The 57,671-nt window shown below is 40.3% G+C and carries 45 protein-coding genes and 1 pseudogene (1 of these 46 running past the window's edge); 40 read left to right on the top strand and 6 right to left on the bottom strand.

Going from position 1 to position 57,671, the window contains the following annotated elements:
* Positions 1–986: pseudogene (locus H5S41_RS04730) on the top strand (IS1182 family transposase) (it extends 669 nt beyond the left edge of the window).
* Here H5S41_RS04730 and H5S41_RS04725 read toward each other — a convergent pair.
* The gene (locus tag H5S41_RS04725; RefSeq protein WP_182602516.1) at positions 971–1,918 is read right to left on the bottom strand and encodes a DNA-methyltransferase; all 948 of its coding nucleotides are present in this window, start codon (positions 1,916–1,918) and stop codon (positions 971–973) included. The pseudogene H5S41_RS04730 and the gene H5S41_RS04725 overlap by 16 nt on opposite strands.
* A gap of 279 nt (positions 1,919–2,197) precedes the next feature.
* On the opposite strand from H5S41_RS04725, the gene trpS reads away from it, so the two are divergent.
* The 5 genes from trpS (at position 2,198) to H5S41_RS04700 (ending at position 7,204) form a co-directional block, all read left to right on the top strand.
* Positions 2,198–3,220, top strand: a complete 1,023-nt coding sequence (gene trpS, locus H5S41_RS04720; protein WP_182602515.1) for a tryptophan--tRNA ligase — start codon at positions 2,198–2,200, stop codon at positions 3,218–3,220.
* Positions 3,221–3,351: 131 nt separating this feature from the next.
* The gene (locus tag H5S41_RS04715; RefSeq protein WP_182602514.1) at positions 3,352–4,293 is read left to right on the top strand and encodes a Ppx/GppA family phosphatase; all 942 of its coding nucleotides are present in this window, start codon (positions 3,352–3,354) and stop codon (positions 4,291–4,293) included.
* Positions 4,286–5,548, top strand: a complete 1,263-nt coding sequence (locus tag H5S41_RS04710) for a hydroxymethylglutaryl-CoA reductase, degradative (RefSeq protein ID WP_182602513.1) — start codon at positions 4,286–4,288, stop codon at positions 5,546–5,548. The genes H5S41_RS04715 and H5S41_RS04710 overlap by 8 nt, the downstream gene beginning before the upstream one ends.
* The gene (locus H5S41_RS04705; RefSeq protein ID WP_182602512.1) at positions 5,541–6,500 is read left to right on the top strand and encodes an HELLH-NELLK family protein; all 960 of its coding nucleotides are present in this window, start codon (positions 5,541–5,543) and stop codon (positions 6,498–6,500) included. Before H5S41_RS04710 ends, H5S41_RS04705 begins: the two co-directional genes overlap by 8 nt.
* A gap of 5 nt (positions 6,501–6,505) precedes the next feature.
* Positions 6,506–7,204, top strand: coding sequence for an NAD-dependent protein deacylase (locus H5S41_RS04700; protein ID WP_182602511.1), 699 nt, complete (start codon positions 6,506–6,508; stop codon positions 7,202–7,204).
* A gap of 54 nt (positions 7,205–7,258) precedes the next feature.
* Here the strand turns inward: H5S41_RS04700 and H5S41_RS11935 are convergent, their stop codons facing one another.
* On the bottom strand, positions 7,259–7,384 hold the full coding sequence (locus tag H5S41_RS11935; protein ID WP_259395076.1) for a hypothetical protein: 126 nt from the start codon (positions 7,382–7,384) through the stop codon (positions 7,259–7,261).
* A gap of 266 nt (positions 7,385–7,650) precedes the next feature.
* Here H5S41_RS11935 and H5S41_RS04695 point away from each other — a divergent pair, with 266 nt between their 5' ends.
* The 15 genes from H5S41_RS04695 (at position 7,651) to H5S41_RS04625 (ending at position 22,507) form a co-directional block, all read left to right on the top strand.
* Positions 7,651–8,499: a DUF72 domain-containing protein gene (locus H5S41_RS04695; protein ID WP_182602510.1), complete on the top strand. Its 849-nt coding sequence runs from the start codon at positions 7,651–7,653 to the stop codon at positions 8,497–8,499.
* 77 nt (positions 8,500–8,576) lie between these two features.
* A complete protein-coding gene (metG, locus tag H5S41_RS04690) occupies positions 8,577–10,604 on the top strand; it encodes a methionine--tRNA ligase (RefSeq protein ID WP_182602509.1) in 2,028 nt (675 codons plus the stop codon).
* Positions 10,601–11,410 (top strand): TatD family hydrolase, encoded by an 810-nt coding sequence (locus tag H5S41_RS04685; protein WP_182602518.1) that lies wholly within the window; start codon positions 10,601–10,603, stop codon positions 11,408–11,410. The genes metG and H5S41_RS04685 overlap by 4 nt, the downstream gene beginning before the upstream one ends.
* Entirely contained in the window at positions 11,407–11,973 is a 567-nt protein-coding gene (rnmV, locus tag H5S41_RS04680; RefSeq protein WP_182602508.1) for a ribonuclease M5, read from the top strand. The genes H5S41_RS04685 and rnmV overlap by 4 nt, the downstream gene beginning before the upstream one ends.
* Complete coding sequence (rsmA, locus tag H5S41_RS04675; RefSeq protein ID WP_182602507.1) at positions 11,966–12,859, top strand: 16S rRNA (adenine(1518)-N(6)/adenine(1519)-N(6))-dimethyltransferase RsmA; 894 nt, start codon at positions 11,966–11,968, stop codon at positions 12,857–12,859. Before rnmV ends, rsmA begins: the two co-directional genes overlap by 8 nt.
* Positions 12,860–12,953: 94 nt before the next feature.
* The gene (locus tag H5S41_RS04670) at positions 12,954–13,199 is read left to right on the top strand and encodes a Veg family protein (protein ID WP_182598852.1); all 246 of its coding nucleotides are present in this window, start codon (positions 12,954–12,956) and stop codon (positions 13,197–13,199) included.
* Between the two features lie 155 nt (positions 13,200–13,354).
* Positions 13,355–14,206, top strand: coding sequence for a 4-(cytidine 5'-diphospho)-2-C-methyl-D-erythritol kinase (gene ispE, locus H5S41_RS04665; protein ID WP_153710496.1), 852 nt, complete (start codon positions 13,355–13,357; stop codon positions 14,204–14,206).
* 136 nt (positions 14,207–14,342) lie between these two features.
* On the top strand, positions 14,343–15,254 hold the full coding sequence (locus H5S41_RS04660; RefSeq protein ID WP_182602506.1) for a metal ABC transporter solute-binding protein, Zn/Mn family: 912 nt from the start codon (positions 14,343–14,345) through the stop codon (positions 15,252–15,254).
* Positions 15,255–15,259: 5 nt separating this feature from the next.
* Positions 15,260–15,931: an ATP-binding cassette domain-containing protein gene (locus H5S41_RS04655; protein ID WP_182602505.1), complete on the top strand. Its 672-nt coding sequence runs from the start codon at positions 15,260–15,262 to the stop codon at positions 15,929–15,931.
* Positions 15,931–16,728: a metal ABC transporter permease gene (locus H5S41_RS04650; RefSeq protein WP_182598856.1), complete on the top strand. Its 798-nt coding sequence runs from the start codon at positions 15,931–15,933 to the stop codon at positions 16,726–16,728. Before H5S41_RS04655 ends, H5S41_RS04650 begins: the two co-directional genes overlap by 1 nt.
* A gap of 172 nt (positions 16,729–16,900) precedes the next feature.
* Positions 16,901–17,746, top strand: coding sequence for a pur operon repressor (purR, locus tag H5S41_RS04645; RefSeq protein WP_182602504.1), 846 nt, complete (start codon positions 16,901–16,903; stop codon positions 17,744–17,746).
* 3 nt (positions 17,747–17,749) lie between these two features.
* Positions 17,750–19,117: a bifunctional UDP-N-acetylglucosamine diphosphorylase/glucosamine-1-phosphate N-acetyltransferase GlmU gene (gene glmU, locus H5S41_RS04640; RefSeq protein ID WP_182602503.1), complete on the top strand. Its 1,368-nt coding sequence runs from the start codon at positions 17,750–17,752 to the stop codon at positions 19,115–19,117.
* Between the two features lie 76 nt (positions 19,118–19,193).
* Positions 19,194–20,183: a ribose-phosphate diphosphokinase gene (locus H5S41_RS04635; protein WP_153710502.1), complete on the top strand. Its 990-nt coding sequence runs from the start codon at positions 19,194–19,196 to the stop codon at positions 20,181–20,183.
* Positions 20,184–20,350: 167 nt separating this feature from the next.
* Positions 20,351–21,094, top strand: a complete 744-nt coding sequence (locus tag H5S41_RS04630; protein WP_182602502.1) for an outer membrane protein assembly factor BamD — start codon at positions 20,351–20,353, stop codon at positions 21,092–21,094.
* Between the two features lie 87 nt (positions 21,095–21,181).
* Entirely contained in the window at positions 21,182–22,507 is a 1,326-nt protein-coding gene (locus H5S41_RS04625; RefSeq protein WP_182602501.1) for a replication-associated recombination protein A, read from the top strand.
* A gap of 46 nt (positions 22,508–22,553) precedes the next feature.
* On the opposite strand, the gene yidA is transcribed toward H5S41_RS04625, so the two are convergent.
* From yidA to H5S41_RS04610, 3 genes are read right to left on the bottom strand one after another with little or no spacing between them, the layout of a single operon-like run.
* Positions 22,554–23,375 carry a sugar-phosphatase gene (yidA, locus tag H5S41_RS04620; protein WP_182602500.1) on the bottom strand — a complete coding sequence of 274 codons (822 nt, stop codon included), beginning with the start codon at positions 23,373–23,375 and terminating at the stop codon, positions 22,554–22,556.
* A 5-nt stretch (positions 23,376–23,380) separates the two neighbouring features.
* The gene (locus H5S41_RS04615) at positions 23,381–24,742 is read right to left on the bottom strand and encodes an HD domain-containing protein (RefSeq protein ID WP_182602499.1); all 1,362 of its coding nucleotides are present in this window, start codon (positions 24,740–24,742) and stop codon (positions 23,381–23,383) included.
* Between the two features lies 1 nt (position 24,743).
* Entirely contained in the window at positions 24,744–25,568 is an 825-nt protein-coding gene (locus H5S41_RS04610; RefSeq protein WP_182602498.1) for a lipoate--protein ligase family protein, read from the bottom strand.
* Positions 25,569–25,713: 145 nt separating this feature from the next.
* Between H5S41_RS04610 and H5S41_RS04605 the strand changes: the two genes are divergently transcribed.
* From H5S41_RS04605 to H5S41_RS04545, 13 genes are all read left to right on the top strand, one after another.
* On the top strand, positions 25,714–26,127 hold the full coding sequence (locus tag H5S41_RS04605) for a YwiB family protein (protein ID WP_231833129.1): 414 nt from the start codon (positions 25,714–25,716) through the stop codon (positions 26,125–26,127).
* Positions 26,128–26,172: 45 nt separating this feature from the next.
* Positions 26,173–26,727 carry a DNA-directed RNA polymerase subunit delta gene (rpoE, locus tag H5S41_RS04600; protein WP_182598865.1) on the top strand — a complete coding sequence of 185 codons (555 nt, stop codon included), beginning with the start codon at positions 26,173–26,175 and terminating at the stop codon, positions 26,725–26,727.
* Positions 26,728–26,893: 166 nt separating this feature from the next.
* The gene (gene pyrG / locus H5S41_RS04595; RefSeq protein WP_153710510.1) at positions 26,894–28,498 is read left to right on the top strand and encodes a CTP synthase; all 1,605 of its coding nucleotides are present in this window, start codon (positions 26,894–26,896) and stop codon (positions 28,496–28,498) included.
* A gap of 268 nt (positions 28,499–28,766) precedes the next feature.
* Complete coding sequence (gene murA / locus H5S41_RS04590; protein ID WP_182598867.1) at positions 28,767–30,044, top strand: UDP-N-acetylglucosamine 1-carboxyvinyltransferase; 1,278 nt, start codon at positions 28,767–28,769, stop codon at positions 30,042–30,044.
* Positions 30,045–30,136: 92 nt separating this feature from the next.
* Positions 30,137–30,382, top strand: coding sequence for a type B 50S ribosomal protein L31 (locus tag H5S41_RS04585; RefSeq protein ID WP_003665599.1), 246 nt, complete (start codon positions 30,137–30,139; stop codon positions 30,380–30,382).
* A gap of 87 nt (positions 30,383–30,469) precedes the next feature.
* Positions 30,470–31,786 carry a PTS sugar transporter subunit IIC gene (locus H5S41_RS04580; protein ID WP_182602497.1) on the top strand — a complete coding sequence of 439 codons (1,317 nt, stop codon included), beginning with the start codon at positions 30,470–30,472 and terminating at the stop codon, positions 31,784–31,786.
* A complete protein-coding gene (locus H5S41_RS04575) occupies positions 31,770–32,660 on the top strand; it encodes an alpha/beta hydrolase (RefSeq protein WP_182602496.1) in 891 nt (296 codons plus the stop codon). The genes H5S41_RS04580 and H5S41_RS04575 overlap by 17 nt, the downstream gene beginning before the upstream one ends.
* Before the next feature lie 50 nt (positions 32,661–32,710).
* On the top strand, positions 32,711–33,415 hold the full coding sequence (locus H5S41_RS04570; protein WP_182602495.1) for a class A sortase: 705 nt from the start codon (positions 32,711–32,713) through the stop codon (positions 33,413–33,415).
* Positions 33,416–33,656: 241 nt separating this feature from the next.
* On the top strand, positions 33,657–36,038 hold the full coding sequence (gene ppsA / locus H5S41_RS04565) for a phosphoenolpyruvate synthase (protein WP_182602494.1): 2,382 nt from the start codon (positions 33,657–33,659) through the stop codon (positions 36,036–36,038).
* Between the two features lie 15 nt (positions 36,039–36,053).
* Complete coding sequence (locus tag H5S41_RS04560; RefSeq protein ID WP_182602493.1) at positions 36,054–37,841, top strand: right-handed parallel beta-helix repeat-containing protein; 1,788 nt, start codon at positions 36,054–36,056, stop codon at positions 37,839–37,841.
* 15 nt (positions 37,842–37,856) lie between these two features.
* Complete coding sequence (gene tpiA / locus H5S41_RS04555; RefSeq protein WP_182598873.1) at positions 37,857–38,636, top strand: triose-phosphate isomerase; 780 nt, start codon at positions 37,857–37,859, stop codon at positions 38,634–38,636.
* A 17-nt stretch (positions 38,637–38,653) separates the two neighbouring features.
* Positions 38,654–39,520 (top strand): class II fructose-1,6-bisphosphate aldolase, encoded by an 867-nt coding sequence (fba, locus tag H5S41_RS04550; protein ID WP_153710517.1) that lies wholly within the window; start codon positions 38,654–38,656, stop codon positions 39,518–39,520.
* A gap of 19 nt (positions 39,521–39,539) precedes the next feature.
* Complete coding sequence (locus tag H5S41_RS04545) at positions 39,540–40,196, top strand: histidine phosphatase family protein (RefSeq protein WP_182602492.1); 657 nt, start codon at positions 39,540–39,542, stop codon at positions 40,194–40,196.
* A gap of 111 nt (positions 40,197–40,307) precedes the next feature.
* On the opposite strand, the gene H5S41_RS04540 is transcribed toward H5S41_RS04545, so the two are convergent.
* Positions 40,308–40,772 carry a low molecular weight protein-tyrosine-phosphatase gene (locus H5S41_RS04540; RefSeq protein WP_182602491.1) on the bottom strand — a complete coding sequence of 155 codons (465 nt, stop codon included), beginning with the start codon at positions 40,770–40,772 and terminating at the stop codon, positions 40,308–40,310.
* 129 nt (positions 40,773–40,901) lie between these two features.
* Between H5S41_RS04540 and H5S41_RS04535 the strand changes: the two genes are divergently transcribed.
* The 6 genes from H5S41_RS04535 (at position 40,902) to glsA (ending at position 57,535) form a co-directional block, all read left to right on the top strand.
* Positions 40,902–41,471, top strand: coding sequence for a LemA family protein (locus tag H5S41_RS04535; protein WP_153710520.1), 570 nt, complete (start codon positions 40,902–40,904; stop codon positions 41,469–41,471).
* 2 nt (positions 41,472–41,473) lie between these two features.
* Positions 41,474–42,370: a zinc metalloprotease HtpX gene (gene htpX / locus H5S41_RS04530; protein WP_182602490.1), complete on the top strand. Its 897-nt coding sequence runs from the start codon at positions 41,474–41,476 to the stop codon at positions 42,368–42,370.
* 151 nt (positions 42,371–42,521) lie between these two features.
* Positions 42,522–43,901: a UDP-N-acetylmuramoyl-tripeptide--D-alanyl-D-alanine ligase gene (locus H5S41_RS04525; protein ID WP_182602489.1), complete on the top strand. Its 1,380-nt coding sequence runs from the start codon at positions 42,522–42,524 to the stop codon at positions 43,899–43,901.
* Between the two features lie 71 nt (positions 43,902–43,972).
* Positions 43,973–45,460, top strand: a complete 1,488-nt coding sequence (cshA, locus tag H5S41_RS04520; protein WP_153710523.1) for a degradosome RNA helicase CshA — start codon at positions 43,973–43,975, stop codon at positions 45,458–45,460.
* 316 nt (positions 45,461–45,776) lie between these two features.
* Entirely contained in the window at positions 45,777–56,324 is a 10,548-nt protein-coding gene (locus H5S41_RS04515) for a DUF1542 domain-containing protein (protein ID WP_182602488.1), read from the top strand.
* A 296-nt stretch (positions 56,325–56,620) separates the two neighbouring features.
* Complete coding sequence (gene glsA, locus H5S41_RS04510; protein ID WP_182602487.1) at positions 56,621–57,535, top strand: glutaminase A; 915 nt, start codon at positions 56,621–56,623, stop codon at positions 57,533–57,535.
* Positions 57,536–57,671 lie beyond the last annotated feature (136 nt).

The following is a 57,671-nucleotide window of genomic DNA, read 5'->3' as shown; positions in this document are numbered from 1 at the left end:
CGCCACGCCAAAAAATATCGCCGCGCTTTAGAACACTGTCGCCAAAAAAATTTAGAATATCGTACTCAAATGCAGATCGCTGGTTCACGGAATAGCTACTCTAAAACAGATCACGCAGCTACTTTTATGCGCGTTAAAGAAGATCCAATGCGTAATGGACAAACTAAGCCGGCATATAATCTTCAAATTATGACTAATTCGCAATTTACGCTTGGTTATGACTTAATGCAAAACCCCACTGATACGAGAACACTAATTCCATTTCTTAAGCAGCTCGCCCAGAACGAAGTTTTGGGACGAGAAATTGTAGCCGATGCTGGTTATGGGTCTGAACGTAATTATAAATATCTTGAAGATGAGTTGCCTGATTGCACCGCCCTAATTCCTTATAGCACGATGATTAAAGAGAATAGTCGCAAATGGCGCTCTGATGATCGAAAGGTTATGAATTGGGAATACCATGAAGACGATGATTACTATGTCAATCCAGCTGGAGTCCGCTTTAATTTTAAACGATACGCTTACCGAAACGATAAATATAAGTTCCATCGCGACTTTAAGGTATATCAAGCCGAAAAGTACGATGAAAATCACCAAGTTATTCCTCAGGCATTAACGCCACGTGGAAATACTAAGTATATTATGGTTAATCCACAATGGGAGTATTTTAAAGCTAAAGCACGTAAGTCGCTTTCAAAGTCCACTACGTATTCTCGTCGCAAGTACGATGTAGAAACTGTTTTTGGAAATTTGAAAGCTTATTTGGGTTTCAAGAGGTTCACGGTGCGTGGTCTCAAGAAAGCCAAAAGTCAGATTGGAATTGCCCTAATGGCACTGAATATGAAAAAGATCGCCGGGAGGCTGTCCATATTTAGTATTAATTTTAAGAAAAGGAAGAACCGCTCAGAATTTCAAATGAAATTCCGAACGGTTCTCTTAATTTAAAGGACTTATGTCACAGCCCCTCTTATCATTTATGTCTTTGAAATTTTCGTTGAGCAGCTAGGGTGTTTCGTTCCCAAAAAACACCATCAGTATAACCTTGGATAGTTTGATTGTCTTTGACCTGATTAAGCCGGTACTGCCCCCATACGCAATATAACATACTTTGTTCAATCCCTAAATAATGACGATTAAGCTTAGCGGCGGTTACAAGACTTGAACCAGAACCAGCAAAGGGGTCAAAGATAAAGTCGTTTGGATTAGAACTAGCAAGGATGATCTTAGCAAGAAGTTTTTCAGGCTTTTGCGTTGGATGACCAGTATTTTCAGGCATTGACCAATAAGGAATTGAAATATCATCCCAGAAATTAGAAGGCATTGTATCGCGAAAATTGCCATTTTTAGTCGATTGCCAATCTTTAGCCATCCCATCCTGCCGATATGGTGCGACTACTTGGCGGCGCTGTTTAACTTGATTAACGTTAAAAGTGTAGTTATTAGCATCGGTAGTTAAGAACCAAATATCTTCCATTCCGTTTTTCCAGTTTTTTTGTGAACCGCGCCCTTTTTCGCGTTGCCAGGTAATGCGGTTTTGAATGGTGAAATTTTGCTCTAATACGGGTGCAAGGGCGATACTGGTTGCCCAATCAGAAAAAACATAGATACTAGCATTGGCTTTTAGTAATGGTTTTAAAAGATCAATCCACTTCTGGGTATATGCTTGATACTGGCTTGTAGACATTTTCTTAAAATTTAAACCATCATATTGCTTATTGAGGTTGTAGGGAGGGTCAACTAAGGCAAGGTCAACTTGCTGTAGTGCTAGATTATTCATCACTTTAAAGGAATCGCCATTAATAATTTTATCTTGGACTGCATGAAGGTCAGAATTATTAGGCTGTAGAATTTGGTTAAGTAATTCCGGTGAAGCTTCCTTGAGTGAAAAATCAATTGTTTTATTTCTTTTTGAGCGCATACTAACCACTCCCGTTCGACGTTTAATATTATTATACTTGTCATATTCGGGATTGTCTTGCCTTTTTAGGGGTGATTGGATTAAAATTATATATATTAAGTAACATGAGTTTTAGCGAGAGACGGTTGGTGTAAAGGTCTCCAAAGTGTGAAATGGTTACAACAAAATAGATAAAGAGCGGCAAATGTTATTTGCAATTTAGGTGGCACCGCGCGCAAAGCGTCCTATTTTAGTAATTAGTTACTAAGATAGGACGCCTTATTTTTAGGAGGAATTAAAATGGCAGAAGAAAAACATGTTATTCTAACTGGTGATCGTCCAACAGGTAAGCTTCATATTGGACACTATGTTGGTTCGCTAAAAAACCGGGTTGAATTACAAAATACGGGTAAATATAACACTTATATTATGATTGCTGACCAGCAGGCTTTGACTGATAATGCACGGGATCCGGAAAAAATTCGTCGGAGTTTGCATGAAGTTGCGCTTGATTATTTAGCTGTTGGGATTGATCCTCATAAGTCAACGATCCTAGTGCAATCACAAATTCCAGCATTAAGCGAATTAACAATGCATTACCTTAATCTAGTAACAGTGGCTCGTCTGCGGCGTAACCCTACTGTTAAAACTGAAATTAAGCAAAAGAAGTTTGGGGAAAGTGTTCCTGCTGGGTTCCTCATTTATCCAGTCAGTCAAGCAGCTGATGTTACAGCATTTAAGGCGGATACAGTTCCTGTTGGCGATGACCAGGAGCCAATGCTTGAACAAACTCGTGAAATTGTTCGGACATTTAATCGAATTTATCAGCAAGATATTTTAGTTGAGCCCGAAGGAGTATTTCCGCCAAAAGGACAGGGACGGATTCCCGGATTAGATGGTAATGCTAAGATGAGCAAGTCGCTTGGCAACGCAATTTATCTTTCTGATGATGCTGACACGGTCCAAAAGAAAGTAATGTCGATGTACACCGATCCGACCCACATTAAAGTTAGTGATCCGGGACACGTTGAGGGGAACACGGTATTTACTTATCTTGATATTTTTGACCCTGATAAAGAACAAGTAGCAAAATTAAAAGAACAATATCAAGCGGGCGGACTTGGTGATGTTAAGATTAAGCGGTACTTAAATGAAGTACTGGAAGCTGAATTGGCACCAATTCGCAAGCGGCGGGAAGAATATGCTGCTAATATTGATTATGTTGATCAGGTTCTCGAAGAAGGATCTGCCCGTGCTAATGAAGTTGCTAACCAAACGCTTAAAGAAGTTCGCGATGCAATTGGCATTAATTATTTTGGATAAAATCAAATTGTTAAACGAGGTTGTGGATTTTTTTCGTGGCCCCGTTTTTTTTCGTGTCTCACATAGCAGAACATGGTAACATAAAAGAGATGTATTTATCCGAAAAATAATTAATTAAAGCGGAGGTGAAAATGGTGGAAAACCTCGCGATTGTAGACCTCGGCTCAAACTCGGCCCGAATGGCAATTACAGAAATCACTCCTGATGGGCGGTTTCGTGAGATTCGACGAGTAAAAGAGAATACTCGTTTATCTGAGGGAATGGGACGAGAAAAAATGTTACAAGAAAACGCAATTGAGCGAACGATTGCGGCTCTAAAACGATTTAAGAAAATCTACCAAGAGATTCCCAATATTAATGTGCGAGCTATTACAACTGCGGCAGTACGGCAGGCACGTAACCGACAAGAATTTTTGAAGCGGGTTCAACGTGAAGTCGGAATTCATTTGCAAGTCTTATCAGGGAAAAAAGAAGCATATTATGACTATTTGGGTGTTATTAGGACATTGCGGCTTAACCACTGTTTAATTTTAGATGTTGGTGGAGCAAGTTGTGAGTTGGTATTAGTTCAACAACGTAAAGCGCGCAATTTAATCTCAATTCCAGTAGGTGCTGTTAATTTGTCCGAACAGTATCGGCTAAATGGTTATGTCCGTGCTGCTGACCTTTTCCGTGCACAGGTTGCGATGAATGAGCGATTAACTAAGATTCCGTGGTTAAGATATGCAACACGGGTACCGATTGTTTTATTAGGCGGGGCTAACCGGACTTTAGCACGGATGACCCAGTCCTATCACCATCGCCATCATCGAAATGGTTCTATCCATGGTTACCAGCTTTCGTCCCGTGTAGTATTTGCCACTTATCGTGAATTGTTAAATCGTAATCTTGCCCAGCGAAAACGTATGGCGGGCTTAGAACCTGAAAGAGCAGATATAATTATCGGTGGGATGCTTCCGCTTGTAACCTTACTCCAGCGAAATAGCGATGGACGAGTTATATTTTCTGAGAGCGGCGTCCGCGAGGGAATTATTACGGAGTATGTTAATCAAAGGAAGCGACACCATGAATAATTGGCAACATGGATTTTACAAGCTTACGGCAGATGAACGTCGGCAACGCTTGGCACAGGCACGTCAACTCTCACCAGTTGAGAAAGAAGTATTAGCAAATACAAGTTCTGACTTAGGGGATGAGCTAGTTGAAAACTATATTACGGATTATTCTTTGCCAGAGGGGGTAGCGTTAAATATAACGGTAAACGACCAGCAATATACCGTCCCGATGGTTATTGAAGAACCGTCCGTAATTGCTGCGGCAAGCAATGGTGCTCAACGTGTCAGCAAGTCAGGGGGCTTTATAGCTCCTAAGCAGGCACGGCGATTAGTTGGTCAAGTTGTTTTAGACGAGATTGATGATGTAATGGCTGCTAAAACATGGCTGCTTGCTCACCAAGATATAATTCTAAAAATTGCTAATGAAGCCCACCCATCGATGCAAGCACGTGGTGGCGGTGCTGAAACAATGACGGTCCGGACTCCCGGTAACTTCATTAGCGTTGACTTAGGAATTAATGTTTGTCAGGCAATGGGCGCTAATAGTGTTAATACAATGGCCGAAGCAGTCGGTAAGTGGTTAACAGCCCAAGGTTTTCATGTTATAACAGCGATCTTAAGCAATCTTGCGACACAAAGTCTTCAAACCGCTACTTGTAAGATTGATTTCAGATATTTATCAACGAAGCAAATAGATGGTAAAACAGTTGCTAGACGTATTGCTCGTTTAAGCGATCTTGCACAGGTTGACCCTTATCGTGCAGCAACTCATAATAAAGGCATTATGAATGGTATTGATGCGGTAATGATTGCAAGCGGTAATGATTGGCGGGCAATTGAAAGCGGCGTCCATGCCTATGCAGCTCGTGATGGTCAATATCGCGGATTAAGCACGTGGCAGGTTGAAGATGATTATTTAGTTGGAAAGATTACTTTGCCGTTACCAGTGGGAGTAGTTGGCGGTTCAATCGGCCTAAATAAAATGACCAAAATAAATTACCGTATTAGCCAAATTAAGAGTGCCGAAGAATTAGCTGCGGTAACTGCTAGTGTAGGTCTCGCTCAAAATTTGGCAGCTTTACGGGCACTAACTACTACTGGGATTCAAGATGGGCATATGAAGTTGCAATATCGGTCATTGGCAGTTAGCGTGGGAGCAACTCCAGCTGAGGTTCCCGTGGTCGTTGCAAAGTTAAAGCAACATTCTCATGTCGACCAGGCTCTTGCTAAACAAGTACTCGCAAAGATTAGAAAGGATCGAAGCAATGACTGAAGAGATAATTAAATTAAATAAGGAAAATCAAGCGCTCCTAGACCAAGTTAACAGCCTTTATCCTGAAGGCAGCGTTTTTGTTCAGTTCCATGGTGATAAGTCAGGTTATGTTCGTCATGATCAAGCTACCCAACAAACTATTCCGGGAGCATTAGTTATTATTGTGACTGACCTTACAGCACCAAACTACACGGCATCTCATGAACTGCTTCATTTATTGATGCTTTTGAAAGGATTTCCGCAAATTTTCTTCCAACTGTCATTGGGAGATAAAGAACTCGATGAACAAATGATGATTATGTCAACCGACTTATACAATGTGGCAATGCACCGGGTAGTTGTTGCGGAACAGCGTAAGCATGGCTTTATTAATGATCAGATTGAAGAAGAATATCTGAAAGGAATCGAGCATACGCTGACTCCAGAAAAGGAAGAGGACGATGAACGGACGTTACGGCTATTAACACTGTTAGACGCGCTTGTCTTCTATGGTGATAATTTATCAAAATACGAAAAAGTCTTAGAAGAAAAATATCCGCTTGCCCTTGCTGCTGCTAAAAAGATTTATGCGGAGATTACTAGCAAACCAATTAAGTCGCCTTTTGATATGCGCCGATCAATCATCAAAATCTATTCACTATTTGACCAACAAATGCAGGATTGGGGTCTGCCAGCCTTGCATAACAATGAATATACGACGCTGTCTCCTGTTCTGAGTGAACGGCAGCTTCGGTTGGAAATGCGGCAGGTCTTTGAAATCTATCATTCCGATATGAAAGAACGGGGAACTGATAAGCGGGCTTATGTTGGTCTCCGTCGTAGCGATGGTCAAAATTCATTTACTCTTCCGACACCTGCTAATAATGCACCGGAAGAATTTAAGAAAATATATGATCAACCTGTAAAGGAGTTTCTTGAACAAAATAGTGTTCCGTATATTGTAAGGAAGTGAGTTAGATGGATGCAGCAATTCAGAAAACATTTGATGATGCAAAAAAGATAGTTTTCTTAACAGGAGCAGGCGTTTCAACGGCATCTGGGATTCCTGATTTTCGTTCTGCGAATGGTCTATATACTCAGAATAGAAATGCTGAATATTATTTAAGTCATCGTTACTTTGTTAGTGATCCAGACGGCTTCTATGAATTTTGTAAAAAGAACTTATATTTTCCTGACGCAAAGCCAAATATAATTCATCAAAAGCAAGCGGCATTAACGCAGCAAGACCGCGCAGTTGTTATTACCCAAAATATTGATAATTTATATGAAGAAGCAGGGACTAAACACCTGATCGACTTTCATGGTAATTTATTCCATGTTTACTGCGAAAAATGTCATGAGACGGTTCCGATTAGTGATTATTTAAAGAGCCGGTTGCATCAAAAGGATAATGGCCCGTTACGTCCGGATGTTGTCTTATATGATGAAGGAATAAAACAAGAAAATATTATTAATTCCGTTAATGCAATGCAGCAGGCTGATCTAGTAGTAATTGTGGGAACTTCAATGAAAGTTTACCCATTTGCAGGGCTGCTTGATTACCGTAATTCGGATGCAAAGGTAATTGCGATTAACCAGCAATTGTTACAGTTCCCGTTTGAATTTCAGATGGTCCAAGCTGATGCAACTAAATTCTTTGAAGAATTAAAAGTATAAAAAGAGAAGCTGCTATTGTCTGTTGCGACAATTAACAGCTTCTTTTTGCTGAATTTATTCAAAGAAAACGACCTTCCCATCAACTTTGAATGGGAGTGCTACTAAACCTGCTTCCTTCTTTTTAGTAGCATCCTTTTCTTGATAAAAAATGTGACGAATACCTTTATTCTTTAGTAGCATTTTTGATCGCTCCTTTCATATTGTTCAACTGTAAGATAGCATGTTTTAGGTCCTTTTCCTAGGAAATTTAACAAGTATGAGAAACGCTTTCATTTTAAAAGCGGTAAATAATGCATAATCTGTTCGTACTTTAGAGCGGAAATGAATAAAAGTGATAAAACTAGGATTTCGGCCGCCCGAGAATGTATATAAATTTATTTTTGAATGTATAAGAATTTGCTAAGTAATTCAATGAATATTTCTTAGTTTTGAAAAGAGGAATAGCAATGAAAATAACGATGGGGATGACGACTTGGACTGAACACCCGGTGCTCATTCATAATGAACAGCGTCCTGTGCGACTTGATGAATATGCCCAATACTTTCCGGTTGTTGAAGTTGATACTTTTTTCTATGCATTGCCTCAAGTATCAACAATTCAAAATTGGCTGGCCACAGTTCCGCCGCATTTTCAATTCATAATTAAAGCTAACCAAAGGATGACACTACACCAGCGTAACCAAGAACGTGGCGAATTAGAACAGGTATTTCAACAATATCGGCGAACGATTGCGCCTTTAGTAGCGACTGGTCAGTTAAAGACAATTTTATTTCAATTTCCGCCGTACTTTGATGCAACTGTCCGTGACTTTTCATATTTGCGGTTAATTCGGGAATGGCTAGGGAACTTACCAATTGCGGTTGAATTCCGTAATCAGACCTGGTATAAAAAGGAAATTTTACCTTCTGTTTTGGACTTTTGTCAGGAGCTTAACTTTACCTTAGTAGCAGCAGACGAGCCGCATAATACGCCAACGTCCGTACCATTTGTCCTTGCAACAACAAATCCCGATTTAGCGATGTTACGGCTTCACGGTCGTAATCGTAAAGGCTGGGAAAATCAGGGGAAAGAGTGGCGAAAGACGCGCACCCTGTACCGGTATTCTTCAGAAGAACTCGGCTTTTTTGAGCAGCAAATTAAATCCTTACAGCCGCAACCCAAAGAACTTTGTATTATTTTTAATAATAACTCAGCTAAAGATGCTGCACCGAATGCCCTGAGCCTTCAAAAAATGATGAATGTTAAATTTGAAGGACTAGCGCCAAAATCACCAGAACAGCTTGATTTGTTTTAGGATGGAGCAAGTCCTAATAAAATGCTATACTAAATGTTAAATCTTAATTAGTAATATCTTAGAAAGAGGGGCCTCATATGGCTGAACAAAAACCAACTTATTACATTACAACACCAATTTACTATCCATCTGGTAAGCTGCATATTGGTAATTCATATACCACAATTGCGTGTGATGCAGAAGCACGTTTTAAGCGGTTGATGGGTTATGATGTTTTCTACTTAACAGGAACCGACGAACACGGGCTTAAAATTGAACAAAAAGCTGAAAAACTCGGTATGAAGCCACAAGAATATGTTGACCAAATGGCGGCACAAATTAAGGAATTGTGGAAAAAACTTGAAATTACCAATGACAAGTTTATTCGGACGACTGACGATTACCATGAAAAAGCAGTTCAAAAGATTTTTCAACAGTTACTTGACCAAGGGGATATTTACAAGGGCAAGTACACTGGTTGGTATTCGGTTGACGATGAAGAGTACTTTACGGAAAGCCAATTAGCTGAAGTTTATCGTGACGACAACGGTAATGTAATTGGTGGGAAAGCTCCGTCAGGTCATGAAGTTCAATTAGTAGAAGAAGAATCATACTTCTTTAAGATGAGCAAGTATGCTGATTGGCTCATGGACTATTACAAAGAACATCCAGACTTTATTGAACCACAGTCACGGATGAATGAGATGATTAATAACTTCCTCAAGCCGGGACTTGAAGATCTTGCCGTTACTCGGACTTCGTTTAATTGGGGAGTTAAGGTTCCAAGTGATCCGAAGCACGTGGTGTACGTATGGATTGATGCATTATCAAACTATATTACTGCGCTTGGATATGGAAGCGATGATGATCGCCTCTTTAAGAAATACTGGCCTGCTGATGTTCATATGGTTGGTAAGGAGATTGTCCGTTTCCACACAATTTACTGGCCAATTATGCTTCATGCGCTCGGCCTACCGTTGCCAAAGCATGTTATTGGACACGGTTGGTTAACGATGCGTGATGGTAAGATGTCCAAGTCAAAGGGGAATGTTATTTACCCTGAGACATTGGTTGATCGCTATGGACTTGATGCTACTCGTTACTACTTATTGCGGGCAATGCCATTTGGTAATGATGGAGTCTTCAGCCCAGAAGATTTTGTTGATAAGGTAAATTATGACCTTGCCAATGACCTTGGTAACCTGCTTAATCGGACTGTCGCAATGATTAATAAATATCAAGACGGTAAATTAGTTGGTAACAATGCGGCAACTACTGATTTCGATGCTGATCTAGAACAAACTGCTAGTGATGTAATTGTCGAATACAAGGAATTAATGGATAAGACGCGTTTTGCGGAAGCATTAGCTGCTATCTGGAAGTTAGTAAGCCGTGCTAATAAGTACATTGATGAAACTGAACCGTGGGTACTGGCAAAAGATGATAGCAAAAAGGAAACGTTATCTGATGTAATGACGCATCTTGCCAAGAGTTTGCGTGTAATTGCTGCTTTAATTCAGCCAATTATGCCTAATGCACCGCACCAAATTACTCAACAGCTCGGCATTGAAGGTACTGACTTGTCATTAGTTGACCTTCAATTTAACGATTTCCCAGCAGAAGCCCAGGTTGTAGCAAAAGGAACACCGATTTTCCCACGTTTAGATGTAAAATCAGAAGTTGAATTTATTAAGGGTAAAATGACTGCAAACGAAAAGAAGAAAGGAAGAAAAGCAATGGCTGAAGCAAAAGAAAAGGCACAAGAAACTGCTCAAGAAGAGAAGACGGATGGAAAAAAGCAGATTCGCATTGATGTCTTTGATAAGGTTGAATTGAAGGTTGCGCAGATTACTGCTGCCGGTCATGTGGAAGGTGCTGATAAGCTTCTTAAATTCCAAATGGATGATGGAACAGAAGAGGGCCGCCAAATTCTTTCTGGAATTGCTAAATGGTATCCAGATCCTTCCGTTTTAGTTGGCAAGAAGGTTTTGATCGTTGCTAACTTAAAGCCACGGAAGATGCGGGGAGAATTAAGTCAAGGAATGCTCCTATCTGCTGAAAAGGATGGCAACGTTCAAGTGGTAACTGTTCCAGACAACTTAGTACCGGGAATGGGCGTTGAATAGTGAAAAAACAACACCAACAACAGGTTTATGATTCGCACACTCATTTAAATGACGATGTATTTTACGATGATGTTCCTGCTTTTATTAATCGGGCAGCTCATTACGGGGTTACCGAGATGAATATTGTTGGTTCAAATAAAGTTTTGAATGCCCGCGCCCTTAAATTGGGACATCAGTACTCCCAGCTTCACCCCATCATTGGCTGGCACCCAGAAGATATTGCTAGCTGGAATGATGAAACGAAGAAAGAATTGCAGCAGCAGTTGTTAGACCCGCTGGTTGTCGGTATTGGCGAAATCGGCTTAGATTATTATAATGATGAGTATTCTCCGCATCAGCGCCAACAAGAAATTTTTGCTGAGCAGCTTGAGTGGGCATGGAAACTTAAATTACCGGTTTCTATTCATTGCCGCGATGCGTTAGCCGATACCTATGAAATTCTACGTAATGCTCATGTTGACAAATTTGGCGGTGTTATGCATAGCTTTAATGGGTCCGCCGAATGGGCAGAGAAGTTTATGAACCTTGGAATGATGATTTCTTTTAGCGGGGTAGTAAGTTTTAAAAATGCGACAGAAGTACACGAAGCTGCCTTGGCGGTTCCATTAGAGAAAATGATGGTTGAAACGGATGCTCCCTATTTAACCCCGCTTCCATACCGTGGTAAGCAAAATGAACCTGGATTTACTAAATTTACTGTGGATGCGATTGCGCAGTTAAAGCAGCTTGATGCGGGGAAGGTAGCATACAAAACCTTTGAAAATGCTCGACAGTTATTTTTAGAAAATGAAGAAAGAGGCCTATGATTAGAATAAAAGAAGTTATTGTTGTCGAAGGTAAGGATGATACTAAACAAATCTTAAAAGCGGTTGATGCTGACACTTATGAGACAAACGGTTCAGCGATATCAGCAGCTGATATTGAGAAATTAAAGAAATTGCAGGATAGTCGAGGCTTAATTGTTTTTACTGACCCAGACTTCAACGGAGAACGGATTAGGAAAATTATTAGTGAAGCTATTCCAGGAGTTAAACACGCTTTTATTAAGCGTAAAGATGGTGTTCCGACTGAAGCTCATGGCAGCTTAGGGGTCGAACACGCAACACCAGCAGTTATCAAGGCATCATTAGAACATCTTTATACGCAAACAACAAATCCACAACAGCTTTTTAATCATTTGGATCTTCAAGAGGCTGGTTTAACCGGGCAGCCTGATTCGCGAAAACGTCGAGAAAAATTGGGCCAGCTGTTAGGAATCGGTTATGGAAACGGAAAACAGCTAGTTCATCGGCTGAATATGTTTCAAATTGACCGCTCAGCATTTGAACAAGCAATCCAACAAATAGATCAGGAGGAAGATCATGAGTAATTCACCAGAAATTGGCAGTCGAACACGAACTCGGGCAATAATGGAAAAGTACGGGGTTCGTACAAAAAAAAGCTTCGGCCAGAATTTCCTTACTGATTTAAATGTTTTGAAAAATATTGTTGAGGCTGCTGATATTACTTCTAATGATAATGTAATTGAAATCGGACCTGGAATTGGGGCGTTGACAGAACAGTTAGCCCAGTCTGCCGGAGAGGTTTTGGCATTAGAAATTGACCAAGACTTAATCCCCGTCTTAAAAGAAGTGCTGTCACCGTATGATAATGTAAAGGTAATTAATCAGGATGTTTTACAGGCAAACCTTCCTGAATTAATTAAGCAGGAATTCAAAGACCCAACCCGTCCGATTAAAGTGGTGGCAAACCTTCCATACTATATTACGAGTCCAATTTTAATGAACTTGCTAGCTAGTCCGGTTAACTGGGCTACGATTTGTGTAATGATGCAAAAAGAGGTTGCTCAACGGCTGACAGCCAAACCTGGCACTAAGCAATATGGGGCATTGACGTTAGCGATTGAATACCAGATGCAGGCTAAAATTGCGTTTGATGTTTCAAGAAAAGTCTTTGTTCCGTCACCAAATGTTGACTCGGCGATTGTTGTTTTAACACCACGGACCGATCCGCTTCCTGTCCAGCCTTTTGATAAGCAAAAATTATTTGGCTTTATTCGGGGCTGTTTTGCTCACCGTCGTAAAAGTTTATGGAATAACCTTCAAAGTGTAATTGGCAAGGAGCCAGTAGTAAAAGAGAAGATGCTAGGCGTCTTGAATAATCTGGAAATATCTCCTCAGATTCGTCCAGAAAAACTAACACTAGAACAGTTCGTGTTTCTTGCTAACGCCCTTCACCAACAGGATTTATTATAGAAAAAAGGTGGTTGACCTAAATAAATCAATGTGGTATAATTTTGCTTTTTATTGCAAATAAGTGTATACTGTTCTACAGTGAGGTGAAGGAGTCGTGCCTGATAGCATTGTAGAAATTAAGAAAAAGCTAGATGAGCGGATTGGCGAACATGTTTTAGTTAAAGCACAAGCTGGACGTAAACGTATTACCACCCATCACGGTATTCTAAGTAAAACTTACCCGGCAGTATTTGTTGTTCATTTAAATGATGACCAAGGGATGCTGGATCGGGTTTCATATAGTTACACAGATTTATTAACAAGAAATATTTCTATTGCATTCGATGAAGAAGCAGAATAAATTAAGCTTTTAGCTAATATTAAAAGATTGTTGAAAAGGCGAGGACTTTTCAGCAATCTTTTTGCTTTTTATAAGGGAGAATCAGTAGTTGCATGGATTATAGTTCCGTTAGTATAATTTACTTAATTAATTATTTCGATAAGGAGGGTTGCCGGATGATAGTTACGGAGAAAGCACCTGCAAAATTAAATTTAAGTTTAGACACACCGATGCGGTATTTTGATGGCTCTCCACAGTGGGATATGGTAATGGTTTCGGCAGACCTGGCGGATTATATAACTGTTGAGACTCACCGGCGACCTGCAACAATCAAGGTCTATACCAATAGCGGATTTTTGCCTAATGACCAGCGTAATTTAGCATATCAGGCAGCCCATATTCTTCGTAGTCGGTTTCACCGCAAAGATGGGGTAACGATTAGGATAAAAAAGCAGATCCCGGTTGCGGCCGGACTTGGAGGAGGATCATCTGATGCGGCAGCGGTTTTAAGAGCGTTAAACAATATTTGGCGCCTGGGACTGAGCTTAGCTGAATTGGCCCAAATCGCGCTAACCATTGATTCTGATGTTCCTTACTGTGTATATAATAAGCTAGCACGTGTAACAGGCCACGGTGAACAGATTGAGCTGTTACCGCCGCAACCACATTATTGGGCCGTTATTGCCAAACAAAAGATCAGTGTCTCTACACCGCAGATTTTACGCCAAATTAACTATGAAAAACTAGCACATCTAAATAATGATGCGTTAATAAAAAACTTAAAAGAACAAAATTGGCTTGAGGCTACTAAGTATATGGGGAATGTCTTAGAGCCATTGACGATGAAGTATTATCCGGAAATCGGGCGTTTAAAAAATAAGATGAAAGATTTGGGAGCAGATGTTGCCCAAATGAGCGGGACAGGACCAACAGTTTTTGCAATATGCCACACGGAGTCACGGGCGAAACGGATTCAAAATGGCATTCGCGGTTTTTGCCGTGATGTTCATGTTGTAAACTTACTTTAATTATGAAATGAGGACAAGGTTAGGAAGTGACATTCTTTCACGCCTTGTCTTTTTTACAGTTGCAATCTTATATAAAATTCGATATTATATTCATTGTTATAAATAGTAATCATTACGATTAAAGAAAGGGAAAATAATGAAAAAATATATTTTGGGTGTTAGTAGTATTGTTATCCTGCTGTTAGTTGTTCTAGGATTAGCCCTTGTTCCGTGGAAAACAATGGGAAAGAATCAAAAACCGATCAGGGTAGTGACAGGATTAAACTTTTATGGTGAGGTGGCCCAACAAGTCGCCGGTGACAATGGTAAGGTTACTTCATTTATCGATAATGCCTCAGTCGATCCGCATGATTATCAGCCTAGCACGAAGCAAGCCCAACAAGTTGCAAAAGCTAATGTCGTAATCGAAAATGGTCTGGGCTATGATAGTTGGGTAAATAAATTAGTAAAATCTAGTGATAATCATAATAAAATTAAGGTTATTAATGTTGCATCCTTAAACGGAAAAAAAGATGGCGATAATGAACATATTTGGTATGAACCATCAACAGTTAAGAAACTAGCGAACGATCTTGCAACCCAGTATGGTAAGATTGATCCGAAACACGCAAACGAGTATCGTACTAATGCTAAGAAATATTTGGCCTCCCTGAAACCGCTTGATCAGGAAATTGCAAAAGTTAAGCGCCAGGTAAATCCCAATAATAACCAGGTAGCAGTCAGTGAGCCAGTCTTTGATTATGCTCTTGAAAATGCTGGGTATCAGATTATGGACAAACATTTTGAAAAGGCGGTTGAAGATGGTAATGATCCTTCACCAAAGGACATTGATGAGATTCAACAAGCAATCATTAACCATCGGATTGCTTTCTTTGTTGATAATTCCCAGACAAGTGATAAGGTAGTTGATAATTTGGTTAAATTGGCGCATGAACATAACGTCCCAGTGTTAAAGGTCACGGAAACAAAACCAAATGGGGAAAACTACATGCAATGGATGCTAAAGCAGTATCGTGCATTAGCTGATATTCAGCAGAAGGAGAATTAAAAAGAATGGCAGTTGTATCAGTTGACGATTTAACAGTTGCATATGGTAGCCATACTGTGATTGATCACTTAAGTTTCACAATTAATGAGGGCGATTTTTTAGTCGTTGTTGGTGAAAATGGTGTTGGGAAAACAACGCTTGTCCGTTCAATGCTCGGCTTCTTAAAACCGAAAAGCGGGATGATTAACATTCCAGAAAGTACCAAGATCGGGTACGTTCCGCAATTTCGTAATATTGATGAGGAATACCCGCTCTCAATTCGTGATTTTATTGCATTAAATACTAAGCCACGACTTTTGCCATGGTTGACTAAAAAGGAACGTGATCGCGTTGAACGGATGGTCCGGGAAAATAACCTGGTAACGATTGCTGAACGTCCATTAGGTTTGGCGTCAGGAGGAGAAAAGCAGCGAGCTTATCTTGCACAAGCATTGTTACCTAATCCTAACTTATTAATTCTTGATGAATCGACCGCTAGTTTGGATAATGAAATGAAGTATGAATTATTAGACCTAGTGACTCGTTTCCAGCAAAACGGCTTAAGTGTAATGTTTATTACGCATGATTGGGACTTAGCAGAACAATACGGGACACGTTTTTTGTATATGACACCGGGTTCTTATTCAACTGGTCCAATCAATGAACTACCTAGCCCAGTAAAAGGGGGCATTAAATAATGTTAACATTAAGCTTTATGCGGCATGCTTTTGTCGCTAGTACTTTTATTGCTGTCATTAGTGGAATCATTGGTGTTTTTGTCGTTGCACGTAATCTATCATTTTTAACTCACACACTATCAGAAATCGGTTTTGCAGGGGGCGCGTTTGCTGTTTTTGCTGGTTGGTCGGCATTAAATGGAATGATCCTCTTCACGATGCTTAGCTCAGTCATTGTAGGTCAAATGAGCATTAAAGAATCACGCCGAGAAGCAGTAATTAGTGCCGTTTCTGCTCTTTTTATCGGAATGGGGATACTGTTCCTATCTTTAAGCAGTCAGTCGGCAAGTTCGGCAACAAGTATTTTGTTTGGTAGTGTTGTAGGCATTAGCCTTAATGAAGTATGGCAATTAGTTTACCTGTCAATCCTTGTTTTAATAGTATTGCTGTTAATGTATCGTCGGCTAAAGTTTGATTCGTTTGATGTGATTGGCGCACGAGTTAGCGGAATAAATGGGACGGTTATTTCAGTAATTTTCCTATTGCTTTTGGCACTAAGCGTTAGTGTTGCCGCGCAAATTGTTGGGTCTCTTTTAATATTTATTTTACTGACCTTACCAGCAGCGAGTGCAAAATATTTCACTCATGGTGTGGCTAAAATGATTGTTTTGGCGATTCTTTTTGCCTTGCTGGGCACTTGGCTTGGCTTATTCTTAGGATACTTAACAGATTGGCCGGTGAGCTTCTTTATTGCAGTGATTGAAGTTATTATTTATGTGACAGCGATAACTTATGGCAAATTTGTTGAAGCTAACTAGTAGATAGGCTGTGCTAAGACAATGAATTGTTAAATTAAAAACGATCTGTGATTAGCTTGTCTTTGGCTGATTACAGATTTTTTACTTTAAACTTAAATTTAATGCCTGAAAGCCGAACATTTTATGGTAAAATCGATGATAATTAATCCTTTTTGAAAGGCAGAGAAAAAAGATGAAAATTAGACGTAGCAATCGACTGGTTGATATGACGCGCTATCTCCTTGATCATCCACGATCATTGGTATCATTGAAGTTTTTTGGCGAACGTTATGACTCAGCTAAGTCATCAATCAGTGAAGATTTGGGAATTGTTAAGCATACCTTCCAAACATGGGGACAGGGACGCTTAGAGACAATTCCGGGAGCAAGCGGCGGTGCAATCTTAACCCCATTTTATTCAGAGGAAAATGCTAGTGTGGCAATCGATAGCCTTGTAGAAAGGGTTAATGATGATTCGCGGCTGCTTCCTGGTGGGTATGTCTACTTATCTGATTTAATTGGCCAACCAGAAGTGTTACGCCAGATTGGTAAATTAATCGCTACTCAATACGTTGATACTGATATTGATGTTATTATGACCGTTGAGACTAAAGGTATTCCAATTGCCCAGAGTGTTGCAATGTATATGAACAAGCCGTTTGTAATTGTCCGCAACAGTTCACATATCACTGAAGGACCGACAGTGAGCGTCAATTACGTTTCAGGATCTGTACAACGGATAAAGAAAATGGAATTATCACGGCGGACGCTATCAGCTGGGGCCAATGTCTTAGTTGTCGATGATTTCATGAAGGGCGGCGGTACGATTAACGGGATGAAGTCCTTAATCAAGGAGTTTGATGCTAATCTTGTTGGTATTACTGTCTTTGCAGAAGGGCGGCCGGTTAATGGTCAACGCCTTGTTGATGACTGTACATCATTAATCAAAGTAGAAACTAAAGACGGAGCTGATAAAAAAATTACAGCTCAGGCGGGAAGCTTCATGGAAAATGTATTTGGTAAGAAAGCGGAGAATTAAAAAATGACAAAAAGAAATGCAATTATTTTAGCTGCTGGTAAAGGGACACGGATGCGGTCAAAGCTCTACAAAGTTTTACATCAAGTATGCGGGAAAACAATGGTTGAACATGTTTTAACCCAATTGGAAAAGGCTAAAATCGATAACATTATTACGATTGTTGGTTATGGAGCCGAGACAGTTGAACAACAGTTAGGACACCGTACAAAATATGCCCTCCAAGAACAACAATTAGGAACTGGTCATGCAGTTATGCAGACTAAGGATTTGCTTGCTGATAAAGACGGCGAAACGATCATTGTTAGCGGAGATACCCCATTGTTTACGGCAGAAACATTTGAGAAGTTATTTGAATACCATGAACAACGTCATGCTGCTGTTACAATCTTGACTTCCGTTGCTCCTGATCCAACAGGCTATGGCCGCATTGTTCGGAATGATGTTGGAATTGTTGAACGGATTGTTGAACAAAAGGACGCAACAGTTCAAGAACAAGCAATTAAGGAAATTAACACTGGTGTTTATTGCTTTGACAATAAGAAACTATTTGCAGCCCTTAGCAAGATAAACAATGATAATGCGCAAGGCGAGTATTACCTGACCGATGTCATTGGCATTTTGAAACAAGAAAATGAGATTGTAACAGCATACAAAATGGCGGACTTTGACGAATCAATGGGTGTTAATGACCGGGTTGCCCTTGCCCGTGCTAATAAGGTGATGCGTAAACGGATTAATACTCACTGGATGCGTGAAGGGGTTTCAATGATTGATCCTGAAACAACTTATATTGATGCAGACGTTAAAATTGGCCGTGATACTGTTATCGAAGGCGGAGTTGTCATTAAGGGTCATACTGAAATTGGCGATGATTGCTATATTGGTGCCGGATCACGAATTATTGATTCTAAGATTCATGATGGGGTTAAGATTATTTCATCAACTCTTCAAGAAGCAGAAATGCATAATGGAAGTGATATTGGCCCTAATAGCCACTTGCGTCCTAAAGCAGAAATCGGTGAAAATGTTCATATCGGTAACTTCTGTGAGATTAAGAAGGCTTATATCGGTGAAGGTACTAAAGTTGGTCATTTAACTTATATCGGGGATGCAACGCTTGGTAAGAACATCAATGTTGGCTGCGGGGTTGTTTTTGTTAATTATGACGGAACAAACAAGCATCATACCAATGTCGGCGACCATGCTTTCATTGGCAGCAATAGTAATTTAGTTGCCCCCGTAAATATTGCTAAGGATTCATTCGTTGCTGCCGGATCAACAATTACGGATAGTACAGAACAGTACGACATGGCAATTGCCCGGGCACGGCAGGTTAATAAAGAAAATTATGCTAAGAAGCTACCGTGGTAACTTGCTTTTTGCCCCACTAATTTATATTATGTAAGTGGTAGGTAGTATAACTTTTATTAATCCAGCGGAGGACCTAATGACACAGCAATATTTTGATCAAAATTTAAAAATCTTTGCGTTAAATTCAAACCGTCCCTTAGCAGAAAAGATTGCTAAGCATGTCGGCGTGGATTTAGGAAAATTATCTGTTAGTCGTTTTAGTGATGGTGAAATTCAAATTAACATTGAAGAAAGTGTACGAGGAGATAATGTTTATGTTATCCAATCAACCTCTGCACCGGTTAATGATAACTTGATGGAATTGTTAATTATGGTTGATGCGCTTCGTCGTGCTAGTGCAAAAACGATTAACGTGGTTATGCCATACTATGGCTACGCTCGTCAAGACCGGAAAGCGCGGAGTCGTGAACCAATCACTGCTAAATTAGTTGCCAACATGTTGCAAAATTCTGGAGTTGACCGGATTATTGCACTTGACCTTCATGCGGCACAAATCCAAGGGTTCTTTGATATTCCTGTTGACCACTTAATGGGCGCACCGTTATTAGCCGAATACTTTATTAATCAGGGAGTTGCTGAAAATGCGGTTGTTATTTCACCAGACCATGGTGGAGTGACACGGGCACGGGCACTTGCTGAATTTTTGAAGTCACCAATCGCAATCATTGATAAGCGCCGTCCGCGTGCTAATGTTGCTCAAATCATGAACATTATTGGTAATGTTAAGGGCAAAAAATGTATCATGATTGATGATATGATTGATACGGCAGGTACGATTAGTCTTGGTTCCAAAGCGCTAATGGATGCCGGTGCTGAAGAAGTGTACGCATCATGTACTCACGCTGTTTTATCTGGTCCAGCAATCGAACGGTTAAAGGAATCACCGCTTAAAGAAGTTGTGGTTACCGACTCAATTCAATTACCAAAAGAAAAACAAATTGATAAGATCAAGCAGGTATCAGTGGCTCCGTTAATTGGAGATGCTATTAAGCGGATCAACGAAAATCGTCCGGTTAGTCCGCTCTTTAAGCAAGTATTTCAAAGTGCACAGTTAGAGAAGAATTAATAGTTTTTAAAAAGAAACATTCAAGCAGGCTTCAGTGTTCGGTAAGGTCGAGCTCTGAAGCCTCATTTGCATATTGTTGCATTATTAAAAGAAACTAAAGATTATTGAAAGCTAAACAGCAAATTGTAATTCATGTTATAATACGATGTGAAATAAGGAGGAGAAAAATGACAACAATTAAGTTTTTCAAAAAAGCAATGGTTGGAACAGCTGCAGTGGCTACTATCTTTGCCTTAGCTGGTTGTGGTAAGCAATCTGCTTCAAGTAGCGATACAAGCTCTTCCAGCGCATCGTCTGTCCGTTCTTCCGAAAGTAAAGCTTCAAAGGCTTATCGTACAGCTAATAAGCTTATCCAGAACCATGATTATGAAGGGGCATATGAACAGTTAAATAAGCTAAATGATCATAATGCACAAACGGAAGCACTTGCTGATGACTTACAAAGCTACATGGATGCTCAAAAAGCATATGAAAATGGTGATTATGACAGCGCCAAGAGTAATTTGAAGTCGCAAAAGTCAACCAGTACTGCAATGCGCAATGCTTATGCCGACTTACAAGATAAGGTAAGCTCTGCACAAGGTTCAAACAGTGCTAAGTCCCAATCTGCAACGACAGCTTCTGCTAAGTCAAATAGCAATGCTAATAGTTCAACAACTAAGAGTAACGGTCAACAATCTGCAGTGGCTAACCAAGCAGCGGCAGACGCTACAAGTTCTGACGTTGTTCAGCAGTTTGCTAACAAGATGGGCTTTAGCGGTTCGCAAGGTTACCAAATCATGCCTACTGGTAAGACTGGTAATGTTTACAAGTTTGAAGTTCGGCAAAATAATAGTGATAACACCGTTGCTAACTTAATTGGTATCTACCAATACAATAGCCAAACTGGTGCAGTTACTAAGATTGCATAAATCAAAATATAGGATATGAGAAATAAGAGATGTGGTTCAGTATGAGCCGATCTCTTGTTTTTTGGTTATAGGAAAGGGGGATTAGCCGTGTATCAAGAGTCATTATTTAATCAGGATGGTGATAAAAATACGCCCTTGGCTAATCGGGTGCGGCCGACTAATATTGATGAATTTGTTGGTCAACAGCATCTGCTCGGTAAAGATAAGATTTTACGCGAGATTATTACCAATGATCAATTATCATCGCTGATTTTCTGGGGACCGCCGGGAGTAGGGAAAACTACGCTTGCTGAAATTATTGCTAAGCAGACGAAATCGCACTTTATAACCTTTAGTGCCGTGACCAGCAGCATTAGGGATATTCGGAAGATCATGGAAGAAGCCGAGCAAAATCGGGAATATGGTGAGCGGACGGTTTGTTTTATTGATGAAATTCACCGTTTTAATAAAGCTCAACAAGATGCGTTCCTTCCGTTTGTGGAGCGTGGAAGTATCATCTTGATCGGGGCAACAACTGAAAATCCCTCCTTTGAGATTAACGCGGCTCTCCTTAGTCGTTGTCGGGTTTTCGTCCTCAAGGCTCTTACTACCGCTGACATTGAAAAGGTATTACAACGAGCACTAACTCACCCGCAAGGTTTTCCCGATTTAACGATTAAATGTGAAGATGGGGTGCTTAACCTCATTGCCCAATTTGCTAATGGGGACGCGCGAATTGCTCTTAATACCCTTGAAATGGCAGTCTTAAATGGTGAACGAGACGGTCATCATGTGGAATTAACAATGGCAATTCTCAAGCAGCTGATCAATACAAAATCGCTACGTTACGATAAGAAGGGTGAAGAACACTATAATATAATCTCAGCCCTCCATAAGTCGATGCGTAATAGTGATGTCGATGCCGCTGTTTATTGGTGCTCGCGAATGCTTGACGGGGGTGAAGATCCGTTGTACATTGCGCGGCGGCTGGTTCGTTTTGCCAGTGAGGATATCGGACTAGCAGATACTAACGCTCTCCAAGTAGCAATTAATGCCTTTGAAGCCTGTCAATTTCTGGGAATGCCTGAATGTGATGTCCACCTTACAGAATGTGTAATTTATTTGTCGCTTGCGCCAAAATCTAATGCAGCCTATGTTGCGCGGCAAAAAGCTCATCGTGCAATAAAGAAAACCGGAAATTTACCAGTGCCGTTGACGATTCGGAATGCACCCACTAAGTTAATGAAGGACTTAAATTACGGTAAAAATTACCAATATGCCCATGATACTAAGGACAAATTAACAACGATGAAAACAATGCCGCCAGAATTAGCTGGTCAAACATTCTATCACCCTAGTAATCAGGGGAGAGAACCACGATTTCAAGCGCGAATGGACCAGATAAACGAATGGCACCAAAAACATGATAAATAAAACGGTGATTGCCCTAGCTGTAAACTAGGTGCCAATCACCGTTATTTTAGTTTAATACATATTTTTCAATTGCGTTTCCAACCCCATCATGGTTATTATCGGTGGTTGTTACGTCAGCAATCTTTAATGTGCCTGGAATTGAATTACCCATTGCTACGCCTAGCCCAGCAAATTCGATCATTGAATCATCATTTTGTGCATTTCCTAATGCCATCACTTCTTCACGCTTGATTCCCAATTCTTTGCTGAGTAACTGAAGCGCATTTCCTTTACTAGCTTGCTTATTCATAAATTCCAGATAGAAATCTTCGCTCCGCACAATCGAAAAACGATCACTCATCGATGCTGGCAGGTCTTGCCAAGCCTTATCAATGTTCTCTTTTGTGTCGACCATCATTGCTTTGGCGATTACATACTGGTCTTGCATCCTAGCCAGTTCTTCAAAAGTACGGTAACGAATTGGCATACTAACAAGATCTGATTCGTAAACAGTATAGGGACTAAGATCACGATTGATTGTGTAAATATAATCACGAGTCTCAATCTGTGATTTAACGCCTTCTTTAAGACAATAGGTTTGCCAGTCAGCGTAATCGTCGAAGGACATTGTGTAATTTACCAGTACATTTTCACTGGTCGATTGTGCTAATGCCCCGTTAAAGCTAATGACAAATTCATCATCGGAGTCATTCAGCTCTAATTGATCAAGATAAGCTTTAACACCGGTCATTGGACGTCCTGTGCATAAGACAATCTTAACGCCTGCTGCACTTGCTTTCTTGATCGCGGTAACTGTTTTAGCAGTGATTTCACGTTGATCGTTAATTAATGTTCCATCGATGTCAATTGCAACTAATTTAATTCCCATTATGATTACTCCTTTGGTTTGATAATATGGTTATTTTTAATATAACTTTGAAATTCTTCATAGATTGGCTCAAAAATTTCGATATTGTCTCGGGATTCAAGCATCTCTTTCGGGAAAAAGAAGCGCTGGTCACCTGCTTCTCGGCCAGAAACGCTTGCTACAAGGGTACTAACCTGAGATAACTCGATAAAGTCACCGTTTGGCTGGAGAAGTTCAATTTGTGTTTGGGCATTTGAATCTTGGGGATGATAAGTGTCATAGGGCAGCTTAAAGCTATCGTTAACCGCGGTATAATATTGACTATTAAAACCAGCTGTTTGAATTAAATTGCGCAGGATCGGTAAAAGTTCTTGGGTATTTTTGTCATAAATTACTGACTTAAACGGTCGGCGATTAAGGAAACGGCTGGCTAGGTCACTTAAAATATCGTCTCGTGAATGGGTCCAATGAATGAAGTAAGTTGTTAGAACCCCATCATCTAAGGCTAAGTAATCATTAAGATTAAAATGATTGTTAAAGAACGGCATTAGCATATGAGGGGTAAAGTCCGGCTCAAAATCATTCGGATGCTGGTAAATGTATTTTGCCCGCATAAGCAGGTGATCCAATATTACTTCCATCGAACGGGAAACAGGATGAAAGTAGACTTGCAGGTACATCTGCAACCGGCTAATAATATAGTCTTCAACGGCATGCATTCCGGAAATTTCAAATGCAATCCCGCCCTTTACTGGCCGCATAACGTGAAGTACGCGGTCAAGGTCAAACTTACCGTAATTAGTGCCGGTGTAGTATGCGTCGCGCTGTAAATAATCCATCCGGTCGGCGTCAACTTGGCTTGAGATCATTTGAACGACTTGCGGGTTATGGTAAGTATGATCGATAACGCTGGCAACTTGGTGCGGGAAGTCAGGAGAAACACGCCGTAAAATCTTATTAATATTTGTACTACTATCTGTGATTAATTGCCGGGTAATTTGTTCGTGATTAGTATGGAAAATATGTTCAAAAGTATGCGAATACGGACCGTGTCCTAAATCGTGGAGAAGGGCGGCACATAGAGCAACAGGACGTTCTTCATCATTCCACAGACCATCTCCTGCAGATTTACTGGGGTAGTTGCGCTGAAAATAATTGCACATTTGTCTGGTAATTTCATAAACACCAAGGCAGTGCCCGAAGCGAGAATGCTCAGCACCATGGAAAGTAAAAGATGATGTCCCTAATTGCTTGATCCGGCGTAAGCGTTGAAATTCAGGGGTATTGATTAAATCCATGATTATCTGGTTGTCAACAATGATTTGTCCATGAATCGGGTCCCGAAAGACCTTTTCTCGGCGGAGTTTTTCGTCATAAAAATGGTTCATGTTAATCTTCTTTCTTTAGGCGTTCTTGTAGTTTGATCATGCTGGTAAGTTCTTTATCTAGGAGAGTTATGAAATCGGGTGACCACATAATGCTATTAAGACTAGTTGAGTCACTAATGTTAGCAGCTGCTTGAATTTTTTTAATTGCGTCGCTAACAGTTAAAGGAGTATCCGTGATTTTAGCGACTGTTGTCATCGCACCCGGCCAAACATCAGGAAAATGCCACTTATTTGATTCTTGCTGCAACCCCTCATCGTAAAAGTCACGAATAAGTATTCCGCGATCCTGTTGATTTCCACAAACGCTAAGGTAAAGCATTACGACAACGCCTAACTTATTACGGCGCTGCGAAATGCCCCCGATTTTTTGACCATTAACGCTAATATCAAAGCTGCCGGGACAATAAGAGTGGGTAATCTCGCCGGTAGCAACTGATAAAGTCGGAAAAGCTGCCTTAATAAGGTCGACCATGTTTTGGTATGCTTCGTCGATCGTCAATTCGTGATCCTCAAGATGCCACGGATAGAAAATAGACAGGTTCAAGATCCCATCGTCACTAACAACGGCCAATCCGCCAGAGTTACGCATGAAATAATGGTAACCGCGATGATTAAGCAGGCGAAGAGCCGAAGAAAGATGTGGTAACCGTTGATCTTTTAATCCGAGAATAACAGTATCTTGAAGCGTCCAAAAATGGAGCAGGGGATGTGCAAGCTGATTGGCTGATTGAAGCAACGCATTTGTATAGATGAAAGACGATAAATTATCAGCGGGTGGTAGTGGTTGGATAAATTGTTGAAAAGGTTGCTTGTTAAAATTCGACATAATACTTCTTCTTTTCTTTGGAATAATACATTAATATTATACAAGAACTAAGAAGAACATGGGCGTTTGACGGGGTATTTATCGATAAAAAGAGTATAATAATGACGATAAATAAAGATGAAGGGAGGAAATTACTATTAAGAAAGTGATTCCTGTCCATGTAAAGTTATCAACAACAATTAATCAAGGCGGCCAGCAAGAGGACTTTACCTTCACCGAGGAAGGCACGTTTGTTGAAATGAACGGTAAGTATTATTTACGTTACATTGAACACCAGGACGGACAAGAGACTCCTGTACAAGTTAAATTTGAAGATGAATTAATTCGGTTACGCAGACGGGGCAATGTTGAAACGAATTTGTTCTTGGATCCGCATCAAGAGACTATCATGCGATACCGGACAGAATATGGCATGATTAATATCGATGTGTTAACTGAAAGCTTAGAAAAAGCCGTTGATATTGATGCGCCTGCTGGTCATGCATCTGTGAAGTATCAGTTAAAGCAAGCAGGACAATTAATTGGAAGTTACCAACTAGAATTGCAATTTACGGCTTAATATTGTATGATGTAGTTTAGACTTTTTGAAGGGATGTGCACCAATTTGGATTTAAAGGTTTTTGACGGTCAGGACAAATCAGAACTTTCAATGATTGAGGTCGCACACGCTATTTTAGCTCACCATGGGGAAGCGATGGCGTTTGTTGACTTGACCAACGAGGTTCAGCAATATCTGGGTAAGAGCGATGAGGAAATTCGTGAGCGTCTTGCACAGTTCTATACTGACTTAAATGTTGATGGCAGTTTTATTTCCCTTGGTGACAACACCTGGGGTCTGCGTGCTTGGTACCCATTCGAATCTATCGATGAAGCCACTGTTGGTGAAAACGAAGAAGAAGAGGATGACCGTCCAAAGAAGAAGCGTCGTAAAGTTAATGCCTTCCTCGCAGACACCGATGATGATGACGATGTAATTGACTACGATAACGATGATCCTGAAGACGAGGATCTTGACGACGATGACGATAGCGATTCTGATGAAGATTATGATGATGACACTGATGATTTCAGTGACGATGATGATGATCTTGATGATGGTATCGAAGGCCAACTGTCAGAATTGCATGATGAGGAAGACGATGACGAGGATGATGAATAATTTTCAAGTTTATGCTTGACTATTGATCATTGACCCTGTATTATCTTTCTTGGGCGCCTGTAATGACAGGCCAATAAGTTCGTAGATAAGTAAGCTCCCTGTTTCATTTGAAATAGGGAGTTTTTTCTATTATCACACCCGCAAATTAAAAAAGGAGTAGACGACAATGACGAAATACATTTTTGTAACCGGTGGAGTTGTATCATCATTAGGAAAGGGAATCGTTGCTGCCTCTTTAGGTCGATTATTGAAAAATCGGGGCTTAAAGATTGCAATCCAAAAGTTTGACCCTTACATTAATGTTGATCCCGGTACGATGAGTCCATACCAGCACGGTGAAGTTTTTGTAACTGACGATGGTACTGAAACTGATTTGGACCTCGGTCACTATGAACGTTTTATCGATAATGATCTAAATAAGTATTCAAATGTTACAACGGGTAAAATCTACTCTGAAGTTCTTCGTAAAGAACGCCGTGGGGATTACCTCGGCGGAACAGTACAAGTTATTCCGCACATTACTAACGCAATTAAGGATAAGATCAAGCGCGCGGGAGAAAGTACTGATGCTGAAGTTGTGATTACTGAAATTGGTGGGACCGTTGGTGATATTGAATCACAGCCATTTATGGAAGCCATTCGCCAGATGAAAGAAGAAGTTGGTAGCGACAATGTTTTATATATCCATACAACATTAGTTCCGTACCTCCGTGCTGCTGGTGAAATGAAGACTAAGCCAACACAGCACAGTGTTCGTGAACTACGGGGATTGGGTATTCAGCCTAATATTTTGGTTGTACGGACAGAAAAGCCGATTACTGATGACATGCGGAAAAAGATTGCATTATTCTGTGACGTTGATCCTAAAGCAGTAGTTGAATCGATGGATGTTCATACTCTTTACGAGATTCCGCTGAACTTGCAAAAGCAGGGCATGGATCAATTAGTAGTAGACCATTTCGGCTTAGATGTGCCACAAGCTGATATGACAGAATGGACAGAAATGGTAAATCATATCGAACATGACTTAACTAAGACGGTTAAGATTGCGATGGTTGGTAAGTACACTGACTTACAAGATGCTTATATTTCTGTTAATGAATCATTACGACATGCCGGGTACCCTGTAAATGCGAAGGTTAAAATTGACCACTTTAATGCGGAAAATATCACCCCTGAAAATGTTGACGAAACCTTAAAAGACTACGATGGTATTCTTGTACCGGGTGGTTTTGGAAACCGGGGAGTAGAAGGAATGATCACTGCAATTAAGTATGCTCGGGAAAATGACGTTCCGTACCTTGGTATTTGTTTAGGGATGCAAACCGCATGTATCGAATTTGCTCGTGATGTATTAGGATACAAGGATGCTAACTCAACTGAATTTGATCCAAATACAAAGCATAATATTATTGACTTAATGGCTGATCAAGCAGATGTTGAAGATATGGGAGGAACTCAACGGCTTGGTGCTTATCCTTGCAAGCTTAAGGAAGGGACAGTCGCTGCTGCCGCTTATGGCAACCAGTCAATGATTAGTGAACGTCACCGCCACCGTTACGAATTTAACAATGATTACCGTCAAGAAATGGAAAATCATGGCTTGGTGATTTCTGGTGTTAACCCTGACCGTAATTTGGTTGAAGTAGTTGAAATTCCTGACAAGAAATTCTTTGTGGCTGCTCAATACCACCCAGAATTCAAGTCACGTCCTAACCACCCAGAAGGATTATTTGCTGCCTTTGTAAAAGCGGCTGCCGAGGACAAGTAAATTTAAAAATTGTATAATAGAATTAATACAAGAGATGGGGGCAAACTTGTCACTTCTCTTGTTTTTTATTAGTAATATTGTTAAATTTATAAGTTATAGAGGCTATTTTTAGCCGTTACTTTACGATTTTTTTTAAGATTGTTTATAAAAGGTTGTAATTCGTTTGATATTTCATTATCATTACAGTTGACTGTTTTGTAACTGAAATAATCATTAACTTAGCTTAAATGAAAAACAGACTAAAATTTTTAAGTGAGGAAACGCAGAAATGAAGAAAATGATCATTCAAGGAGGAAACCGTCTTTCTGGTGAAGTCACGATCGGTGGTGCAAAAAATAGTACAGTTGCATTAATTCCTGCTGCTATTCTTGCAGATACCCCGGTAGAGTTTGACACGGTTCCAGATATCTTGGATGTTCACAATCTGATGATTATTTTGGAGTCAATGAATGTAAAATCCGAGTTTAGTCACGGAGTTTTAGATATTGATCCAACACAAATCGTAGAAGCTGAACTTCCAAGCAAGGCAATCAAAAGTCTTCGAGCTTCCTATTATTTTATGGGTGCATTATTAGGTCGTTTCCATCGCGCGACATTAACATTTCCGGGGGGCGACAATATCGGTCCCCGACCAATTGACCAACACTTAAAAGCATTTAAAGCACTTGGAGCAACTGTTAGCGAAGAAAAAGGTACTGTTCATTTAGATGCACCGAATGGCTTACATGGGTCACGGATCTTTTTAGATATGGTATCAGTTGGTGCAACAATTAATGCTACTTTGGCAGCCGTTCGCGCTGAAGGAACGACGATTATTGAAAACGCAGCTCGTGAACCAGAAATTATTGATTTAGCGACATTCTTAAATAATATGGGTGCGAAAATTCGTGGAGCTGGAACAGATACTATTCGGATCACTGGGGTAAAGACCCTGCAGTCTATGAATACCCATACGATTATTGCAGATCGGATTGAAGCCGGAACTTACCTATCATTAGCCGCAGCGTTAGGTGATGGGATTATGATTCATAATGTTATTCCAGAACACTTAGAATCATTCACAAGTAAAATGATTGAGATGGGTGTTGATCTGCAAATCGATAGTGATAAGATTTTTGTACCTAAATCTGAGCACTTGCGCCCAGTTACTGTCAAAACGATGCCGTTCCCTGGTTTTGCTACCGACCTGCAACAACCATTAACTCCGCTGATGTCACTTGCGGAGGGTGATAGTACGATTGTTGATACTATTTATCCTAAGCGGGTAAAACACATTTCCCAATTACAAAAGATGGGAATGAAGATTGAGGCGCATGATGGGATGATTGTTGTTCAACATACGGAAAAACTCCATGGTGCAGAGGTTTCTGCAGGTGAGATTCGGGCAGGAGCCGCTTTAACGATTGCCGGATTAATGGCAGATGGACAGACAATAATTAATAATGCCGGAAATATTTTGCGGGGTTACGACCGGATTGTATGGAAGCTTAATCGGCTTCATGCTAATGTTTCAATTGAGGACGATTCTTCAGTAAAAATTAGTTAGAAGTTGCGTAGTTCTTTAAATCGTGGTATCCTGTTAAAGTTGATTATCTATGTTTCAGGCAATGATTCATGGCAAAAGGAGCGTAATAAATTATGAAACAAGGAATTCATCCAGATTATCATCCAGTAGTTTTTGAAGATTCATCTACTGGTTACAAGTTTCTCTCTGGCTCAACAGCCACTTCAAGTGAAACTGTTAAGTGGGAAGACGGTAATGAATACCCATTAATTCGGGTTGAAGTTACTTCTGACTCACACCCATTCTACACTGGTAAGCAAAAGTTTACTCAAGCCGACGGTGCTGTCGACAAGTTCAACAAGAAGTACGGTCTCAAGTAATCGAACTTCTTATATTCAAACCCGGGAAAAACGAAAGTTCTTCCCGGGTTTTTTGTTCAATGATGTATCCGAAAGTGGGGTCTACCTATGCATGAAAAAATAATCAATCGAATAATTGCCCTGCATCATTATTCTTTCGTTAGGATAACTCGTCAGACGCTAATTATGATTTTTCCAATTGTTTTTATCGGAACAATGGCGAAAATGATTTTAAAAACTGTTTTTAAACCAGATGGCTTTATCTATAATGTTGCTTTCCTTGATGTGATACCACAGAGCGTATTGCAAATTATTCAATTTGTATTAACAAGTATAGGTCAGCTAACTTTAGGTATTTTGGGAGTTTACACTGCTTACATGGCAGCCAAGTTTACAGCAAAATTATATCGACGTGATGGTAAATTTGCGGGAATCACGGCAATTTTAACGCTTTTACTGATGTCGTACCGGTATGGAAAGATGTCATCATCGTTTTCTCTTAATTTTTACCAACGTCTTCTTAGCGGTAATAGTCTATTATTAGTTTTACTACTTGGGTACGGAATTGGGCAGCTTTACCGCTTATTAACGCCGCCAAAGTATGGAGAAAATACTAATTCGCTCCCATTATTACAAGAACGAGCATTTAGTTCGATGGGACCAATAATAATTAGCGTTATATTTGGCGTAGCTGTCGCAATTTTCTTAAATTTCAATACAATTTATCATGCCTGGTCTACTAGCTATTCTTCGTTAGTTGGTGTTGCGCAAGAACACCGGCAGCTATGGTTAACACTGTTAGCATCACTTGGAATAACAACGATGGATTGGCTCGGACTAGGAGTTCCCTATAATTCGATGGCACTAATGTCAGGAGAGTCGTTTACCGCTAATTTAAATTATGCACTAGCGCATGGAACACCATGGAACGTTCCTTATAAATATTTAGGAAGTTCGCTTTATAATTCATTTGCTAATTTTGGTGGAGATGGACTGATTTTAGCACTCATTGTTGCAATTTTATTGACGTCGAATGGTTCTTATATGCATCGGGTTGCGCGCTGGACCGCTTTGCCAACACTATTTAACTTTAATTATGCGACAATGGTTGGGCTGCCGATTGTATTTAATCCCTTATTCTTTATCCCATTTACATTTTTGCCAATTGTGAATATCCTGCTTGCTAGTTTTGCGATTGCTATTCACTTAATTCCCTCAACTCCTTACCCGGTTCTTCAGGGAACACCAGGACCGTTGCTGGGCTTCATCGGCACAAATGGTAATTGGGGAACGCTTATTTTTGCATTGGTTTTGTTATTGCTAGATATCATTGCGTATATTCCTTTTGTGAAAATGGCATTGGCAGTTGAGCGTCGTTTAACATTAGAAGAACAGGAAGTGGCAGGTCATGAAAAAAATAGCTAGAACCACTCTCCACAGCCGGCTGGTATTAATTAGCTTGATGACTATTTTAATTCTTATGGCAATTCCAGCTTATATTTGGATGAAGGATAATAACAAATACTTAGCCGCCCAGCATAACTCAAGAATGTCACCGGTAATTATGGTTCCCGGTAGTTCGGCCACGCAAAATCGGTTTAACCCGTTGATTCAAAAGATTAATGCAGATAGTCCGAAGAAACATAGCGTGTTGCGGTTGGAAGTGAAAAATAACGGTAAGATTACTTCACAGGGATGGATCAATCGTGGAGATAACGAACCGATCATCGTTATTGGTTTTGAGAATAATCATGATGGTTATCAAAATATTAAAAAGCAGGCTAAAATGGTTAATCAAGTCTTTGAACGCCTAACGGAAGAATATAACTTCAACAACTTTAAGGCGTTTGGTCATTCTAACGGTGGATTGATATGGACTTATTGGCTAGAGCATTATTACTCTGAATATCAAGATACTATTACGATTAAAAGACTGATGACGTTAGGGACGCCATGTAACTTTGCAGAATCTTCTGTTAGCCACCCAACTCAAATGTTCTCTGATTTCGTAAAATACCGGGACCGAATTCCCAAAAATTTATTAGTTTATTCAGTTGCAGGCACGGAAACTTATACCTCGGATGGGTTGGTCCCAGAAGGAAGTGTGAATGCGGGTAAATATATTTACCAAAAACAGGTTGCGCACTATACAAGTATGACTGTTACTGGTAAAGATGCTCAGCACTCAAATTTGCCACAGAATAAACAGATTGTCCGTCTGATTGAAGAATACCTGCTTGATCCAAACGATAATGGGAATCCTAATCCGCAAAATAAGCGCGGGGCTACTCAAAATTAATTAAGCAGGTTATACTATGTTCATAATAAAAAGTGAAGGGGTTCAAAATCGTGAAAAAAAGTAAAAAGCGGTCATTTGAATGGTTGCGGTGGACAGCGGTTGTTGTCCTGCTTCTGGTCTCTATCGTTTTGATCTTTAACCAGCAAATTAAATATTACCTGGTGGGGAGCTATAAGCCAGAGATCACACGGCAAACTGTTCAAAATAACCAAAAGAAAAAGGCAACTTATGATTTTCAAAGTGTTGAGGACCTTAATTTGCAAACTGCTGCAAAGGCACGGGCAAGCAAGCAGTCGATTAATACGATTGGTGCAATTACGGTTCCAGCCATTAATATGACGATTCCAATTGCTAATGGGGTTGATAATACAACTCTTGCGTTAGCTGCGGGGACCCTTCGTCCAGACATGAAGATGGGAGAAGGCAACTATGCGTTAGCTGGTCATAATATGGCGCACGGAAGTAAGATCCTGTTTTCACCCTTGTATTATCATGCGAAAGTCGGTCAGATGATCTATATTACAAATATGGACCGGGTTTATGAGTACAAGATTTACCAGCGTGAATTTATTGCGGCTACGCGTGTTGACGTGGTAAATAATACTCCTGAGAAGATCATTACGTTGATTACTTGTGACGCTACGGGAGCTAACCGTTTGATGATCAGGGGAAAGTTTGTTAAATCCGAACCATTTAAACAAGCACCACAAAATGTTCAGAAGAATTTTAGTGAAAAATACACGACAGGTCGTTAAAAACGAGAGGCTGGAAAGAAATTTCCATGCTTCTTTTTTTGATAGATTTGTAATCCATTCCAAATTAAGAAAAGCACAATCGCCGCTAAAATGTTCAAATCTAAATAAATTTTAAGTAAAAAGATGAGCGAACGGACAAGAATGCCACCGTTTGCTCATTTTTTTAATGGACATAAATTCCTTGACTCTTTTTTGGGAACCGCCTAAGAAAGAGATACATTGAATTTAAGGAGATGCAGTAATGGAAAAACGCGAGCAGGAAAATGTTTTATGGTTTGATGAATTGCATCGTTCTGACGTTAATCTCGTTGGTGGAAAGTCTTCCTCATTAGGTGAAATGACTTCTTCAATGAAAATTCCAGTCCCATATGGATTTGCGACAACTACCCATGCTTATCGCCAATTCATGACTGAAACGGGATTAAACGATCAAATAAATAGTTTGTTAAATGAAATTAACGACTATGAAAATGCTGATGAGCTTCATCAAGTTTGTTCCCGAATCCGGCAGATGATTGTTGATGCCGCAATGCCTAGCGAATTGGCAGCATCAATTATGCAGGCTTACGCAGACTTATCCGAAAAAATGGGTGAGACCGAACCATTTGTGGCTATTCGTTCAAGTGCCACAGCGGAAGACTTGCCAAATGCCTCTTTTGCGGGACAGCAAGAATCATATTTAAATGTCCGTGGCGCAGAAATGGTATTAGCAAAAGTCCAAGAATGTTATGCTTCTTTATTTACTGATCGGGCTACGTATTATCGTCATAAGCAACATTTTCCTCATGAAAAGGTGGCATTATCTGCAGCAATTCAGATGATGGTTTTCTCGAAAGCATCTGGTGTAATGTTCTCCGTAAACGTGGCTAACGGGGATGATTCACAAATTGTTATCGATACAATCTGGGGTCTAGGTGAATATATTGTTCTTGGGAAAGTAACCCCTGATCATTTTGTGATTAATAAAGATGACCTTCACGTGTTAGAACGATCAGTTGTACCGAAAGCAATTGAGTTGCGGCAAACCCCTGGTGGTGGTGTTCATGAAGAACAAGTGCCAGCAGAGCGTGCTACCCGGCCTGCATTAACTGAAGATCAAATTCGTGAATTAGCTGGTTATGCTAAGGAAATTGAAAAACATTATGGCTGTTACATGGATATGGAATTTGCCCTGGATGCACGGACGGATCGCCTGTGGTTAGTACAAGCGCGGCCTGAAACAGTCTGGTCAAATAAAAATAGCGGACAAACAGTGAAGGAATCGGTGAAAACAATGAACGAAAGCCAAAAACCGTTAGTTAAGGGATTGCCAGCCAGCCCCGGTACCGCAACCGGAAAAGTTCATGTAATCGCTGACCCTCAAGATATTGATCAATTTGAAGAAGGAGAAGTTTTGGTAACCTTGATGACCTCTCCAGACTGGGTACCGGCAATGAAGAAAGCAGCAGCAATTATCACTGACAATGGTGGAATGACTTGTCATGCAGCGATTGTTTCACGTGAAATGCAGATTCCATGTATTGTGGGAACTAAGAGTTGCGGGGACGCTGTTACCGAAACGCTTCAAGATGGTGATCAGGTTACGGTTGATGCTAAAAATGGTGTTGTCTACCACGGAAATCTCCAAGCACAATTCAGTTCACAGGAAAAGTCAACGGAATGTGGTCAAGCTGAATACTATGCGCCAACCGCAACTGGCGTAATGATGAACCTAGGTGATCCGGAACTTGCCGAAAAATATGCTGAATTGCCTGCCGATGGAATTGGTCTAATGCGGGAGGAGTTTATTTGGACAACCTATATTCATGACCATCCCCTCTACCTAATTGAAACCGGTCAAGCAGAGAAAGTTGTCGATATGTTAGCCGATGGAATTGCTAAAGTTGCCCGTGCAATTGCTCCGCGGCCAATGGTTCTGCGTTTCTCCGACTTTAAATCAGGTGAGTACCGTAATTTAACCGGTGGTGATAAGTACGAGCCGCATGAACCAGCTGACTTACTCGGCTGGCGGGGAGCTTCACGGTACTATGATCCAAAATATATTGAAGCGTTCAAATTAGAACTGGCGACAATTAAAAAGGTCCGTGAAGAATTTCAACTGAAGAACCTTAATGTGATGATTCCATTTGTTCGGACAGTTGCAGAATTAGAAAAGGTCACGCGGCTAATGAAAGATGAAGGCCTATACCGCGGTCCAGACTTTAAGGTATACATGATGGCTGAGATTCCAAGCAATATCATCTTAGCTGATCAATTTAACAAGTACGTTGATGGCTACTCAATTGGCTCCAATGATCTAGCAATGCTTATCTTAGGCTGTGACCGTAATAATGACACGGTTGCGCACCTGTTTGATGAACGCAATCTTGCGGTTAAACGTGCAATTAGTCACCTCATTAAGACTGCCCATCAAGACAATAAGACGGTCTCAATATGTGGTCAAGCACCATCAGAATATCCTGAACTAGCTGCTTTCTTGATTCAGCAAGGGATCGATTATATTTCGGTTAATCCTGATATGGTCAAAGCAACAAAGCGGAATGTGGCAAGTGTTGAACAACGGATTATGCTTGACAGCGCAACTGGTAAGGGTCGTCAGAATGCTGAAACTTATGAATGGTAGAAAGGATTGAATAAGATGCAAATTTTTGTTGATATAAATGCTTCTGAAAATGGTAATGGTTCACAAGAGTTCCCCTTCAAACGGATTCAACAAGCTGCTGATATCGCGCGTCCCGGTGATTATGTTCAAGTAATGCCGGGTGAATACCATGAAGAAGTTCATCCGCAATATTCGGGAACTAACGATAAGCCAATCATTTATGCATCTGCGCGCCAAAATCGTGCAATTATTACTGGAGCAGATCGGGTTACCGGCTGGCAGCACATTAGCGGTGCGGTATGGCAATTGAAGCTCCCTAATACCGATTTTGGTAATTATAATCCTTATAATATTTTAGTTGACCAGACCTTTAATCATGCTGGTGAAATTTTCCTAAATAATAAGGCAATGTATGAAGTTGATCAGTTAGCCAAGGTTGAAAAGCCAGTCGAAAATGAGCTTTCACGAGATCGCAAGGCTACCCTCTATACTTGGTATACCGAACAGTTACCGGCAGAAAATGCAACGGTAATCTATGCTAACTTCCAAGATAAAGATCCAAATAATGAACAGGTTGAGCTAACATTCCGTGAAACTTGTTTCTACCCCGAAAAAGAGGAGATTAACCACCTTATTTTATCAGGCTTTACGATGACTAAAGCGGCCTGTCGCTGGGCATCGCCAAAGTATAACAAGGGTGTCATTGGCACTAACCGTGGTCAGGGCTGGAAGATTGCTAAATGTGATATTTCCCACGCAAAGTGTTCGGGAATCTCGCTTGGTCGAAACATTGTCCCAACAATTGATGATAACAAGGTTTATCCTCACCGTATTAAGAATAATACTATTCATGATTGTGGACAGACAGGTATTATCGGCGTTGAGGGCAACCCATCACCAGTCATTGAGCATAACAGTATCTACAACATTAATGTCCGCCAAAACCTTGTTAGTGATGATGTGAGTGCAATTAATCTTTCGCCAGCTATTGGTGCCAAAATTGTTCGTAATTGCATTCATGATTGTACACGGGGAATTTGGCTTGGCGGCGATGTTGAGAATACACAAATATCACGAAACGTTTTCTACAACAACTCGTTACCAGAAGCGTTTGAAGTTACTGCTGAGAATCGTGATGATTTAGTTGCAGCACTTGGCGAAGATATTACAATTAAAGATTCTAACGGTGTTACTTTGATTGACAATAATTTCCTATTGTCAGATTGTGCTCTTAAGCTTGCAACAAAGGGTGTGCTATTGGTCCATAACTTAATTAACGGTAGCGTGGAATGGTTAAGCAACACTAATGTTTTAGACAATGATCCTTACTATCACCGCCTTTATCAACAGAAAACAACGGAAAGTGATTCCTATGATTCGTCCTGTTTCTATAACAACGTCTTTATCCGAAAAACTCTCCGTGGTGAGATGCAGAAGTTGATTGCATTTGCCCAAGAACAGGCAGATGAACAGCCGGTTAATAACCATGTTAGTGATGGCAATGCTGTTTACGTTGGTCAAACTAGCGGGCAGCGAAACTATATCCCTGCTAATAAAGCCGGAAATGTCTTTATGAACGATCAGACAGAAGACGTTACGGTGAAAATCGATTCAAATGAAGACGGGGTATTTATTGATAGTAATATTTGTGACTACTTAGATGAAGACACGAGTCGAGTAGTGGCAGTCGGTACCAGTGCTGAAACCGCGCTTGACTTTGATACAGACTTTTTAGGCAACCACCGCGAAGGAATTAGCGTGACTGCCGGTCCATTTGATACTAAAGAAGAATACAGTCACCGTTTATTTAGACTGCTGTTTTAAGGAGGAAGAAAAAGAATGCGTAAACCGTTTATTATTGCGAACTGGAAGATGAACAAAAACGTTCATGAATCAGTCGCTTTTGTAAAGGCGATTAAAGAAAAGCTACCGACTAATAAAGAGATCGGAATCGCAGCACAGGCGGTTTCCCTGTACAACATGAAGGAAGTAGCGGGAAATTCAAACTTACAAATTATTGCTCAAAATGCATCAGCCGAATTAGAAGGTCCGTATACTGGTGAAATTAGTATGCGAAGTTTAGCCGATGCGGGAGTAACCTATGTAATGCTCGGTCATTTGGAACGGCGCCGGCTTTTTAACGAGAGCAATGACTCAATTAACCAAAAAGTTCTAGCAGCCCTTCAAGTAGGAATTATTCCAATTATTTGTACAGATGAGGAAATGGTTCAGACCGAGGTCAATGGCAAGATTCATTATGTTTTTCAACAACTGCGGAGTGTCTTAAAGGGAGTACCAGCAAGCAAGCTGTCACAAGTTGTGATTTCATATGAACCGAGCTGGGCAGTTGGCAGCAGTCATCAGGCAAATCCGGACGTTGCTGAAGAAGGATGTCAAGCGATTCGGCAAAGTCTGGTTGAAATGTATGGCAATAAAATCGGTGATAGCATTCGAATCCTATATGGCGGTAGCGTAAATCCCGATAATATTTACAAAATTATGAGCAAACCGAATGTTGATGGCGCGTTAATCGGTCGTGCCAGCCTTGACATTGAGAGCTTTTTGCAGATGGTTAACTGTGTTGAAGCAGTGAGCAACGAAAAATTACAGGTAATTTAGTTCAGGAGGAAGAACACATGGCTTATTTTGATAACGGAAACAAACTTTTTGATGATGCACGGAAGAACCACTATGCGATTGGCGCTTATAATATTAATAACCTTGAATGGACACGGGCAATTTTACGAGCAGCTGCTGAGACCAATACGCCTGTTTTAATCCAAGTCTCAATGGGGGCTGCCAAGTACATGGGCGGTTACAAGTTCGTTAAGGATATGGTTGAAGATCAAATGGATGCAATGGGGATCAAGGTTCCGGTTATCCTTAATCTTGACCACGGTGACTATGACGCAGCGATTGAATGTATTAATCTTGGCTATTCATCTGTTATGTTTGATGGACATAAGCTTCCAATCGAAGAAAATTATGCCAAAACAAAAGAAATTGTTCAGCTGGCTCATTCACGCGGAATCGCTGTCGAAGCTGAAATTGGCAAAGTTGGTGAAAACCAAGATACAAGCAGTGGTGAATTAGCTGATGTCGAGGATGCAATGGCGTTCGCGGCAATGGGGGTTGACCGGCTTGCATGTGGAATCGGTAACATTCATGGGATTTATCCTACAAATTGGCCGGGATTAAACTTTGACCGCCTTCAAGAAATTGCAGATGCGATTGATATCCCGTTAGTACTTCATGGTGGGTCAGGAATTCCTAAAGAGCAAGTGCAGAAGGCAATTTCAATGGGAATCGCAAAGGTAAATATTAATACAGAATTCCAGTTAGCCTTTCAAGATGCAACGCGAAAGTACATTGAAAATGAGTTAGACTTGAATACAGCGAAAAAAGGCTATGATCCGCGGAAATTACTGCTGCCAGGAACTGATGCGATAACTGCTAAAATGAAAGATATGATTGAATGGCTAGGCACCCCGGCAGTAGCTTAGTTGTAATGGAGGTTATGGAATGGCAATTACAGTTTACTTTGTCCGTCATGGTGAAACATACTTTAACCGTTTCGCACGGTTACAAGGCTGGTCAGACACGCCGTTAACTGAAAAAGGAAAGATGAATGCTCAAAAAATCGGTAAGGTTTTAGCAGATTTGCGGATTGACTACCTTTTTTCAAGTGATTTAAAACGGGCAGTTGATACTGCACGAATTCTAATTGCAGAACACCCAACCGCTCCAATGAAGGAACCGATCCAAAAAGAATTCTTTCGCGAAGTGTTCTATGGATCCTTTGAAGGGCATAGCAATGAAGAAGGCGCAATTTGGGCAAGTTACCTTGGTGGCAAACGATTCCGCCGAATTGGCGAGTTAGTTGATGAATTTGGGGTTGAAAAAGCCCATGATTTGTTAAAAGAAGCTGATCCAGCTCATCTTGCCGAGGATAGTAAAGAACTAAACGCGCGAGTAGAGCAGACAATTGCATTTTTGCAGGATCTGCCAGATGATAGCAACGTTGTAGTTGTTGCCCACGGATCAATTATTCAATATATTGCAGGAATGTACGGTGAACCTGGTCATAAGTATGAAAATCTCCACAATGGCGCGTTAATGAAACTGCAATTGACCGCTAAAAAAACGACGGTAGCAGCATATAACCAGTTTGAATTATAAAAAATAACTGTGAAAAGTGAATATCACGATCCGCAAAAGGCCCCTAAAATTCGGTAAACCCGAACTCTAGAGGCCTTGTTTGCGTTCTTGGAAAAGTGAAGATGGCTACTGTTATTTCAATTCCTTTGCCATTCTATTTAGCCATAATGGCAATGTTTCATTTAGACTATTGTAAGTATCTTCAAAGCGGTGCGTATACCATGGATCTGGAATCTCTTGATCTTCTTTACCCGGAATAACTTCATAGGCCAAATGAATCTTATCCCGATCCTGCGCTGGTGCGATCCGCTGTAAATTATACTTATTCATATTATCCATACAGATAATATAATCGGCCCATTCAAAGTCTTGCCGAGTAATTGGACGCGAGACCAGCCCGTCAGTTGATAATCCGTGCGCATGCATTGTCTGCGCGGCGCCGGGGTGGGGACCGTTGCCTTCTTCTTCACTGCTTGTTCCAGCAGAGTCAACATTGATTTTTCCGCTTAATCCTGCTTTATCGACCATTTGCTTAAACATTGCCTCGGCCATTGGAGAACGGCAAATATTTCCTAAGCAGACAAATAAAACGTTCATATAATCACCTCATTTTATTTCTATCATACCGAAAAAGATAATATTTTGCTAAAATATTCGGTAATTCTAACACTGTCCTTAAGTTTTTGGTAAAATTAAGAACAAATATTATTTAGAGGAGGAACAGAAATGACCCTTATTATTGTAATTGTTGTTATTATCTTGCTGATTGCTATTTATGCAGGACTTTACAACAGTTTGATTCAACTGCGGACCCACGCTCAAGAATCATGGAGTCAAATTGATGTTCAATTACAACGACGTAACGACTTGATCCCTAACTTAATTTCAACTGTTAAGGGGTACAGCAAGTATGAAGCTGGAACTTTAGAAAAGGTAACTAAGCTTCGGACACAGTTAAATAGTATTCCGGATAGCGACCACGCTAAAAAGATGGAAGTTTCTAACGAATTAACCGGAACTTTGCGGACGCTATTTGCAGTTGCTGAAAACTATCCAGATTTAAAGGCAAGTGCTGAATACCAAAAGTTAATGGAAGAATTGACAAATACTGAAAATAAAATTGCCTACTCACGGCAGCTTTATAACAGTACTGTTGCTGCTTTAGACGCCAAGATCCAATCTTTCCCAAGTAATATTGTGGCAAAAATTCATCACTTCCAACAAATGGATTACTTACAGGTTCCTGACGAAGCTAAGGCGGTGCCAAAAGTTTCATTCGATGATTTAGGTGACTAAGCATGTTATATCAGCAAATTGCCCGTAATAAACGAAAAACAATTTTGGTAATGTTTGGGTTCTTTGTATTGCTTGCTTTAATTGGCGCGGCAATCGGATATTTATTTGCACGGACGGCAGTTGGCGGAATGATCATTGCATCGATTATTGCAGTGGTTTACATGTCCGTGATTATTGGTCAATCGACTGATGTGGTGATGCGGATGAATAATGCAACCGAGGTTCGGTCAGCAAGTGATGCCCCAGAATTATGGCATATTGTTGAAGATATGGCCTTGGTTGCTCGTGTGCCAATGCCTAAAGTGTATATTATCCATGATCCGAGTCCAAATGCTTTTGCAACAGGTAATGACCCTGAGCACGCTGCTGTAGCCGCTACTACGGGGTTAATGGAGAAGATGAACCGTGAAGAATTGGAAGGGGTAATGGCCCACGAAATGACGCACGTTCGGAATTATGATATTCGTCTCCAAACGATTGCGTTAGCGTTAGCTTCTGCAATTGCAATGCTTGTTAACTTTGCGGGAAACTTCTGGTGGATTGGCGGTCGAAGCAGTAGTGATGACCGTGATAATCCTTCAAGTGTTTTTGCAATTATCGGTTCAATCTTGCTAATTATCCTTGCGCCATTAGCAGCTACAATAGCTCAAATGGCACTTTCACGGAATCGAGAGTATTTAGCCGATGCAGGAGCCGTTGAATTAACGCGTAATCCGCAGGGGATGATCAGCGCATTGGAGAAACTTAAGACTGCTGTGCCAATGGAACATGTGGACCCTAGTAGTTCAGCGCTATACATCAGTGATCCGGAAAAAAACGCTAAGCATCATCCATTCTCAAATCTATTCGACACGCATCCGCCACTAGATAAGCGAATTGAGCGGTTACGTCAAATGTAGTTAAAGTGGAAGAAAATGAGAATTACAGAAGGTTCTCCTTTTCTCTCGCTTTATTTTTATGTAACATTTTTGTTTTTAATCGCCTTATACTAGTGAGGGTGATATAATTAAAAAGCTAGACCAAAGTATCAAAAGAAGAGGTATCTTTTTCATGAAAATGAAATTAGCGGAAATTGCCAAGGCGATTAACGCACAAAATGACATTGAACAATGGAAAGACGTGGAAGTAACTAGTGTGTCATTTGACAGTCGCCACTTAGATCAGGGGAGCTTGTTTGTTCCGCTGCAAGGTGCTCAAGATGGCCACCAATACGTACCTAGTGCTTTTACCAATGGCGCCGCAGCTAGTTTGTGGGCTAGTGACCATGAGATAACGGATCATACTCACCCATTATTAGTTGTTAGTGATCCGCTGGAGGCACTTCAGCGTTTGGGTAAGTATTACTTGCATAAGATTAATCCAATTGTTGTTGCTGTTACGGGAAGTAATGGGAAAACGACGACTAAGGATATGATTGCGTCGATCTTAAGCACTCAGTTCAATGTCACTAAGACATATGCTAATTTTAATAATGAGATTGGAGTTCCAGTGACCCTCCTTAATATGGAGTCTAATACAGAAGCAGTTGTTGTTGAGATGGGGATGGACCGTTTCGGCCAACTTGACTTCTTAAGTAAGCTTGTTAATCCAGATATTGCTGTGATTACAATGATTGGGGAAGCTCATATTGAATTCTTTGGGACTCGTGATAAGATTGCTGACGCAAAGATGGAAATTACTCATGGCCTAAAAGAAGATGGGACGTTAGTATTTAATGGTGATGAGCCATTGCTAACAGACCGGGTAAAAGATCTTAAACAACGGCAAATGCGCTTTGGTCGGCAGCTAAGCAATGATTTATATGCAACGAGTGTTCATGATGAACCTCGCCAGTTATCTTTTACTGTCAATGAATGGCCGGATGACGAATTCACGATTCCGATGGTAGGAGAATACAACGTTAATAACGCCTTAGCAGCGATGGAGGTTGGCCAGTTGCTTCATATTACTCCCGCTCATATGAAGCAGGCGCTGGCAAATGTTGAATTGACCGAAAACCGCGCCGAATGGGTTAAGGGTGAAAATGGTGAACAAATTTTAAGTGATGTTTACAACTCAAACCCGACTGCAGCTAAGGAAGTCCTTAAGACAATCGCGGAGACTCCGGTAAAGGGACGGCGGATTGCAGTCCTTGGCGATATGCTTGAATTAGGGGATGCGGCGCCTAAGTTGCATGCTAGCTTAGCAGAGGAGATTGACCACCAAAAGATTGCTAGTGTTTACCTTGTAGGCGAACAAATGAAAAATCTTAAAGATAAGTTGATCCAAGAGGGTTACCCAGCAGAGGATATTCATCACTATGCTGCTGATAGCCTTCAACAGTTAATTGCCGATCTTAAAAGTACTTTAACTGGTGATGATATTGTCCTGCTAAAGGCAAGTCATGGTATTCACCTTGAAGAAGTTTTAGCGGCATTAAAAGCAGAATAGTTAATATATTTGCCAGTCGATTACTGATGCTTATATCATGAATCGACTGGTCATTTTTAGGAGGAAAATTTTTGAAGTTTAGTGAATTAGGCTTATCAGATAGCCTATTAAAAGCAATTAAGCGGAGCGGATATGAAGAAGCAACTCCAATCCAAGAACAAACAATTCCGATGGTCCTTAAGGGTAAGGATGTTATCGGACAAGCACAGACAGGGACTGGTAAGACAGCTGCCTTTGGATTGCCGATTATTGAAAATGTTGATACTGATAATTCTAATATCCAAGCAATCATCATTTCCCCAACCCGTGAATTAGCAATCCAGACCCAAGAAGAACTTTACCGTCTGGGGAAAGATAAACATGTCCGGGTTCAAGTCGTATACGGTGGGGCAGATATTCGTCGCCAAATCAAGAGCTTGAAGCAGCACCCGCAAATTCTTGTTGGGACGCCTGGTCGTTTACGTGATCATATTAACCGCCATACAGTTAAGCTTGATCACATTAAGACGCTTGTCCTCGATGAAGCTGATGAGATGCTTAATATGGGATTTCTGGATGATATTGAAGCAATCATTAAGGAAACTCCGGACAATCGGCAAACATTGCTCTTCTCAGCAACAATGCCACCAGAAATTAAGCGGATTGGGGTTCAGTTTATGACTGATCCAGAGACTGTTCGGATTAAGGCAAAGGAATTGACAACTGACTTAGTTGATCAATACTATGTTCGAGCTCGCGATTACGAAAAATTTGATATTATGACCCGGTTAATTGATGTCCAAGACCCCGACTTAACGATTGTCTTTGGTCGGACTAAGCGCCGGGTAGATGAATTATCAAAGGGACTAATTGCGCGGGGATATAATGCAGCTGGAATCCATGGTGATCTTACGCAAGATAAGCGATCAAAAATCATGTGGAAGTTTAAGAACAATGAGCTTGATATCTTGGTCGCAACAGATGTAGCTGCCCGTGGATTAGATATCTCTGGGGTGACCCATGTTTATAATTATGATATTCCATCCGATCCTGACAGCTATGTTCACCGGATTGGTCGGACTGGCCGCGCTGGACATCATGGCGTATCCTTAACCTTTGTTACGCCAAATGAGATGGACTACCTCCACGAAATCGAGAAATTAACCCGGGTGCGGATGTTACCATTGAAGCCTCCAACAGCCGAAGAAGCATTTAAAGGTCAAGTGGCATCAGCCTTTAATGACATTGATGAGTTGATTGCACAAGATTCAACTGATCGATATGAAGAAGCTGCTGAAAAGCTATTGGAAACCCATAATGCAACTGACCTGGTAGCAGCGTTATTAAATAACATGACCAAGGAAGCAGCAAGTGAAGTTCCGGTAAAGATCACCCCAGAACGACCGCTCCCACGCCGTAATAAGCGTAATAATAATCGTAACGGCAACCGTAATAATTACCATGGCGGAAACCACTACCGCCGCAAAAATTATCGTCGTCACGGACATCGGAATGATAATCACGGCAAGAGCCATTCTAGCCGCCATTCATTTAATATCCGTCACCGAAAAGAAGATTAGTAAAAAGACTCCTAGTGCAAAGAGGCGCTAGGGGTCTTTTAAAATTTAAAAGAGCTGAGGGAGTTGTAGGACGGTATATTTTAAGTTATACTTATCATGTAATTGTCTTAGTGAGCGGATTGCTAATATTTTTTATCGGCATTAAGTCTGCTTAATAAGGCAGTAAATGTAAGCATAGTAGTAACTTTTTATCTGAAGTATGTAATTAGTATGATGTGATTAATTGATAATTTGATTAGTTACATTAGGGGTAGACAACGGGGACAAAAAGTTAACTGCTTTTTTTGTATAGATTAGAGAATCGGGGGATCAATAGATGGTTTCTAAGAATAATCATAAATTAATTGCTGAAAAGAATCGTAAAAATGAAAAGCAACGGTTCGCTTTACGGAAATTAAATGTTGGTGTAGCGTCAGTCCTATTAGGGGTTACGTTTAGTGTTTACGGAGGCGGACAACTGGTTGCTCATGCTGATACGACCACTACGAGCGACCAGCCTGAAGAAGCTAAGACGACTAACGAACAATCTTTGGCTGATCAGTCACAAGTTACATTGAATAATAATGCCCAGACTGATAATTCAGTAACTGCTAGTGAGACTAATAAGGCAGATACAAACCAACAGCCAGTAGGGGGGGTGGCTACTAAATCTACAGATGCCACTGATACTCCTGCTGCCACTACAAATAACGAAAAAGTAACAGCTAATGAAGCAACTGTTCAAAAGACAGCGCCAACTTCGCAAGGCCAATCAACCAGTGCTGACCAAAATCAGAATAGTCTCGATGGCACGCGTCAGGTTCTGCAGAATATTAGCAACACCGCTTCGTATCGTAACAACACTAATAATGTGGCTAGTTTGTTTGGGACATCATTCGTTGCTACTTCTGCTACAACAAACGATGAAGAAGATCCTAATTCAGTAACTGTTACTGATGCTCAAGAGTTGATTGATGCGATTCAAAATGGTACTGCCACTACTATTAATGTCGGTTCGGATATTGATTTAGGTACTAAGAGTACAAATCAAAGTCACATTGTGCCTATTAAAAATTATAGAGATATCGTAATTAAGTCTGCGGATGACAATAAGAAGTATGCCGTTGACTTCAATGGATACTCATTTAATATGGCGGGCAAAAATGGGGTTACATTTAGTAACCTTGATCTTTATGATCGGTCATATTGGAGTCCAATTGAAAATGCCAAGGAATATACATTTGATAATGTTACTTTCCATGGCTCTCAATTAGTATATACTGATACTTCAGTACCAAGCGTAACCGTTAACTTTAAGGGAAATGTTACAGCTGAATCTGTTAATGGATATACCAGTCCAATAAATCAAAAGAATCAAACTACTCAAGGAAATGGTAATCAGCAAGTTCTTCAATTTAGAGCAGGAAATAATTCCATTAATTTTGCGGCTGGTAGTAATGTAAACCTGAAAACATATGGCAGTAATGTAATTGAAATTGATGGTGGAACTACTGCTATTAACCTTCAAAGCAATAATGGAGCCAATGGTGCTCAAGTTACACTAGAACCACATACCCAAACTACTCCTGAGCAAGACTTTATGGGTGTTGATAGGATTGGTAGAGGTATTGCCTCGCAAGGTACCACTAATATCAATATTGATAAGAGTTCTAATTTGGTCATTAGTTTAAACAAATTACCAACAGACAAGTGGCTTTCAGGTGCTTTATATTTGACTAAGGGAGCCACTATTGAAAATAAAGGAACTTTGAATGTAAATGTAGATGGTGCTCCTTATGGAAATGATATTGATGCACCAATTTACATTAGTGGTGACTCTAAGATTAATGTTAATGGTGGTCAATTTAATGTTAATGGAACTAATTTAGGTGATTATAACGGAGCATTACTAGTTTCTGCAGGCACATCAACTATTGCAATTAACCATCATGGGACTTTCAATGTAACTGGTGATGGTACCAAAGCAACAGCTGTAAAGTTGGGTAATGGTAGTATCTTTACTTCAACTCAACCGGAATTATTTAACATTTCAATGCTAGATGGTGCCACTGCAATTAAGAACGGTAAAGTTCAATTTAAGGGTGTAAAGACCTCAGCTGATGGTCAACCAATCGGTGAAATCGACATTACTTATGCATCAAATGGTACCCCAACTGTTACTAAAGTTACTAGTTATGATGAAGCTACAACTACAGCAACCAGAACTGCTGGTAATAATGCCAAGAATAAGATTAACTTGATTGCAGCTGGTCAAGAAGTTGACTTAAAAGATATCACGTTTACTAAAGACGCTGATGGAAACTATATTATGAGTGGTAATGCAAATACTGCTGCTGATACTGGTGCTTACGTGTACATTTCAGTAAATGGCACAGTTAAGCAAGTTCCTACCTCTGGTGAACAAACTCTTTGGACAGCTGAAGCAACTGGAGATCCAACTTCATCTCAAGTTCCTTACACTGTTGAAACAGGAGCAGATGGTAAATTTAGCGTTAACTTAGGTAAGCTAAACGATAACGATCAAGTTTCACTGTATGCAGCTAAGGACTTTGTAACCAGTGATACAGATACTAAGACTGTTTCTGACTGGATGACTAGTTCTTACCGTGATCAATTGCAAAAGTTAGTTGATGAAGCACCTACTGTTGAAGTGGGTTCTAACTACATTAATGCTACTGAGAGCCTTAAGACTGATTATACTGGTGCAATTAGTGATGGTAGTACTCTTCTTCAAGATTCCAGTGCTACTTCAGAACAACTTGAAACTGCAGCTAATGCCATCGTCAAAGCTAAGACTGCTTTAAACGGTGATCTCAACAAGGTAAAACAAGATCTTCAAGCTGCTGTTGACGTAGCTCCAGACTTTGAAAAGACTTCTGCGACTTATTACAATGCAGACCGTACTAAGCAGACAGCATATACCAATGCAGTTGCTGCCGGTAGTCGTGCATTAAATGATCAGAATGCTACAGTTGATAGCTTAACTACTGCATTAAAGAACATTAATGCCACTAAAGCTGCATTAGATGGTAAGGAAACTAATAAGCAAGCTCTTCAAAATGCAGTTGATGAATCTAAAGACGTTAAGAACAGCAACAACTACACTAATGCCGATCAAAATGAAAAGGCTGCATATGATAATGCAGTAACAACAGCTCAAAGCGTTTTAGACAACAATAATGCAACTCAAGATCAAGTAGATAAAGCATTGCAAGAACTTAATACTGCCAATGGTAATTTGAACGGTGATGCCAATACAGAAGCTGCTAACAAGCAAGCTCTTAAAGATGCAGTAAAAGAAGCACCAACAGTTGAAAAGACTTCTTCTAAGTACTATAACGGCACTGAAAAAACACAAAATGACTATAAGAATGCCGTATCAGAAGGTCAAAAAGTATTAGATAATGCAAATGCCACAGCAGCTCAAATAAAGACAGCATTGGATAATATTAGTGCTGCAAAAGACGCGTTAGACGGAGACCCAACAGATAAAACTACTTTGCAAACTAGTGTAGATAATGCAGTAGATCTGGATAAGAGCGATGCTGATGCTCAAGCTAAGCAAGATTACACTGATGCACTTGATAAAGCTAACCAAGTATTGGCGGATCCAAATGCAACACAACAAGCAGTAAATGAAGCAAACACCGCATTAACTAATGCAAAGACAGCACTAGATAATAGCGCAGCATTACAAAATGCCAAAGATGCATTGCAACAAGCAGTAGATGCCAAGTCAACTACAGAAAAGACCCCAGCATACTACAATGCCGATTCTGCTAAGCAAAATGCATATAAAGACGCAATCTCTGCTGGTAACGATGCTCTAAATGCACAAAATCCTACAGTTGAAAGCTTAACTGATGCATTAAATAAGATTAACGATGCAAAGAACGCATTAGATGGTAAGGCAACTGACACCAGCAAGCTTAACGCAGCAGTTGATAATGCCAATACTGTGAAAGCAAGCAGTGACTATAAAGATGCTAGTGCTGATGTTCAAAAGCAATACACTGATGCGGTAACTGCTGGTCAAAGCTTGTTGAAGCAAACTACTCCAGAACCAACTCAAGCAGAAGTTGATGCTGCAACCCAAAAGATTACTGATGCACAAGCTGCTTTAGCTAACAGTGCTACACTTAATACTTCTAAAGCTGCTTTAAAAGCTGCAGTAGACGAAGCACCAACAGTTGAAAAGACTTCATCAGCTTACTACAACGGTACTGAAACTACTCAGAATGCTTATAAGAGTGCCATTGAAGCTGGTCAAAAAGTATTAGATAGCGCTGATGCAACAGCTGATCAAATTAACAGTGCATTAAGTGCAATTAATAATGCCAAGAATGCTTTAGATGGTGAGAAAACCGATAAGAGTGAATTGCAAACATTAGTAGATGCTTCTAACGGCATCAAGAGTAGCAATAACTACACTAATGCCGATGAAGCTCAAAAGACTGCTTATGATAAAGCAATTACTGACGCCCAAACGGTATTGAGTAACGATAATGCTACTCAAACTCAAGTAAATGATGCAGTAACTGCTATTAATACTGCTAATAAGGCATTGAACGGTGATGCTAAGACAGAAGCTGCTAACAAGGCTGCTCTTGAAGATGCAGTAAAAGAAGCACCAACAGTTGAAAAGACTTCTTCTAAGTACTATAACGGCACTGAAAAAGCCCAAAATGACTATAAGAATGCCGTATCAGAAGGTCAAAAAGTATTAGATAATCCAAATGCTACGGCAGATCAAATTAAGACTGCTTTAGATAATATTAATACTGCAAAAGGCACGTTAGACGGAGACCCAACAGATAAAACTACTTTACAAAATAGTGTAAAAAATGCAGTAGATCCTGATAAGAGCAGTGCCGATGCTCAAGCTAAGAAAGCTTACACTGATGCACTTGATAAAGCTAATCAAGTATTGGCAGATCCAAATGCAACACAACAAGCAGTAAATGAAGCAAACACCGCATTAACTAATGCAAAGACAGCCTTAGACAATAGCTCAGCATTACAAAATGCCAAAGATGCATTGCAACAAGCAGTAGATGCCAAGTCAACTACAGAAAATACTCCAGCATACTATAATGCTGATTCTGCTAAGCAACAAGCATATGACACAGCAATTAGTGCTGGTACTGATGCATTAAACGCTCAAAATCCTACAGTTGAAAGCTTAACTGATGCATTAAATAAGATTAACGATGCAAAGAACGCATTAGATGGTAAGGCAACTGACACCAGCAAGCTTAACGCAGCGGTTGATAATGCCAATACTGTGAAAGCAAGCAGTGACTATAAAGATGCTAGTGCTGATGTTCAAAAGCAATACGATGATGCAGTAAAAGCAGGTCAACAATTATTGGATCCAACTACAGCACCATCTCCATTGACTCAAGCCGATGTTGATAGAGCAGTTAAGGCAATTACAGACGCACAAAATACTTTAACTACTAGTGCTACAACTAATGTTAAGAATGCTAAAGAAAAAGCTGCTACTGACTTAACTGATGCTGTAACAAAGGCTAAGGAAGCAATTGATCAAGACACTAACTTAACTGCTGAAGAAAAGCAAGCTGCTAAGGACCAAGTAGATGCTGACGCTAAGACAGCCCAAGAAGCTATCAATAAGGCTACTACCAACGATGGTGTAACCACTGCTGCAAATAACGGTAAAGTAGCTATTGACAAGACAGTTGCCAACGCCGCCATTGATAATGCCGTTGCTGGCAAGAAGGCAGAAATTAGCAATGCTAAGGACTTAAGTACTGATGACGCAAAGACATTGAATAATGAAGTTGATCAAGCCGCTAAGGATGCTAAGGATGCAATCAGTTCAGCTAATACTGAAGATGCAGTTAAGAAAGCCCAAACTACTGGTGTAAACACGATCAACGCAATTGATGTTGCTACAACTGCCGCTAAGGACAAGGCTAAGTCAGATATTGACCAAGCTGCTAATGATGCCAAGAAGGCGATTGATGCCAACAAGGACTTAACTGATGATCAGAAGACAGCTGCTAAGGATCAAATTGATCAAGACGCAACTAAGGCTAAGGACAATATTAATAACGCTAAGACCGACAAGGATGCCGAAGATGCTAATAATGCTGGTCAATTAGTAATTGCTAAAGATGGCGCCAAGGCTGCTATTCAAGGAGCTTTGAACAAGAAGCTTAATGAAATTGATAGTGCTTCTGCCTTAACTTCAGATGAAAAAGCTAAGTTAACTGATAAAGCTAAGACGGTTGCAGCCAATGCTAATAACGCTATTGATGTTGCAAATACACTAGCTGAGGTAACTTCAGCTCAAACCACTGGTGTTGAGAGTATCGAAAACGTTAAGGTTCCAACTGAATCAGCAACTAAGACAGCTGCAGATAAAGCAATTGATGCTGCTCTTGCTAACAAACAAGCAGAAATTAACAAGTCCACTACTTTAACTGATGATGAAAAGGCTAACTTGAATAAGCAAGCTCAAGACGCCGCAACTACTGCAAAGGACAACATCGCTAAAGCAACAACTGACTCAGCTGTAGCAACAGCCCAAGACAAAGGTGTTGCCGCAATTGATGGTATCAAGGTCCCAACTAACTCAACAGCTAAGGATCAGGCTAAGAGCAACATCACTGATGCCGCTGATAAGGCTAAGCAAGCAATTGACCAGGACAATAATTTAACCAACGATCAAAAGCAAGAAGCTAAGGATCAAATTGATACTGATGCCAAGAATGCTCAAGATGCTATCGACAATGCCAAGACCGATGCTGATGTCAATAATGCCGCTGATAATGGTAAGCTTGCTATTGATAAGACCGTAGCCGATGCTGCCATCGATAATGCAGTGGCTGGTAAGATTAAGGACGTCAAGGCGCCATTAACTACTGATGAGCAAAAGGCTTTGACTGATTTAATCAAGGAAACTGGTGAAAACGCTAAGCAAAATATTGCCAATGCAAATACTCCAGCAGAGGTAACGAAGGCTCAAGACAATGGCATTAAGGCTATTAACGACATTAATGTTCCAACTAATTCTTCTGTTAAGGACAATGCTATTGCTACAATTGATAAGGCTCTTCAAAACAAGACAAATGAAATCAATAGTGCTACTAACATTACCGATCAAGAGAAGCAGGATCTGATCAAGCAAGCCACCGATGCTGCTAATACCGCTAAGGATAACATCAATAATGCTGCCAGTGATTCAGCTGTAATTACTGCTCAAACTAATGGTGAAAAGGCAATTGCCGATGTAACTATTCCTGGTTTGTCTGATATCAAGAAGGAAAGCACTGATTTAATTAATAAGACTTTGGACAAGAAGAAAGATGAAATTAATAATGCTTCTAACTTGTCAAATGATGAAAAGCAACAATTAATTAATGATGCTACTAAGGCTGCAACCGATGCTATTAACAACGTCAGCAATGCTAAGACCAATGATGAAGCTAAGCAAGCAGCTGATACCGGTGTTAAGGATATTGAAGATGTGAAGATTCCAAGTCTTGACAATGCTAAGAAGAATGCCAACCAAGCAATTGATGACGCATTGAATGCTAAGACTGACGAAATTAATAACGCTTCTAACTTGAATGATCAGGAAAAACAAGATTTGGTTAAGAAGGCAACTGATGCCGCTAACACTGCAAAAGACAACATCAACAGTGCAACTACTAATGATGCTGTCAAGAAAGCTGAAGAAGATGGTGTTAACTCAATCAAGGGCATTAACTTCACTAACTTAGACGATGCAAAGCAAGCAGCTAATAACGCTATCGATAGTGCATTAACTAATAAGACTAATGAAATTAACAATGCTTCTAACTTGTCTCAAGATGAGAAGCAAGATTTGATTAACAAGGCAACTGATGCAGCAAATACTGCTAAGGATAATATCGCTAAGGCTACAACTAACGATGCCGTAAATGATGCTCAAAACAAGGGTATTGAAGGAATTGCTAATGTTACTGTTCCTGGCCTTGATGAAGCTAAGCAAAACGCAATCAATGCTATTAAGCAAGTTCAAGAAGCAAAGAACAAGCAAATTAATGATGCTAAGAACTTAAATGCAGATCAACAAAAGAGTTTGACTGATCAGGTTAATAAGATCGCTAATGATGCGATTGCGCAGATCAATGATTCTTCAGTCACTACTAATGATTCAGTTGCTACAATCCGTGACAATGCAATTGACCAAATCACTAACTTGTTTATCCCAACCTTAGATGGTGCTCAAGATGATGCAACTAATGCAATCGAAACTGCTAAGAACGCTAAGATTGATGAGATCAATAATGCTAAGAACTTATCTGACCAAGAGAAACAAGATTTAACTGATCAGGTAAATAAAGCTGCAGATGATGCCACTAAGGCAATTAAAGACGCGACAACTAATAATGCTGTTAAGGATGCCGAAACTAAGGGCTTGAATGATATTAACAACATTACTGTTCCAAGTCTCGCTGAGAAGCAACAAGCAGCTATTCAAGAGTTAAGTCAAGTCCGTGATGCTAAGCTTGCTGCGATTGATAATGCTTCAACTTTGACAACTGATGAAAAGGACAGTCTAAAGGATCAGGTTCAAGGTAAATACAGCCAAGCAGTTGCAAATATTACGCAAGCAGCTACTGATGATGCTGTAACAACTGCTAAGGAAGCGGGAATTGAAGCGATTAATAATGTTGTTGTTCCAGATAAGTCAGCTGCTAAACAAGCCGCTAAAGATGCAGTAGCCAAGGCAGCAGAAGCAAAAGATGCCGCAATTGATAAATCCTCATTAACTGATGAAGAAAAAGCTGCATTGAAGCAACAGGTAACAGATGCTCAAGAAGCAGCTAACAAGGCAATTGATAATGCTGCTACAAATGCAGAAGTAACTAATGCGCAAAACGAAGGTACTAAGAGTATTGACGGTATCGAAGTTCCATCTAATTCGGCAGTTAAGGACAAAGCTATTGCAGCTATTGATGGTGCCCTTCAAAAAAAGACTGATGAAATTAATAACGCAACGAACATTTCAGCTGATGAAAAGCAACAATTGATTAATGATGCAACTAATGCAGCTACTGAGGCAATCAATAATATCAATAATGCTAAGACAAATGATGATGCACAAGCCGCAGCAAATACCGGTGTGCAAAACATCGAAAACGTCAAGGTTCCTAGTCTTGTTGATGCAAAGAACAATGCTAACCAAGCAATTGATGATGCATTAAATGCAAAGAAGGCTGAAATCAATGGTGCTGCTAACTTAAGTGACACCGAAAAGACGAGTCTTATTGCCAAGGCTACTGATGCTGCAAATACCGCTAAGGATAATATCGCGAAGGCAACAACCAATGATGCTGTTACCGAAGCTCAAAACAAAGGTATTCAAGCGATTGCTGATGTTACTGTTCCAAGCCTAGCGGAAACTAAGCAGGCAGCTATTAATGCTATCAAGCAAGCTCAAGAAGCAAAGAACCAACAAATTAGTGGAGCTAAGAACTTAAGCGCTGCAGAACAAAAGGCCTTAACTGATCAAGTAGATAAGATTGCTGACGATGCGATTGCGAAGATCAATGATTCTGCAACAACTAATGATGCAGTGACTGCAACTCGTGATAGTGCAATTAAGCAGATTAACGACTTGCTTATCCCAACCATCTCTACTGCTAGGGAACAGGCTAAGGCGGAAATCACCAAAGATGCCGAAGCTGCTAAGCAAGATATCGATAAGGATACAAACTTAACTGCTGATGAAAAGCAGACAGCTAAGGACCAAATTGATGCAGATGCCAAGAACGCTCAAAATACTATTGATAATGCCGCTACCGACAGCGATGTCAATAAGGCGGTAAACGATGGTCAATTGACGATTGCTAAGGATGTTGCTAATGCAGCCATTGATAACGCTGTTGCAGGCAAGAAAGCCGAAATTGCTAATGCACCATTGACTAATACTGAAAAGCAGGCCTTGAATGACCGGGTTGATCAAGCGGCTCAAACTGCTAAGAATAACATTGCACAAGCTACGACTACTGGTGAAGTAGCCAACGCCCAAGAAAATGGTGTAAAGGCTATTAACGGCATTGAAGTACCAACCGTTTCTGCTGTTAAGAACAAGGCACAAAGTAACCTTACAAGCGTTGTTAATACTGCTAAGGAAGCTATTGACCAAGACACCAACTTGACAGATGCTCAAAAGCAGGTATTTAAGGATCAAATTGATACGGATGCCAAGAATGCTCAAGAAGCAATTAATAACGCTAAGGTCGATACTGACGTTAATAACGCCGTTGATAACGGTAAGTTGGCAATTGCTAAGGATGTTGCTAATGCGGCGATTGCCAATGCTGTTGCAGGTAAGAAAGCCGAAATTGCAGCTTCTGGATTAACAGACGTACAAAAGACAGCTTTGAATAACCAAGTGGATGGTCTCGCACAACAAGCTCAAGAAGCAATTAAGCAGGCTACGACCGAAAGTGCAGTTACTACTGCGATGGAACAAGGAATTGCTGATATTAATCGTGTTGAAATTCCAGCTGCTGATAATCAAAGTAGTAGTAATTCAACAGACAATGGTGCTACGAATAGTAGTAATACCACAGATAATGCCAACAAGAATGATGAAACACAAGCAAATACTGCTGATGTTACCCAAACGGCTAACCAAGCTAATGGTCAGCAAGCAGAACATCAGGCAACGGCAATAGTTTCGTCTGAACAACAACCTACTAGTCAAAAGAGTGATGCTAACAAGAAAGCGGAATTACCACAAACTGGTAATGATGCTAATAACTTGAGTGTTGCCGGATTAGCAGTTGTTAGTCTAATGGGATTATTTGGTCTTAAAAAGCGCAGTCGAAAAGATAATTAATTAGACTGTTCGCTCATAATTAAGAAAATGCCATAGAACGTTTTGAAAGTGTTCTATGGCATTTTTGTGTGCATTATATTATAAATTTATTTATGCTTATCGTTTGATTTGTTTATAATACATTTGTTACGATTATTATGATGATTAGTACCTGAGAAGATGAGCTCATGTAGATATTCGGTTATTATTTCATCAAGTTCAGTGAAGGAAAAGGAGGTTTTTATTTTTCTTGTTCGATGCCTGATTAGCTACAGGGTATTACTATTGTATCCCTGAGTGAGAGGGGTTTTGATAATATGCAAAAATTAGAGCAATTGATAGATAAAAATTTCAATGAAACTACCCATGGAAGAGTTGCAAACTATATTCCTGCGCTAGGTATTGTCGATCCCCAACAATTGGGAATTACGGTTTATGACATTGACGAGGAACAGATTGGAACTGCCGGTGTGGCAGGGACAAGGTTTGCAATAGAAAGTATTGCTAAAGTTGTTACTTTAATTTTGGCTATTAAAAGGTTGGGGCATGAACGGGTATTAGCTGAGCTGGAAAGCGGGGCAACAGATTTTAGCCTGAGTTCTGTTTTATTAGATACTGAATTAAATGTTCAAACACAACCGGTTAATTACCTCAATAACTCGTCAGCCTTGTTAACCACTGCCCTGATTGACCAATTAATGGGACAGAATAGTTTTAATGCTTTGCTTGGTTTTTGTCGCGAAATTTGTAATGATCCATGTATTAGTCTAAATGAGCGCTTATTTCGGTCAGCGATTATGAATGATAAGGACTTGCATTCGTTAGCCTATTATCTAAAAGATAAGGGCCTTTTAGAGACGGTTGATCAAACTTTAATAACTTATTTTATGCAAAGTTCAATGATGGTAACGACTCAAAGCCTTGCTAATTTGGGAGCAGTGTTAGCTAATGACGGAATCATGCCGTGGAATAATGTTCGTCTTATTAGTCATGAGGATAATGAATTGATTAAGAAACTATTGACGACAGTTGGTTCATTTGAAGAATCAAAGGAATACACAATTAGAATTGGACTACCCATCAAAAGCGGTACTAGCGGTGGCTTATTGGCTTGTGCCCCGCAAAAATGTGGTATTGGCGTCTTTAGTCCTGCGCTTGATCAATACGGTAACAGTGTTGCTGGCATGAGTTTGTTGCAAGACGTTGTTGATCAATTAGATTTAGTTATTTAATTATTATAATAAGAAAACGGGTATACACTTTCTGGTATTGATACAAAATCAATGCCAGTTTTTTTGTACGCAAAAAGGACAACTGCTGCCCTTATGTTGTACAATCAATTCACCACAAAAATCATGTAAAGAAGGT

It is taken from the genome of Limosilactobacillus albertensis, assembly GCF_014145555.1.
Classification (GTDB): domain Bacteria; phylum Bacillota; class Bacilli; order Lactobacillales; family Lactobacillaceae; genus Limosilactobacillus; species Limosilactobacillus albertensis.
The sequence above is the reverse complement of the archived record's forward strand: the minus strand, read 5'-3'. Positions and strand labels throughout refer to the sequence as shown.

What these genes read in the sequence shown, in the direction of transcription:
- H5S41_RS04725 (WP_182602516.1), bottom strand. Translation starts at nt 1,918, where the DNA reads ATGCGCTCAAAAAGAAATAAAACAATTGATTTTTCACTCAAGGAAGCT.
- trpS (WP_182602515.1), top strand. Translation starts at nt 2,198, where the DNA reads ATGGCAGAAGAAAAACATGTTATTCTAACTGGTGATCGTCCAACAGGT.
- H5S41_RS04715 (WP_182602514.1), top strand. Translation starts at nt 3,352, where the DNA reads ATGGTGGAAAACCTCGCGATTGTAGACCTCGGCTCAAACTCGGCCCGA.
- H5S41_RS04710 (WP_182602513.1), top strand. Translation starts at nt 4,286, where the DNA reads ATGAATAATTGGCAACATGGATTTTACAAGCTTACGGCAGATGAACGT.
- H5S41_RS04705 (WP_182602512.1), top strand. Translation starts at nt 5,541, where the DNA reads ATGACTGAAGAGATAATTAAATTAAATAAGGAAAATCAAGCGCTCCTA.
- H5S41_RS04700 (WP_182602511.1), top strand. Translation starts at nt 6,506, where the DNA reads ATGGATGCAGCAATTCAGAAAACATTTGATGATGCAAAAAAGATAGTT.
- H5S41_RS11935 (WP_259395076.1), bottom strand. Translation starts at nt 7,384, where the DNA reads ATGCTACTAAAGAATAAAGGTATTCGTCACATTTTTTATCAAGAAAAG.
- H5S41_RS04695 (WP_182602510.1), top strand. Translation starts at nt 7,651, where the DNA reads ATGAAAATAACGATGGGGATGACGACTTGGACTGAACACCCGGTGCTC.
- metG (WP_182602509.1), top strand. Translation starts at nt 8,577, where the DNA reads ATGGCTGAACAAAAACCAACTTATTACATTACAACACCAATTTACTAT.
- rnmV (WP_182602508.1), top strand. Translation starts at nt 11,407, where the DNA reads ATGATTAGAATAAAAGAAGTTATTGTTGTCGAAGGTAAGGATGATACT.
- rsmA (WP_182602507.1), top strand. Translation starts at nt 11,966, where the DNA reads ATGAGTAATTCACCAGAAATTGGCAGTCGAACACGAACTCGGGCAATA.
- ispE (WP_153710496.1), top strand. Translation starts at nt 13,355, where the DNA reads ATGATAGTTACGGAGAAAGCACCTGCAAAATTAAATTTAAGTTTAGAC.
- H5S41_RS04660 (WP_182602506.1), top strand. Translation starts at nt 14,343, where the DNA reads ATGAAAAAATATATTTTGGGTGTTAGTAGTATTGTTATCCTGCTGTTA.
- H5S41_RS04655 (WP_182602505.1), top strand. Translation starts at nt 15,260, where the DNA reads ATGGCAGTTGTATCAGTTGACGATTTAACAGTTGCATATGGTAGCCAT.
- H5S41_RS04650 (WP_182598856.1), top strand. Translation starts at nt 15,931, where the DNA reads ATGTTAACATTAAGCTTTATGCGGCATGCTTTTGTCGCTAGTACTTTT.
- purR (WP_182602504.1), top strand. Translation starts at nt 16,901, where the DNA reads ATGAAAATTAGACGTAGCAATCGACTGGTTGATATGACGCGCTATCTC.
- glmU (WP_182602503.1), top strand. Translation starts at nt 17,750, where the DNA reads ATGACAAAAAGAAATGCAATTATTTTAGCTGCTGGTAAAGGGACACGG.
- H5S41_RS04635 (WP_153710502.1), top strand. Translation starts at nt 19,194, where the DNA reads ATGACACAGCAATATTTTGATCAAAATTTAAAAATCTTTGCGTTAAAT.
- H5S41_RS04630 (WP_182602502.1), top strand. Translation starts at nt 20,351, where the DNA reads ATGACAACAATTAAGTTTTTCAAAAAAGCAATGGTTGGAACAGCTGCA.
- yidA (WP_182602500.1), bottom strand. Translation starts at nt 23,375, where the DNA reads ATGGGAATTAAATTAGTTGCAATTGACATCGATGGAACATTAATTAAC.
- H5S41_RS04615 (WP_182602499.1), bottom strand. Translation starts at nt 24,742, where the DNA reads ATGAACCATTTTTATGACGAAAAACTCCGCCGAGAAAAGGTCTTTCGG.
- H5S41_RS04610 (WP_182602498.1), bottom strand. Translation starts at nt 25,568, where the DNA reads ATGTCGAATTTTAACAAGCAACCTTTTCAACAATTTATCCAACCACTA.
- pyrG (WP_153710510.1), top strand. Translation starts at nt 26,894, where the DNA reads ATGACGAAATACATTTTTGTAACCGGTGGAGTTGTATCATCATTAGGA.
- murA (WP_182598867.1), top strand. Translation starts at nt 28,767, where the DNA reads ATGAAGAAAATGATCATTCAAGGAGGAAACCGTCTTTCTGGTGAAGTC.
- H5S41_RS04585 (WP_003665599.1), top strand. Translation starts at nt 30,137, where the DNA reads ATGAAACAAGGAATTCATCCAGATTATCATCCAGTAGTTTTTGAAGAT.
- H5S41_RS04580 (WP_182602497.1), top strand. Translation starts at nt 30,470, where the DNA reads ATGCATGAAAAAATAATCAATCGAATAATTGCCCTGCATCATTATTCT.
- H5S41_RS04575 (WP_182602496.1), top strand. Translation starts at nt 31,770, where the DNA reads ATGAAAAAAATAGCTAGAACCACTCTCCACAGCCGGCTGGTATTAATT.
- ppsA (WP_182602494.1), top strand. Translation starts at nt 33,657, where the DNA reads ATGGAAAAACGCGAGCAGGAAAATGTTTTATGGTTTGATGAATTGCAT.
- H5S41_RS04560 (WP_182602493.1), top strand. Translation starts at nt 36,054, where the DNA reads ATGCAAATTTTTGTTGATATAAATGCTTCTGAAAATGGTAATGGTTCA.
- tpiA (WP_182598873.1), top strand. Translation starts at nt 37,857, where the DNA reads ATGCGTAAACCGTTTATTATTGCGAACTGGAAGATGAACAAAAACGTT.
- fba (WP_153710517.1), top strand. Translation starts at nt 38,654, where the DNA reads ATGGCTTATTTTGATAACGGAAACAAACTTTTTGATGATGCACGGAAG.
- H5S41_RS04545 (WP_182602492.1), top strand. Translation starts at nt 39,540, where the DNA reads ATGGCAATTACAGTTTACTTTGTCCGTCATGGTGAAACATACTTTAAC.
- H5S41_RS04540 (WP_182602491.1), bottom strand. Translation starts at nt 40,772, where the DNA reads ATGAACGTTTTATTTGTCTGCTTAGGAAATATTTGCCGTTCTCCAATG.
- H5S41_RS04535 (WP_153710520.1), top strand. Translation starts at nt 40,902, where the DNA reads ATGACCCTTATTATTGTAATTGTTGTTATTATCTTGCTGATTGCTATT.
- htpX (WP_182602490.1), top strand. Translation starts at nt 41,474, where the DNA reads ATGTTATATCAGCAAATTGCCCGTAATAAACGAAAAACAATTTTGGTA.
- H5S41_RS04525 (WP_182602489.1), top strand. Translation starts at nt 42,522, where the DNA reads ATGAAAATGAAATTAGCGGAAATTGCCAAGGCGATTAACGCACAAAAT.
- H5S41_RS04515 (WP_182602488.1), top strand. Translation starts at nt 45,777, where the DNA reads ATGGTTTCTAAGAATAATCATAAATTAATTGCTGAAAAGAATCGTAAA.
- glsA (WP_182602487.1), top strand. Translation starts at nt 56,621, where the DNA reads ATGCAAAAATTAGAGCAATTGATAGATAAAAATTTCAATGAAACTACC.